The organism is Desulfopila aestuarii DSM 18488, assembly GCF_900143695.1.
GTDB lineage: Bacteria > Desulfobacterota > Desulfobulbia > Desulfobulbales > Desulfocapsaceae > Desulfopila > Desulfopila aestuarii.
In genome coordinates this window covers 172,839-230,509 of record NZ_FRFE01000002.1, presented here as the reverse complement: position 1 = coordinate 230,509, position 57,671 = coordinate 172,839, and the positions used below count along the sequence as shown (strand labels likewise).

The window sequence follows — 57,671 nt, the reverse complement described above, 5'->3', positions numbered from 1 at the left end:
GCAGAACGCTTTTAGACAGCATTTGCAAAGGCATCGACACAAACTTTGCCAAGCGACCCAAGGTTCTCACAAACATGAATGCCGTTCGCCTTCATGGCCTCAATCTTCGCCTGACCGGTTCCGCTGCCGCCACTGATAATGGCTCCGGCGTGACCCATACGACGTCCTGGAGGAGCGGTTAGACCGGCGATAAAACCGACTACTGGTTTGGTGACATGTTGCTTGATGAAGTCAGCTGCCTCCTCTTCGGCGCTTCCACCTATTTCACCGACCATGACAATCCCTTTTGTTTCGTCATCTTGCTCAAATGCTTTGAGGCAATCGATAAAGTTGGTGCCGTTTACAGGGTCACCGCCAATTCCGATGCAGGTCGTCTGTCCTATACCTTCGCGAGTCAATTGGTGGACAACCTCATAGGTGAGGGTGCCGGACCGGGATACAACGCCTATCGGTCCGCCTGGTTTATGGATGGCTGCGGGCATGATGCCAATCTTGCATGAGCCTGGGGTGATGATGCCCGGGCAGTTCGGTCCGATTAATCGTGTAGAAGAGCCTGTCATGTAGTTCTTCACCCGCATCATGTCCAGAACCGGGATACCTTCAGTGATGCAGACAACAAGATCAATACCAGCGTCGACTGCTTCCTGAATAGAGTCGGCAGCAAAAGCGGGAGGTACGAAAATCAGGCTGCAGTTGGCACCGGTAGCCTCGGCCGCCGATTTGACAGTATTAAATACCGGCACATCGTCCATCATCATGCCGCCTTTCCCAGGTGTTACCCCGGCGACGATTTTTGTGCCGTAGGCTATACACTGGCGTGAATGGAACTGTCCCTCTTTGCCGGTGATTCCCTGGACGAGAACCTTCGTTTCGTTATTTACAAATATACTCATGTCGTAATGCCTCGTATGTGGTTTTCCTGTTTTCAGCTTCGAGCAATCTCGGCAATTTTGGCAGCTGCATCAGCAAGATCGATAGCCGTAATGAGATTGAGACCTGATTCGGCAAGTATCCGGCGCCCTTCATCTACATTCGTTCCTTCCATTCGAACGACAACCGGTACCTTGAGGTCGACTTTTTTCGCAGCCTGCACAACACCTTGAGCCAAGACGTCGCAACGCAGGATTCCTCCGAAAATATTGATCAGAATTCCTTTGACGTTTGGATCGCTCAGGATAAGACGAAAACCATTCTCCACCATTTCAGCATCTGCACCACCACCGACATCAAGGAAATTGGCGGGTTCGGCACCAGCCTGCTTAATGATGTCCATGGTCGCCATTGCAAGTCCGGCACCGTTGACCATGTTGCCGATATTGCCTGATAAGTTTATATAGTTGAGGTTATATTTGGATGCTTCAACCTCGAGGGGATCCTCCTCGTCAAGATCTCGATACTCAAGGAGTGCCTTATGGCGAAACAGCGCATTGGAGTCAAAATTGATTTTCGCATCCAAGGCGATAATGGCTTTCTCAGCAGTAATGATGAGCGGATTGATTTCGAGCAGAGAGCAATCGTAGTCAATAAAAAGTCTGTAGAGGTTGCTGAGTAAGGCAAAAGCCGGCTTGAGCAGCTCTTTTTCAAGGTTAAGACCAAAACATATCTCCCTGCAGTGGTATGGCTGAATGGTTCCCAGGGGGTTGATATAGGTTTTGATGATTTTCTCAGGTGTTTTTTCGGCAACTTCCTCGATGTTCATACCACCGGCTTCACTGGCCATTATGACAATCTTGCCAGTGGCACGGTCTGCAACCAGACTTAAATACAGCTCCTTGGCAATATTCAATCCCTGCTCAACGAGGACAGTTTTCACCTGTTGCCCTTCCGGGCCGGTCTGGTGCGTGACCAGGTTCATGCCAATTATCTCCGAGGCAAGGACCTTAACCTCATCCATGGAGCTGGCAAGTTTTACGCCGCCGCCTAAACCCCGCCCTCCAGCATGAATCTGGGCTTTAACAACAACTGGAAACTGACCGAGGGAAGAAGCGACTTGCTGGGCAGCTTCAACATTTGTAGCCGTTCCGCCTTCAGGCACAGGAATATCGTACTGCCTGAATAATTCTTTTGCTTGATACTCGTGAATCTTCATGCGTTCTCCTTAATGAGCTAAGTATCCGACATTATATAGATGTCAGTTTGATTTCTTTTTCGGTGCTAACAGGTAACAGCAACACTGGATATGAAAGAATCTTGCCAATGCGCCAATTGCATGCAATATTGCACGCAGTCGGAGAAGTGTCAAGAATTTCCTTATATGATAATTGATCCAAAAAGACGACAAAAAGTGCATATTTTATATGGATAGGGTGAAGAAAAATAAAGGTTGAAACGGTAGGTCATTGTTATGGTTGGCGGAGGCTGGAAGTTGCATTATTAACGATGATTGACACATGTCAGGAGGAATAGTAAAATGCAAAGTTGCGTGTTATCTATGAATTTGGCACAGAATTCATACTGATGGAAGAGCTCATGGTTCATGAGCATGAGACGTTGCTTGCGGTTGGAAAGCTGAAAGCATATGTAAATATGTATCATAATATTAAAATAATAGAGTATGGCAATCAAAAAAAACAAGAATCTCTCCTTAAAGGTGTACAACCGAATCATTGAGCTGATGCTCAATTACGAGATAGTCCCGGGGCAACGATTAGTTTTCGTCGATCTGGCCAAACAGCTTCAGGTGAGCCGGACACCGGTAAATAATGCCTTAGGGATGCTTGCTCAGGAGGGGTATCTTGATTTTGTTCCGAACCAGGGATATTCAGTTCACAAAATGACGCAGAAAGAGGCTGAGGATCTGTATGAAATCCGTGAAGTGCTGGAGGTCGGGTTTATCAGCCAGGCGATCCGGAATATGACTGATCAAGGATTGCAGAAGGTTGAAAAACAGAAAATCGCCTACGAAAATGCTATTTCCAATCAGGTTACCCGGAAGATGTTCATTCTTGACACAGAGTTCCACGTGGCAATAATGGAAATGACGGGTAATGAGCTGTTCGTTCGCAGATACAGAGATTTGTCGCAAAAGATCTTCCTGCGTTTCCGCACAGATGATCTGATAATGAGTCGGATCGAGGCGATCCGGAATGAGCACCATGAGCTTTATGAGGCGATACGCCTCAAAGATGTGGAACTGGCCAAAGAAAGGATTCGAGCCCATTACAGGAACTCAAAGCAATCCTTGTTCCCTATCATTTTCGCAAAAGAATAACGTAACGGTTCGATTTTCCCGACTCCACAAGTCCATTGTTCACGCTACCGGTTTGTTGAAAAGCCAGACCGGTAGCAAGCAGGTATCAGGGGCGGTGGCGGTGCAGTACTTATCCCGCAATGAAGATTACCTTAACCAGGAATTGAATTCGCCCTGGCAGAAAAATCGACAAGCATATGCAGTGAAAGCCGGTTTTCACGGTCATTGCTTTAACCTGTTTTACGATTTACTTTTTTAAGGTGTTTTGTTGGGCGCATAATCTGTTCGTGATCATGTGGCAAATTGCTCCACTCGTGATCTCGGGAGCAGGTGATCATCGGACGCTTGAGCATTGAGCAACAATCGAACTTTTATTCTTACTAAGGAGTCTACAAATTATGTTGAAAAGCATTAAAACCATCCTTTTCACGTCAAATCTTTCGGATACCAGCAGGGTTACCTTTAACCATGTAGCTGTATTGGCCACTCAACTCAATGCAAAGATTATTCTGTTGCATGTCATTGAGAAGATGCCAGAAAACTATGACAGTCGTTTGAGGGGGCTGTTTGGTATTACGGAGTGGAGTGAAATTTTATTGAAAAACAAAGAAGAAGCCCGGCACGCACTTGTGGGTAAGGTATCTCCCAAGCAAATGGTACGTACCGCGTTGAGCGAATTTTGTCGGGAAGCAAATATTGAAAATGATAAATGCGGTGTGCTTCAGCATGAGATAATCGTTAAAGATGGTGAGGTTGTTGAAGAAATTTTGGCACAGGCTGCAGAACACTCGTGCGATCTGATTGTTATGGGGGCCAGTAAGGGGTTATTGTCAGGAACCTCGGTTGGTCATAACATCAAAGCGATATTGAAAAAGTCTAAAATTCCAACCTTGGTTGTTCCTACCGGTGTAAATTAGCATTTTTTGCAGCAGCATTTCATCGATTGATCTGTTCGATGTCGCCTGGGGCGACATCGAAACTGTCAATTCTATGCCTATAGAACACTCTCCTTGTCCATGCACAATTCTTCCAGAAAAATGAAGTTATGGGTGGTGTTTTCTGGACGATTTTAGCATTCCACATCTAATTTTCATTCTCAACTATTGGAAGAACATGTTTTCGTGCTCATTGTAGACCTAAGGCAAAATGAGAATTTTTCAGGGTAGTTAGAATGATGTGATTTTATGTTGATGTGATTTTCACCTTTTCAACTCGAGGCGGCAAACAAACACGTGTAAAAAGGGGACCAGGTATGGGGAGCAAAACGGTTTATGGTGCGGGCGATCAGCAGCTAGGCTCAATTATTTTTATCTCTCATGGTGGCGGACCATGGCCCTTACTCAAGGACCCTCGGCATGCAAATCTGATCGATTTTTTTCAAGAGGTGCCGACATTGCTCATTTCCCCACAGGCGATCCTGGTGATCAGTGCTCACTGGGAAGAAGATGCACCGGTTGTTCAAAGTTCTCCGCATCCTGAAATGCTGTACGATTATTATGGTTTTCCAGAAGAGTCATATAGGATTACCTATCCGGCTCCCGGTCATCCCGAACTCGCAAGAAGGATATCGACTATCCTCAATGCCAGCGGTATAAAATCATCCCTGGATAGTACGCGAGGCTACGACCACGGTCTTTTTGTGCCGCTCATGCTCATGTATCCGGATGCAATTGTACCGTGTTTGCAGTTATCTCTTTTGAGCAGTCTGGATCCTGGCCAGCACATGCAATTGGGCAAGGCCATACGAGAGTTGCGAAAAGAAAATATTTTAATCATCGGTTCTGGCTCGTCCTTTCATAATCTCAGGGCCTTTCGAGAACCGCCAACCGCTGCGACGATTGGACTGAATCAGGAGTTTGAGGGCTGGCTGAGAAATGTTATGGTCAGTAGAGAGTTGTCAGAATCAGAAAGAGAACAGCAGCTTGTTCGTTGGGATGATAGTCGCGCTGCGAGATACTGTCATCCTCGCGAGGAGCATTTATTACCGTTACATGTCTGTTATGGGGTCGCAGGTGGGCCAGCCGACAGAGTTGTTGAAGTAGAATATATGGAGAGAACGGCCAGCATGTATATCTGGTCGACAACGGATTGAAAATCTCCAGACTATCCAGAGAGCGGTAATATGTTCAACGTAACAGAATGTGAAGATGTACCGTTCATCAACAGGTTCGTTCCTGTGACGGCACAGATTGATCTCCGGTGTGCTTTTTCAAACAGTTGAAGGGTAGAGTCGGAGTGTGGACTGCACCATAAATTTTTCAAGGCTCACTCACGGCCTGCAAATATAGACTATGCCCAACTCCGATACGATAGACTACAGCCGCAAATGGCACATCCTGGCGGCAGTAGGCACAGGGGTATTTCTCGCGACGCTCGATACCAGCATAATTAACGTCTCGCTTCCAACGCTGGTTCGTGCTCTGCATACCGAATTCGCAAATGTCCAATGGGTTGTGTTAGCCTATCTGCTCACCATTACCTGCACCATGGCCGGCATCGGACGGCTTGCGGATATGGTTGGTAAAAAGACTATCTATATGCTTGGATTTGCCATTTTTACCCTGGGGTCCGTCCTGTGTGGATTGTCGATGACGGTGAACTGGCTTATTGGTTTTCGGATGCTGCAGGCTATTGGTGCCGCTATGGTCATGGCCCTTGGAGCTGCCATAGTTACGGAAGCATTTCCTGCGGAAGAGAGGGGCAGGGCCATGGGCCTGATCGGAGCAATCGTGTCCGCAGGAATCATAACCGGTCCGGCTCTGGGGGGTGTCATCCTCGGATTTCTCTCGTGGCACTGGATATTTTTTGTCAATCTGCCTGTCGCGACACTCGGAATTATCATGGCGTATCGCTTTGTGCCTGATTTTAAACCCAAGGGCGGCCAGCACTTTGATCTTTTAGGGGCTTCGTTTCTTTGTTTTGGTTTACTGTCGTTATTGCTGGGCTTGACGTTTGGACAAAAACAGGGATTTTCCCATCCACTTGTCTGGGTAATTACAGGGGGTGGTCTAGCCATACTTGTGATATTTGTCTTCATCGAGCACAAAGTTCACCAACCTATGATTGACCCGCAATTGTTTAAGAACTCACTGTTCAGTGTGAATCTGACCACAGGTTTTATCAGCTTTGTTGCTCTGGGGGGCAGCATCATTCTTCTCCCGTTTTATCTGGAAAATATCCTCGGCCTTCCTTCAATAAAGGTGGGGTTGCTCATGGGCATAATTCCGGTGATGCTGGGGGTGACTTCGCCCATTGCAGGTTCGTTGTCAGACCGTATGAGTGGCCGAAAAATCATAATGGTTGGCCTGGGGTTGATGTTTGTCGGTTTTTTGAGCGCCAGCAGCCTGAATCAGGATACCTCCCTCTGGGGCTATGCTGTGCGTATCTTTGCCATTGGTGCGGGGATAGGTATATTCCTGTCGCCCAACAACAGTGCTATTATGGGGGCGGCACCGCGACATCAAATGGGCATTGTCTCCGGAATGATGGCCCAGTCACGAACCTTAGGTCAAACTGTCGGTGTGGCTGTCATTGGTGCTATCTGGGCCGGGCGCACTATCTTCTATGCAGGGGCCGGTACCGAGGTAGGGGCATCTGTTGCACCGGTTCAGGCGCAAATACGTGGTTTGCATGATGCCTTCTGCGCAGCTGCTGTATTGATTGCAATTGCATTTATCCTCAACATCAAAGCCTATGCCGGGGAAAAGCAACGTTCCAAAAGCGGTTCTGCAAATACACGTGCTGCCAGTTGATCTCCAGATCGCATTTGGAGGATATCTCTCTTCTCGGACGGCCTTTCGGTATTGAGGTTGGTGAACGAACTGTGGTCATAACAAAGGAATAAATGAAAAAAAGCACATCGCAAGGCGGCAATACGGAATTGATTTGTCTTATGGCACTGTTGATGTCCCTGGTTGCCTTGACGATTGATGCAGTTTTGCCTGCTTTAGGGGTGATAGGAGAAAGTTTGGGCGTGAAGAACCCAAACGATAACCAGCTGGTTATTTATACGTTTTTCTTCGGTCTATCAGTTGGGCAAATGCTTTATGGCCCTCTATCTGACTCATATGGCAGGAAAAAAGCTGTTTATCTTGGGATATCGATTTTAATCCTGGGAAGTTTACTTTCAATCCTGGCAACGAACTTTACCTTCCTTCTTATAGGTAGAGCTTGTCAGGGGTTCGGTGCCGCGACCTGCAGAATTATCCCTATGGCTATGATTCGGGACAAGCTTGAGGGCAGAGAGATGGCTCGGGTGATGTCGCTCATATTGGTCATATTCATCATGGTTCCAGCGCTTGCCCCTTCAATAGGGCAGGTTATTCTGTTTGTTGCGGGATGGAGATCTATTTTTGGATTTATTCTCATTATCGGTGTATTCGCAATATTGTGGTTTGTGATTCGCCAACCAGAGACTTTGCCAATAGAGAGAAGGCAGGCCTTTTCAGTTGCAACGATTATCTCCGGGGTGATTGAAACATGTAAAAACCCGATTACTCGATATTACACGATAGCATCAGGGATGATTTACGGTGCCTTCCTCGGATATCTCAGTTCTGCTCAACAGATTTTGCAAGTGCAGTACGAACTCGGTAATGCTTTCTCTCTGTATTTTGGCGGGCTTGCCATTGCAATAGGTTTCTCATCTTTTGTAACCTCTAGGCTTGTCATGAGGTTTGGGATGGAAAAGCTCAGTTTTTTGTCTTTATTGATGCTTGCCGTGGTCTCTTGTGTTTTCTATCTGTATGCGCGAAATTTCTTGGGTCATCCGAACCTGCATATTTTTTTAACCTATCTTGCAGTTGCATTTTTCAGTTTCGGAGTTCTTTTCGGCACATTCAATTCTATGGCCCTGCAGCCCATGGGACACATCGCAGGGATTGCGACTTCCGTTATCAGCTCGGTGCAAATGCTCTTGTCTGTTGCGGTAGGAGGAACGATCGGGCAATGCTATAATGGCACAGTCCTGCCATTAGTGCTGGGCTTTTTCCTCTGTGGTCTCTTTCCTTTGATCATAATGATCTATGTCCGGAAATGTGTTGCTGGCCAACCCATGCCTGCGGTTGCTGTTAGTAAACGGTAGCCTCATGCAACCCCCTGAAAACCTTTCTGTACGCTCCTCGCCAACTCCTGAGTAAACTCGATTACCGTGTCACTTCTTCTGACGGGGTGATTCTCATCAAGAAGAGTTAGAGACCGCATATAGAATATGGTCGTCACCACAAGTGGCACCCAGTACCTGTTTTCGACGATACTTTCCTGTTTACGCTTGATGTCTTCATCTGCTTTCACTTCTTAGCCCAGCGCTGAGGCTATTCAACACCCTCGCTACCTATCAGTAAAGTGGTTCTACGTTCAACAGTTTTCCGTAAAATGGATGCGATTATGATATTGAGCTTGACATCACATATGACATCATATATATAAATTGTACCCATGTATGGGAATTTGTAGACTTTGCAGAGAGGTATTCCGGTTCTGCCTGTTGAACGGTATCCGGTGAATAGAAAATTAAACTCAGCGCCAAGCACTGAGCGTGGGGTTGTGAAAATAACGGTCAAGATGGAGTGGAAGATTTTTCAAAAAAGTCGTGACAGGAATTGGCCTATTTATAGAGAGTTAGGTTGGTAAGTCAATCCTGTTTCAAAACCTACATTCTGATCCCTCTTCATCAAAAATAGTGTTTAGAGGAAATCAAAGTTCAATAGGTAAATGGCGGAAATAACTTAGGAGCAGATTATGTTTCAGAAAGATACTTTGGTAAAAATTGTAGGTGAAAAGAATGTCACAGATGAGTCATCGACCCTCGATACGTATTCCAAGGATCTCAGTTTCGTTAATACGTTACGACCTGATTTCGTTATCAAGCCAAAGAATGCCAACGAGATCGCTCAGTTAGTCAAGCTTGCCAATGAGACGAAGACGCCACTGGTGCCGGTAAGTTCAGGTGCCCAGCACTTCAGAGGTGATACTGTTCCAGGTAGTGGAGGCGCTGTGGTGCTGGATTTAAGCGGCATGAAAAAAATCATGCGGACGGACAGGTATCATCGAGTGGCCATGTGTGAGCCTGGGGTGACCTTTGAGGAACTCATACCTGCAGTGGAAAAAGAAGGAATCAGGCTCAATTTGCCGTTATTGCCGCGTAAGTCAAAATCTGTCGTTGGCAGTCTGCTTGAGAGAGAGCCAGTAACGATGCCAACATATCAGTGGGATATATCTGACCCGCTGGCTTGTCTTGGGTTGATAGTCGGAACCGGTGAGGAGTTTAGAACAGGCCAAGCGGCGGGGCCTGGCACGATAGAGGAGCAGTGGGAGGCGGGGGCAGTGCAAAAAGCACCGTACGGACCGGGATCGACATGTTGGCACAGGCTATTCCAGGGAGCGCAGGGGACAATGGGTATTGCAACCTGGGCGTCAATACGCTGTGAAATCCTCCCGACATTGGAAGAACCTTTCTTGGTCGGTTCTCCCTATGTTGAAAGACTTTTTGAGCTCAGTCATTGGTTGATACGGTTAAGGCTGGTGAACGAATGCTTTATTTTGAACAATACCAACCTCGCAGCAATCATGGCGAAAAATTGGCCATGTGATTATCAGGCGATCAAACATGCACTTCCACCCTGGATTCTTTTCTATAATTTAGCTGGCTATGAATACTATCCGGAAGAGCGAGTGAGCTACAGGAAAAAGAACATTCAATCTCTGACTCAAAAGATAGCAGTTGAATCCACCAAAGCATTAGCTGGTATCTCAGCCGGTGAGTTGCTGCAAAAGGTCCATCGGCCTTCAGAAGAGCCCTATTGGAAACTTCGTTATAAAGGGGCGAGCCATGATATTTTCTTCCTGTCAATCGCAGACAAGCTGCCAGGCTTGCTTGATGCAATGAACATTGAGGCAAATAAAGCCAGTTACCCAGCCTCCGACATAGGGGTTTATATTCAGCCGGGAGTACAGGGATCGAGTTATCATTGTGAGTTCAATATCTTTTATGATCCGCAAAGTCCGTCCGAGATCAATCAGGTCAGTCAGCTATCTACTGCAGCTACTCTATCTTTAATGGACAAGGGTGCATTTTTCTCCAGGCCTTACGGTAAAAGTACAGATGCAATTATGAATAGAGATGCAGCTACCGTCACTGCGTTAACCAAAGTTAAGAACATATTCGACCCTAATAATATTTTAAACCCCGGGAAACTGTGCTTTTAGGGTGAATGGAATATAAAAAATTTAATAATCTCTGCTATTAAGGAGCGGAAATGTCAATAAAAGATTATCGCGGTGACGTGGAGAAATGCTGTCGTTGTTCATGCTGTAAATTCATACCTCTGCAAAAAGTAAAAGGAAGTAAGTATTCATACGCCTGCCCCAGCATTGCTAAGTACAACTTTAACGCCTACTCCGGTGGCGGCAGGTTGCTTTCAATGTACTCCATGCTCAAAGGCGAAATGGACTATAGCGAGAAACTTAAGGAAATAACCTATAACTGCAATATGTGTGGTGCTTGCGGGGTATCATGTAACTACGCCATGGATATGCAGGTCAACGAGCCGATCAGTGAGTTCAGGGTTGAAAGTGTTAAAGACGGGCAAACGCATCCTGCTCTGGAGAAGGTGATAGAAGGTCTTCGCAAAACCAACTCCATGGTACCTGTTAAAGGAAAACGGGGCGACTGGGCGGCTGGACTTAATCTAAAAAATGCCGCTCAAGAGCAAGTGGATGTGCTCTTTCATGTCGGCTGTAAAACCAGCTTCGATCCTAAAATGCACAAGCTGGCTCAGGCCACTGCCAAAATATTGCAAAAGGCCGGTGTGAATTTTGGAATTGCGGGAGACGTAGAGGTTTGTTGCGGCGGACGGGCGTACCAGATGGGTTATGAAGAAGATGCTCGCAGCCAAGCCAAAAAGAACATGGCGTTGATCAAGAAAGCCGGAGTTAAGACAGTGGTAACCGGTTGCGCTGATGGTTACCAGGCCTTCAAGGTGCTCTATGACAAGTTTGGCGTCAAAGGCGATCTTGAAGTGCTCCATATCTCAGAATATATCGACATGCTCATGAAAGAGGGAAAACTCAAACTGACCCAAAAAGTCAACATGACCGTGACCTACCATGATCCCTGCAACCTCGGGAGAAAAGGCGAATCGTATAAGCATTGGAAAGGAGTACGAAAGCCGGGGAACAGGTTCATGTTTGATCCACCCAAAGACTATCGACGCGGCGAACATGGTGTCTATCAGCCACCTCGTGACGTTTTGGCGAGTATTCCTGGTCTGACTCTTTCTGAGATGACCAGGATAAAAGAATACGCCTGGTGCTGTGGTTCTGGAGGCGGTGTGAGCGAATCAAATCCTGAGTTTGCAATGTGGACTGGTAAAGAACGAATCGAAGAGGCTCTATCTACTGGTGCTGAGGCCATTGTCACTACCTGTCCCTGGTGTGAGAAGAATTTCAAGGAAGCAATCATGGCCAGCGGCAGTAAGCTCAAAGTCTACGATATTGTTGAATTGGTAGAGAAAGCAATCTAAAGAGGAGTGAAAAGCCATGTTTCTAAGCCCAGAAGTGTATAAGAAATTTGAAGATATCGTCGGAGAAGAGAATATCTGCGGAGACCTCGCGATTATGCCTTCGTATCATAGCGGTCAGATCGGTGCTGTTGTTCTTCCTAAGGATACAGAACAGGTTCAAGCGATCGTCAAATTGTGCAATAGACTCAATATACAGTTTACCGTTATGTCTACAGGCTTCATTCGAGCAGCAATGCCTCAAGGTTGCATCTATCTCGACATGCGAAGAATGAACAAGATCATTGAGATTAATGAGAAAGACATGTACGCCGTGGTTGAGCCTTATGTGACCTCAGCGGAACTTCAGGCAGAATTGATGAAAAGAGGCCTGAACTGCAGCATTAAGGGGTCCGGGGCTCAGTGCACAGCGATTATCCGGGGACATGGTCATATGGATTTGAGTACAGGCGGCGATGACCGAAATCAGCTGGGTATGGAATGGGTAACTCCTGCCGGCGATGTACTCAAATTAGGCGCCCTAGGCTCTACTCATGAATGGTTCTGCGGCGACGGCCCGGGACCTTCTCTCAGAGGTGTAATCAGCGGTAGAGGAAGCGGTGATGCCCTGGCTGAAGGTGGGGTGATCACTAAAGCTGCCATGAAGCTCTATCACTGGCCAGGACCTGCAGCATTTGAATTGGAAGGGCAGTCACCAAATTATAACCTGAAAGAGATCCCACCGAACTTTATGGTACGGTATTACAGCTTTCCTTCGGTTCCCCAAATGTACGAGGCAGAATTAAAGATTGGCGAAAGTGAAATCATGTTCGCCCTCATGGGTTTTAATGTGGCAATGCTCTCGGCTAATATATCGCCCAACATGGAGATGGAGCTAGAAGTTATTGAGAAGCTCAATAAAGAGGTCCAGGGGCCAGGCTTTTATGTCATAGTGGCGGCCAACTCTCCGGAAGAGTTTGAATACGATCAGAAAGTCTTAGATAAGATTATCAGCGATACAGGTGGCAAGTCGCTCGCGATGGTCGAAGATCCTAAGGTCGGTGCACTTGTCCTTATCCATGGAGTAAGGATCAGCGTTTCTATTCGAGAAACCTTCCGTTTGCGTCCTGTTGGCGGAAAAGCGTACGGCTTCCAGATCATGGGACAGAGGGACGTTAATATCAAGTGGATCGACGAGGCTGCAAACAGAAAGAAAGAGCTGATCAAGAAAGGCTTGGGAGCAGATGATGGCGGCGTCTATTTTGGCTGGTCTGTTGAGAACTCACATCTTGGCAAAACCGAAATATTCTTTGATCCTTCGCCACATCCCGAATCATTGGATGCCATTATAGATTGGCAACAGACGACAGCCCGGAAAGCCCTTGAGGATCACCTGAATCCGCCAACACATCTGCCTCTTTCGGTCGTTGGGCCGGAGGTGTCGAATTACCATATATGGTCGAAAAAGCTGGATGAAGCGTTTAATCCCAACGGTACAACAGTAGTGCTTCCTTCTTTGATGGGATAATCATATTTCAGACGAAAGTATACTTTGTGTTGTTTCAGGGGATAAGGTCAATTTTGATCTTATCCCTTCTTGCATTCCAGCATCCACCAGAACACATACAATTCAAACCTGATTTATGGTGTATCTGTTGAGCCAGAAATAGGGAGCGCTGTTTTGTACTTCACTTGCTTTAAGGCAACGCTTGAATTTATGTTGGCAACGTTTGGGATGGTTGCAAGTCTTTCTGTTATAAATGTTTGAAGTGATCGCAGATTTTTGGCTACGACTCTTAATAAATAGTCTGATGCACCGGTCATCTGGTAGCATTCCATCACTTCTGGATATTGCTCCACCGTCTCCTCAAATACCTTGAGATAACCCAATATCTGCTTTTCTAGCCGAATCTCAATAAAGACACTGACATTCCAACCCACCTTCTCTGGATCAAGTATGGCAGTGTAATTGCGGATCACCCCTTGCTTTTCTAATTCGCGAACTCGTCTAAGACATGGGGCAGGAGACAGGTGAATCGCTTCGGCTAAAGAAACGTTTGGAATGCGAGCGTCTTCTTGTAAACACTCGAGTATTTTCAAGTCGTAGTTATCCATTATTGCGCGATATCATGAATGGGTTAGTAAATATTGCGTGAAGCTTAGCATATTAAGCTTGGTTAGCAATGTATTATTTTATGACTGAGGTATGATAGTGCTATGGAGTGAATACAATTAAGATTGTATCAGCGAGGAGATTATCATGGGTGCTAATGGTTATTTTGGGGATATCTGGCTGGGGAAGGTACGTGATGATTTAGCGCAAAACAGTGTGATTCCCCAAAAGTCGGAAATCAGGGCTGACCACACAGAGAAAGACAGCACAAACCCGATATCAAGAGATAGATTCGGGTCCATTGATTATAAGTACTATGCAACGAGATCGAGAACCCTTCGATCTGACGCTGTTGTTTCATTTTTTAAAGTTATGATGACTCGCTTAAAGATTCATTGATCTTGAGGTCTTGGCTGAAGAGTTGCTATTCTTTTCCATTTCGATGGATATCATAGGCCATTTTTTTCCCAATTCGCTAATTGCTCCAAAGTGGGTTGCGACCACTCTTCTCTTGGCCATGGGGCTGTAAATAGCATGTATTGAATTTTCCATTTCCCATTGATGCGGACATAGCGCATGTCATGTCTGCCATGCATCCAGGTGTTTTCGTATCCGCCTTTGGGGTCAAGCATCATAATGTACATTAGCCAATTGGCGGTTGCTGTATTTCCTTTTACCTGGATACTTGGCTGCAAGGCGAGGTGACCATCCCTGCCTTTGCCACGATTGTTTTTGGTAATCTCTTTGAAGATTTGAATGAGCTCCTCCTTACCTTCAAACCGCCCACGTCTATGTAAAATGGCTACAGCATCATCAGTGAATAATTCTACGATTTTCTCCCATTCCCTGGTCAGCAGTAAGTACGCATAACTGGTATGCAGTTCCTGGAGATCTGCAGTGTCTTTCAACAGTTGTAACTGCTTCTGTTGATCTTCTACAATTGCTTCGAGTTTTGCTATTCTTTGCTCATATTTTTCCATGGAAACCGCAATCTCCGGCGAGTAATGGTTCGTTCATGTTCTCGGAACTGGTGATGTAGTCGTATGCAATACATCAGAGCAGATATTTTGCCACATTTTCTCCGGCAATACGGCCTGAATTCAAAGCAAAACCCAGCAGGTGCCCCGTGAGTTCGTAGCAGTAATTGTCGGTCTCCCACCCTCCGGTTGTTGAGCCGGCGGCAAAGAGGCCAGGAATGGCGTTCTCCTCATGATCGACAACTTCCATATGCTCATTAATTTTGACACCGCCGATTGCGTCACATATGCCAGCCGCACCTCTGATCGCATAATACGGAGGAGTTGCCATGGGGAGGAGATAGCGCCTGTCCTTGCAAAAAACTGCGTCATGACCGTTGGCACAGCTGGCATTGTATTCTTCAATACTGTTCTTCAGTACTTCGGGTTTCGCACCAATAAAAGCTGCAAGTTCCTCAAGAGAATCCGTGATTTTAAGCGCGACGCCTTTCTCTTGCAGAATTCTGAGTTCCCGGCCTAATCCGGGTAGCGGTTCACCGACATTGGGTCGTGTATGTTTTTTGGTTTCCCGCTTTTGGCCACCATATGCGCCGGGCCATATTATGCCCTCTTCTTCCATAATTTGCCGTGTCCGGTCGTCAAACACTGTAAACATAACGCCGCCCGGTTGTTGGGCAGCAGGCCCAGCAGAGGCAAAGGAGGATAGGTTATGTCCCTCGTCGATGAACCGCTTACCAAGTTTGTTAAGCCACATGGTTTCCGGCTCTCTGATCAGTATTGAGACAGGATATTCGTTATCGTCAAGCTTCATAAGAGATGCTGCAGACCGTGGTGCCGAAGGCCCATGAAACATGATGTTGCCGATCCCTGCTGTAGCAGCGCCGATCTCTGTGGCCATCACGATCCCATCTCCTTTGTTGCCGCGCACCCCATGATTCACCATGGTATCGGGATTGTAATAGGGCGACTTTTTGAGGAAATCTGGGTTTGCCCCATACCCACCTGTGGCAAGAATGACGCTTTTGGTCTTGATGACCAGTTTTGTATCTTTTGACTCTGCTATTACTCCTTTCACACTACCATTCCCGTCGCGCACAATTTTTTTAGCAGCTGATTGTGTCAGTAAACGCACTCCAACGTCCTCGCAGAGCTTTTTGAGGACTTTCATCAGATGAGCACCTTCTCCAGCGATGGTGTGGCGCACCAATGGTGACTGGTTGACGTAATATTGTCCAAGCTCGAAACGTAACCCTTTCTCTTCAAGCCACCGAATAGTGTCGCCTGATTTGTCTATGAAGGCGCGGACAACTCTTGGGTTAATCTTCGACCAGTGTGCCCAGTTCATAGCGATCCTGAAAAAGTCATCCTTACGGGCATCCACCCCCATGCGTTTTTGCACTGGACTCTCCGTTCCAAAGACATCGTGGGCCAAGGATGAATTGCCACCTATACCTGCTTTTTCGAGCACTATTATATTTTTACAGCCGTTTTCGCTGGCGGAAAGTGCTGCCGCAAGTCCGGCACCCCCGCCGCCAATAACAGTCACATCAGCTTCATGATTTTCCACCAATACGTTATCCATACGAGCAAATCTCCTGTGAAAAACTGTGTATTTTTTGGGAGCTATCGCTACCAAAAACATCCACTGGTTTTGTATGTTGAGTCTTTTTATTCAGCAAATACACTGTCCAGTTCGCCATCGGTAATGGAAAAGATAGCATTTGTCGGGGCGAGTGGCTCTTTGCTGAAAAAATCGGGCAGTCGATCATCATCCTTGGTGAGTCCGGCATTTCGATTGAAAGCATGTTCAGTCTGGAGGCACTTCGTGCCCATTTCTATCATGTCTTCTGGCCCAAAAGGCCGTCCCAACAGGGCACTCATGGAGGCAAAAAATGCCTCACCGCCTTCAGGAGTTGCCAGGGCAAATGCGCCAAAAAGACACATACCGGTGCAGTCGACAAAGGCCATTATCGGCTGCATTCCTTTTGAGGCTTCTACATGTCCCTCCGGACTATCTGTTTTCAGTACTCCCGAGCAGTATTCCCCGACCAGATTTGCCGCAGTATGGTCTGCTCCCATAGGGGAGGTGGCATAGGTTACCCCGTTCGCCGGCATCGGCCTGGGGTCGTAAGCGGCAATTGACTGATTTTTGACCACCGGAACACGAGGATTGTTGAAATGTTTGCCTACAGCGGCCGGTCCAGTACCAATGAGTATTCCAATCTCAGAACCTTCGGCGACCGCTTCCACCATATCTATGGCAGCCTGGCCATCACCAAATTCCTTGTAGCCGGCATCCATTGCCACCGCGACGGCCACTCCGGTGTTCATGGTGTCGAGGCCTATGTCGTCACACAGGTAATCGAGCCGGGCTATGATATCCAGATCAAGAATTCCGGTCATACCCCCCATGGCCCAGATCGTTTCATATTCAAGTGAGCTCGTTACATATTTACCGTTTTCATCATTCCAGACATTGGAACAGCGAATAATACATTGTGAACAACCGCGATGCGTCGGGTTTCCACCTCGTTTCTTCATAATATCAGTCATGGTCTCGCCGCTGATTTTCTCCCATCCTTCAATGGTTCCCTGGCGTGCATTGAAGGATGGGAAGGCGCCTACGGAGTTAACTGGGGCTACCATGGATGCAGTACCGTATTGCGGCATGCCCTGACCACTCACCGGATGAGCCTGTACAGCTGCAGAATAGTTCTTTAAAGAAGTTTTGAATGCATCAGGATCAGCAATGGCAGGTCCGTGATTTCCACCCATCTCTACAATAATGGCCTTTAATCCTTTTGAACCCATAACCGCGCCAAGTCCGCCACGGCCTGCGGCCCTGCAGGGGCGTCCATCAACATCAGAGGCCTGTATGGAAGCGGATGCCAGCATCTGATCTCCTGCCGGACCAATGCACAGGACGGCGATTTTTTCTCCGTAGGTGACGGTCAACTTTTCCATCAATGCATACGTTCGAAGTCCTTTGAAGTCGGCAGCTGAATCCAGTGTTGCATTTCCTTCCTTGTCAATTTTTAAGATGAACTGTTCACCAGACTGTGGTTGTCCTTCGATGATGACCGTCTTGAGACCTGTTTTGCCAAGGGCAGATCCTATAGTTCCCCCTGCATTACTCTCTTTTATCCCCCCGGTAAGTGGGCTTTTGGCCCCAACTGAAATTCGGCTGGAGTTCACAAAGATTGTGCCGGCCAATAGTCCCATGCCAAGTACGAGTTTGTTTTCAGGGCCGAGGGGATCACAGGTCGGGGGAACTTCGCGACGTAGTATTTCAGCAGTCAAGCCTCTTCCGCCAAATTCCGATAATTCCTGGGGCGATGGTTCAGTTCTGATAGTGCTGGTCGACATGTCTATCCGTAAAGTTTTCATCGTATATCTCCCTGTGAACACAAAATTATTTCTTATAGTTGCCGGTGCTGGACAGCTCAAATAGGAAAAGAGCCTTTATCTATCACTTTCATTCTGTTCACTTACAAGCAGTTCTCTTCTCGGACCTTGATGTAGGTAGTTGTGGGTAATACAGCGTAGTGAAAGATTGGACTCACCACTTTTTTTATCCAAAGCGGGCAATGCATTGTTCCTTTTGGAATGAAAATCACACAACTCTCAGTAATGACATGTTTTTCATTTTCTATCCAAAATTCAATTTCTCCTCCGAGGTCTTTCCAGTCTTTTCCATTACTTCCAAAAAAGGCAAGTGCCTCATCTGTGTCATGGGCATGTGCTACTGGCTCGTGTGCTGTCTCAGATGGCTCTAGAAACCAACGATTCCGTAGTAAAAAGCTGCCTTCTAAGACATGGCCACCTAAGGAAATTGTTGTGATCGCCCCAGGATAAGAAAGGGGTGAAGTGTTGTGCTGAGGTTCTGAAATGTTGAGCTCGGCCATTGTTTGCTTAACAATGTATTTGCCATATTTGGATTCGCTCGCTGCCGATTTCTCCATTTTGGTTTCCTTTGTCCCTATTTGTCTACATACGGCATGATCCCATGTGGCAGGCAATTTCGAAAGCCAAAGAATGTATTGAAAACCTCTCCATGAGCAGGTTCAACCCTTTGGTGGCTCGGGCCATGGCCTCGAAAATTTGACATATTTGATTTTCCATCGTCCATCTTGCTTCACATATTCACAATCATGTCTGCCTTGGATCCAGCGTAAAGTCGGCCCAACAACCGTTTCTGCATCAAAAACGATGATATACAGCATCCAGAAACCAGATGCCTTGTCACCGTCAACAGTGATGACCGGCTGGGTAACGAAATGCCCTCCATTCCATTTTTCATTAACCTTGGCAACTTTGACTTTAAATAGCTCGGCAAGTTCAGCACTGCCCGTATGCGAACCGTGCAAAGCGAGATCCACAGTCCCATCCTCAGTTATACAGTCGAGGACATCGTCCCACTCTTGTGCATTGACATGGTAGATATAGGTTCTGTGAAGATTCTTAATAGCCTCCAAATCTTCTATTCTTTGAATCCGTTTTTCTAGCTCAGTGGTGTGCGACATAATCCCTCATTATCTGCTTATTACTAAACCCATCAAAATATCTTACGATATTGTGCGTTTGTTGCGGTGAGGCTTAGTGGCAGGCAGGCGTTGTTAATTTTTGTTGAGTAGTTTTTTGGAGTAATGAAAGACTTCTGTTCCAGGCAATCCTTTGGCATCCTTTTCCTTAGCCCATGCTTCGGCCAGGGGGAATGTCAGGGTATCAAGCTTGGCCGCATCCTGGTCAGACAATGCTGATACAACGCTCCCATTCTTTTCGGCTATCGCAATCGCCTTTTGGGCATTATCAAGACATGCATGAATCATTTTTTTCTGCAGTTCCGGATTAAGTTTTGTGAAAACCTGCTGTATATCCGTCGGCAATTTGTCCCATACTTTCTGGTTCATAGCAAATACTGCCATCCCCATACCCAGATTCATAGGTGTATGATACTTTGCTACTTCATATAATTTATAACTTTTGACAGCATCCATTGGAAAGGTAACGCCATCGACAATGCCTCTTTCAAGAGCAGTATATAGTTCAGACGGTGGCATCGTAGCAGGAGTACCGCCAATGGCCTGTACCCATTCCTTTTGTGACGATCCGCATCTGATTTGTCTCCCTTTGAGGTCATCCAGATTTTTTAAAGGTTGTATTGTATTGAGATAGGTATCACCCAAAATAGTAGGAAAAAAAGCTTTGACCTCACTGTATTCTGCCTTCAAATACTTCTCAAACATTGCGTTATAATAATCAATTTCCTGACCTTCTGTTGGCTTGAGGCCTGGCTGAGACATTATTTCAGATAAGGGAAACACCCCACGATAAAATGGAAAAACGATCCACCCTATATCGCTCATGCCACTTTTGAGCATGTCCCATTCCTCGGGTAGCTTTCCCATGCTCTGACTGTCAAAAATCTTTATCTTGACTCTTCCACCGGTTTCCTCCTCAATCTGCCCTGCCCACTCTGGTAATATTTCTTTGCTCATTAGGAAATGCGTGGGCAAAACATGAGTAGCGAGTTTCAGTAGTAGAGGCTTTTCTTTCGTTGGAAGGTTGTCGGCCCATCCAACCTGAATCATGGCTCCGACCATTGTGACTATTGCTAAAACCATGAGTGAATTTTTCATAACCTCTCCTTGTGACTGGTTGTTTGTGGTGAGTGAAAGATAGCATTTCAATTCAATTGAGATCTTTCCACTTAAAAGCCCAGTTAGATGTTTATGTTTCGGAGGTGCTCAATAGGAATTCCAAATATGCAATATCAATAATATAGTTCCATGTAACAATTGTTTTAATATTCAATTATCTGCCTTGGGACTACCATATGAAAAAGGTCATTCAATACATTTCTTATGGAAACATATCAGCTTGTGAAGCGTTCGTACGGGTAAATTTGAGTTTACGGAATTTCCATTTTCCATTTTTCTTTACATATTCACATTCATTTACCCCCTGTACCCATTGGACGGAAGGCTTTGAGAAAAGGATATAGATTAACCAAGTTCCAAAAGCTGTTTCCCCTTCTATAGAGATATCAGGCTGTATTGCCATGTGACCTTCTTTTATACCTTTACGTCTTTTTGAGACTTCCGAGAATAATTCAGTTACAGCTTGTAGTCCTTGTTTTGCCCCATGATTTCGTATCTCTACTATTGCATCCTGTTCAAATAGCTCAGGAATTTTATCGAACTCGAGATTGCCCATTAGGCCAACGTAGTGCTGATGGAGTTTTTTAATTTCTTCCTGGTCTTCCAGTGCAATAAGTCTCTTTTCTATTTCTTCTATATTCATCATGGCATGGCATTCGTGCTAGATGTCGAATGTGATTGTTTTTTGTGTAAATTTATCTTCTTTGTTGTTATGTCACCGTATTAACATCAGTATATTTTAAGGGTTATGCTAAAGTTTGAGGTTGAAGAATTGTTTTAATCTGCAAGCATCGTTTCTCGTTCAACTCATTGTTTGTGGGAGAAACAAGGTGATCTGAGGGAATGTAATCAAAATGGCTACACCAACCAGCATTGCAACAACGAAAGGTAATACTCCACGAAAAATGGTGGACATCGGAATGCCTGATGTCATTCCGCTGATAATAAACACGTTCATTCCAATAGGTGGAGAAATTAAGGCCATTTCAGTCATGATGACAAGGATAACTCCAAACCATATTGGATCAAAACCAAGGGCGGTGAGAATAGGGCCGAAAATCGGTACAGTTATGAGTATCATTGGAATAGATTCCATAACACAACCTATAACAACATAAACAGCAAGAATGCATAACAGGACACCTAAAGGTGGCATTGACAATTCGGTGATGAGATTGGCCAAGGCGTCCGGCAATCCGGCGAGTGCGGTAAAGTATCCGAATATCATTGCACCTATTAACATGCTAAATGCCATTCCAGTGAAACTCACTGCTCTTTTAAGTGAACGAATAAATACTTGCCACGTGTATTTCCTCCTGGCAACAAGGAAGATAAAAGCTACAAATGCACCGACAGCAGCGGCCTCGGTGGGGGTGAATACGCCGCCCCAAATTCCACCCATGACAATGAAAAATATCAGCAGCAGTCCCCACACGTCTTTAAGCGCTAACAATCTATCTTTCCATATGAATTTTGCGCCACAAGGGGCTATTTTTGGATCTATTTTTGCCAAGATATAAATTGTTGCCATAAACAGAACAGTGAGCATGATTCCTGGAACAACGCCGGCCATAAACAGTTTCCCGATGGACTGTTCTGCAATTAATCCATAGATAATAAACGCTCCGCTTGGAGGGATCAGAAGACCAAGCGTTCCTCCAGCGGCTAAACATCCAGCAGCAAGTTTAGGGCTATATTTGTATTCAAGCATTTCGGGCAGCGCAACCCTGGTCATTGTCATAGCGGTGGCTACGCTGGAGCCGGAGACACAGGCAAAGCTTGCACAGCCACCAATTGAAGCCATTGCTAATCCGCCGGGAAGGTGGCCTATCCAGATGTTCATAGTGCGATAACCATCACGCATCAATCCGGAAGATGATGCAAAGTCGCCCATTAGCGTAAATAAAGGAAGAACACTGAAAAGATAGGAGGCAACAGTGGTATATGGAACCGAGCCGACCATGGTTAATGCGGAATCAAAGCCGCCCAAATGAGCATAGCCTCCAAATCCGACGATAATCATTGCAAAACCTATCGGCATACCAATAGCCATAAGAAGAAAAAGTGCAGCGAACGCAAAGATAATTGTCATGATTTCCATGATATCGTTTCATTCTCCACTATCAAGTTCAGGTGAAAGGGGGCGGAAGACGTGTGTTATTTCTATGCATAACAGGACCGCAACACCCAAAACCATCAGGATTTTGAAAGGAGCGATTGGAATATCAAGGGTATCTGTACGGTGATGCAGATTGCTTGCCGAATACACAGCATTTATTGCAGCTTGATACAAGATGAGCGAAAAAATTGTGACATTGAGTAAGGAAACGAATCTACCAAGAAAGTCCTGAATTATTTGAGGTAGCTTATCAGTAAGAATAGTTATGCGGACATGACCTCGTTGCATGGAAGTGTATGCTATCGCGATAAAGCTTATGATTATCATCATTAATTCAACAAGCTCAATAGTACCATACAGCGGCATTTTAAACAGAAATCGGCTCCCTACATTAAACACGATCACTACTACCATGGCGCAAAGGAGAAGAGATGCAACAACACTTAGTGCTATTGTGAGCCCTCGGACAATGCTTATTGCTGTATTGATAAGGTGTGTGTGCTTCAATGCTGGCCTCTGGTTATAATTTAAAGAGACTGTTAATCTTGGAGCAAATATTTGAAGGATAATCAACGCCCATCACTTCTGCTAGGGTACCTGCAATTGCATGCTTCAGCTAAATAAATGAAATATTATGATTAATTTGCTAAATCTATTGTGGGTGCGACGAATAGCATTTGACAAAGCATATGCGATATCGTATATGATGTAAAGGGGATTTTCTGTTAAAATGCATTTTGGGGTGATGGATGATTATTGTTGTGTGCTCGATTCAAACGTATTGCAAAGCGGTCTTGAAAACAGCATGGCACTCAACCCGGGTGTTGCACTTTCTCGAGCAAGAGAGTCGCCACCTTCGTCGTCTCGGTGGGATGCGGTGATCCTTGCGGTAGGCATTTTTTTGTTGAAACTGATTGTAATATAGATAACTCCTCTCAGGAGAATACTATCAGGGATAATTTGCTCACTGCTGGATGTTGATTGACTGTAAAAGTGTAGGCTGCTAGTACGAAGCACATAAACCAATTTTCATGGTCGACTCGAAAGAGGGCGATTGCTGGTTTACGGTTCTGTAAGATTTTTCTCGCTGAAAAGAATCTAATACACAGGCTGCCTGTTCCCTTCAAATGGTTGTTAACGAACTGTGGCATTCTGCTTAAGATATTGATATTGAGTTTTATTAAAAAATGTGCACAAGGGAGAGCTATTGATTTTGGAAACTACAGATAACAGCCAACACGCAAACTTAGCAAAATTTTCAGAAGAATTTGAATTATGGGTTTTGCTGGAGCAGACAGCCTTCGCAATAGCACGTGCGCGCGACATGGAATTAAACCATTATGGACTTACCCCGGCCCAGGCATCTGTGTTGTATACCCTTGAAATAAACAATGGCTCGGCCACGCAAGGAGAGATATCGCAATTTACCATGCGGCAGCACCATTCCGTGTCGACCCTCATTAATCGAATGGTCAAAGAGGGACTTGTGGAGAAGGTTAAGGAGCCTAAAGGGAACAAATTCAAAATTGTTATCACCGAAAAGGGGCGAAAGCTCTATTATAACACTGACAAATCTTCTATTATGATGGTTTTTGGAGCTTTGGCTGAGGAGGATAGGATTGATTTGGCAAAACATTTAAAAACGTTATGCGATCATGCGCGTAGTTTGATCGGTATAGATTTCAAGCCACCATTTTTGCCAAATGATGGTCAGTAATATTTTGCTCCTGAAAGTTGATCACGGAAAAAAAACAATAAAAACAGATTGGTATTTAATAAATCATAGGCCGATGCAGTAGGGGATGTGTCGAGCAGATTTGCGGACCTTTTCCCTTTGGTCGTTACTTGATGTCCGTTTTGGCTGCGGAGCTTTCGAACAGTACTATCCGGACTGGGGACGCGCGGTTGCCGACCCAGTCTTGCTGGTAAATGCATGCCAGCTCGGCATGCTCTGGGGCCGATTCCAGGCGCATTTGTGTGAGGTATTTTGTGGGTAGTGCCACCAATGTGTAAATTCGAACTACACATTGCTTGGAGAGTTTTAATATCATTTCCCTTGGAATGAGGGGCTAAAAAAAAAGCTTGTCTTTCAAACCTGTTAATATAGTTGATGAAATCGTAATAAGTATAACATCCTACAGCGTAGTAATGCGCTATCTCAACCGATTCATCCTGGAGCAGGGCCGTCTGCAAAAGAATTACAGGTAGCCCCTCTTGCATGCAGGGACCTTTTTTTGGGGCTCATGTGTCTGTCAGTATCTACAATTGCCAATCCCTATTTTTGGAAAAAACTACATCCTGTTTTTGATCCTCCACTCTCCTTGGCATTTTCAATAATGTCTCAACGATGGGGAAAGTGAAGGCGCGCGCGGTGGTCTTTTTTGCATCATCAAAGTACTTTGACTATTTTCTGCAGTTCTGGCATGTAGCAAAACGTACTGAATTACCTCTATAAAGTGTGCTGACTAGATCGGTCATAACCTTATTCCTGTCATTAAGAAGTGCTGGTGCCCTAATTCGTCGAGTACCGCGATATCAGTGGCTTTACTTCTGTCATTTTCCTTCAGGTGACTCAACTGGGTGTCCACGTCTTGAGGGTGGGCCAACGATCCCTGATTACTCAGCCGTCAAGCTGCGGTGCGGATGGTCGTTTGTTCTGCTTTTAATGGTTCAGATGCGGCATACTCCGAGAGTAACTGGCCAACGGGTCTAATTACCCCATGTTACGTGATGTCGTATAGGTGTTCATCTGCCAGATCTGCATGATCGCAGAAGGTATCCGGCCTGATCACCATCACTATATTATGGCCAACCTTTAGGGGTGATTATTTTTGCTGGTACTTTGGTGGTATTACCACGTTACCTCAATGGTTACAATGTGTTAATGGCTGGTTGTTGAAAAATTGCATTGTCACAAAAGACATCATTGGTGTATATGCAATAAATTATGGGATAGAAACGATAAAAAAATGTATTGCATATTGCATGTAAATATGAAATTAATGCTTCAACAGCTGGGGTACAGAAGTTCCACTGATAGCCAGGGGGGAGTGTCGACATGGATCAGAAAAGGAAAAAATGCAATGATTTAGGTGTATTTTTCCGATCCGGTGCTGGCTTTTTATCCTTCGCGCTTTCTGCTACTTGGTAGCTTCTAATCGTGTCTGATTTCAACGAGTTCAATATTCAATCCTATGCTCGTGTGATGGTCATTGAGGCATTGCAAAGCTGGCTAGGCCCTCTTTTCTCGGGAAATCAGCTCAAACTCCATCACGTGGTTTGTATCTTTATCGCAGAACTATCAGGAAATTCATCGGAAAAACCGATTTTCAGGGCTCTCATCAATAGTTTCGATCGATCTGTTGGCCTATTTTTGCCGGACGGTATGTGGTTTCGTGGATTGTCATTAATAACTGGTTTTGCGGGTCTCTGACGCAATGTCGTAGTCAGAGATAAATACAATTCAACAGTTAGGAGAGAGAAGAATGAAAGGGAGAAAAGTACTGTTAGCTGCCATCTCACTCGTTGTTATGACTCCTTGCTTGTCTGCAAATGCAGATACGCAGGGGACAGGATCTGAAGGGGTAAGTAGCCTGATGGAGTGGGTTAAGCAGGGGAAGGCCAGCGGGGCGATTAAATATCTGTGGTATTATAGAGATAATGATGTCTCACTGGATGCCAGTACTTTCGCTGTAGGTGGAAATTTGAAATATGAGACCGCGCCTTTGTATGGTTTTCGTGTTGGTGCAGGTTTCAAAACAAGCCAGGGAGCGAGTTGGAATAGTGATAGTAAGGCAGTATACGGTGCGGTTCTCGACAGAAGTGGCCCCACTAGCCCAGAGAATTACACGGCAATGGATGAGTATTATGTCAGTTACCAAGGGTATGACACTACTGTCACATTCGGAGCACAGAGTGTATTTAATCCTTGGATAAAAGGCTTTGACGTATACATGGCCCCGATCAAGTACCGGGGGCTTTCTATTAAAAATACCACATTTAACGTAGAAGAAAGTAAGCATAAATTTATACTGGAAGCCCTCTATCTTGATGAAGTGCTTGGCTGGACAGCTGAAGAGTTCGATTCAATAGCTTCTGGCTATACAAAAAATCCTGAAGCTGATGGCGGTATGTTTGCAGCCGGTGTTACCTATAGGGCGCCTGGTGATCTGAGATTCCAGCTTTGGGATTATTATTATGAAGATGTGCAGAATGATTTGTCGTTTGAAGCGCGTTACAGGAGACCTCTTTCAAAAGATGTCAACATGGTGATGAACTTCAAATACCTCAATCGTCAGGATACTGGAGATGCCTATGCCGGAGAACTGGATACCTGGACAGCCGGTGGTGATATAGGCGTATCATTCAAGGGCTTTACTTTGACTGGATATTACGGTCAGGTTGGTGATGATCGGGTTGATGATCCTTATGGAGGCAACAAGGTCATTATCCAGCAGGCTGGAGCAAATCTCCAGCGCCCCGAAGAGACAGGATATGCTGTGAAATTAGATTATAATTTCAAGCAAATTGGTGTCGAAGGTCTGACAGCCTATACCTTCTTGGCTACGTATGACACACCTGATAAGGGAACAAACGCATCGCAGGATTATGATCAAATTGACTTTAACCTCCAGTATAAGCTTGGCGGCTGGTTTAAAGGTTGCGAGGCCCGACTCCGTTATGCCATTAGAAATGTTGATGATGATGTAAGTGGTAGTCTACAGGACTTCAACGATATCCGTTTTTCCTTGGCCTATAGGTTCTAACACCCCACTAGGGGTATAAGCACCTTGAGACGGACTATTTTCTTGCGTAAGAAAACAAGGAAATAATCTGTAAGGTTCTAAATCGTTTTTTCCAGAAAGCCCGAGTTCCATAAAGACTGGGGCTTTCTGGTTTTATCTGTTCGCTCAATGTTGCAGGTTGAGGTGACAGGACGAAGGGGCAGCAGCAGTCATTGTTAGTCGTCCGTATGTTTGAACGAGCTCAATTACCAAACCCATGCTTGTATAAAGCATTGCAATAATAACATCTTCAGCAAACGATTTTGAGGGGCGGATCTTGCCAAAAACACGTGTCATCAATCTTTGCTGCAAGCCACACGCTTTTACCCATTTTGAAAATCTATTGAAAGGTTGATCTGACAAATATCACACTTGACATCACAGTAGATGTCGTGTAGCTATAATGTATACGTTCTGTATCATTCTTATGCTTACGCTCACTGTCTGAAGGTTGTGCTTACCATGCTTGACCTAACAGCCGATGGGTGCCGGGCGGTGGAATAATCAAAATAAGAGAGGGAGAATTCAATGAAAAAACCAGTCTCGATGTCATTGTCAGCGTTTCTGTTATTTGTTCTGGTCTTCTCTGGTGTAACAATAGCCAAGGCGGAGGAAAAAAAGATATACAAACTCACCTTTGCCACCACTTTGCCAGCCGCCGGTTGGGGGGCGGAGCATACAATGAAGCCGTGGTTCGAGCAGATTGCCAAAGCGACAGACGGCCAGGTTGTGATAGAACCTTACTGGGGGGGAGCCCTGGTGAAGTCGAAAGCAGCGTGGGATGCTTTGAAAAACGGCATCGTTGATATTGCTGATGTCAGTTTCCATTACTGGCCGGGTCTTGTGGAGTTTCACAATGTTATAACCTTGCCTTTTTTGGAGTATAAAAATGCGGAACATGAAGCAATTGTTGCTTGGAAATTGTACGAGCAATTTCCTGAAATACAGGACGAATACAAAGACAATAAGCTGCTGCTGGTGTACACATCCACACCGTTCGTTTTCGTTTCAAAAGAGAAACAAATAAAGTCAATGAAAGACTTTAATGGCATGAAGGTAAGGATTTCTGGTGGAGAAAGTCTGAAAAATGTCGTGGAAGCTGGCGGTGGTATCCCTACTACAGTTGGTGGATCCGAGATATACAGCGCACTTGAAAAGGGCGTAATAGATGCTTCGATGGCTAACTGGGATATGCTGATGTCTTTTAGATTTTACGAAGTAGTAAAGTATTATTTTGAAGGACCATGGAACGCCGGTGCGAGAGGTGTTGCCATGAGCCGGCAGGCTTGGGATCGCTTACCAGCTGATTTGCAAGAAAAGGTTATGAGTGTTTGTGGAATGGAGGGAAGCCGTTTCTGGACTCGAACGACTTTTGATGAATCCGTTGAGCCTGGGAAAGAACGGGTACTTAAGGAAGGATATCAAATTATCGAAACGAAAATGGATGCCGACGAAGTTAAGGAGATGCAAGCCCTTTACGGAGATAAAATATGGAACGTATGGATTGAAGCTGCTGAGAAAAAGGCGGCGGCTGAAGGCTATCCCGATCCGAAAGGTCTTGTTCAAAAAATGCTTACGACCACACAGGAATTGATTAAGACGACTGCGGCACAATAGTAGCGTTCCTCAATACCGGAGCACGAAGACCATGTCCACACTGATAAACCGAAAAGCAATTAGGGCAGCTATCACCCACCTGAACAAGATATCACAATTGGCATTAGTCCTGATGATGTTTCTTACGGCCGCCGATGTGATCATGCGCTATTTCTTCAATAGCCCTGTCACTTTTGCCCAGGAAGTAACCGAGCTTCTCTTGGTAACATGTGTTTCTCTGGGGATTTCTTTTTGTGCGATTGAAAAGGGCCATGTCAGTGTGGACATCCTCGCTAACAATTTACCAAAACGCGTCCAGGCTTTCTTTGATTGTATTACAAATCTGATCACGATTGTTTTCTTTTTAGTGATCGCCTGGCGCTCATTTGTACATATGCAGTATTTGGAAGGTAACAGGATCACTACGTTAACCCTATTTATACCGACATATCCTTTTGTCGGTATCGTAAGCCTTGGATTTGTGTTGTTCGTTGTCGTGCTGCTCATGGACTTATTTGATTCCATAATCGGAGTATTCGAAAAATGACATCCGTAACGATTGGCATAATTTGTTTGGGTCTTTTGTTTGTCTTGCTTTTGATGAGAATGCCCATTGCAATTACCATGGGTTTTGTCGGTTTCCTCGGATTCGCCTGGTTACGGGGGGCTGATGCCGCATTTGGCATGGCAGGTGTATTCCCGTACGATACGTGGAATAGCTATCTTCTTAGCGTTGGGCCGCTCTTTATGCTGATGGGGCATCTCTGTTACCACTCTGGGGTGAGTACAGATCTTTACGAAGCAGTCCATAAATGGGTGGGGCATATGCGGGGGGGGCTGGCATTGGCGACGGTGGGTGGCTGCGCCGCATTTGCCGCAGTCAGCGGCTCAAGTATAGCCACCGCTGTTACCATGGGCTCTGTAGCTCTACCGGAAATGAAGAAATATAAATATGACCGCGGCCTTGCCTGTGGCATTCTTGCCGCAGGCGGTACCATGGGTTCAATGATTCCTCCGAGCATGGCACTTATCTTTTATGGAATCATTACCGAGCAGTCTATTGGCAAGCTATTTATGGCTGGTTTTCTTCCAGGTATAACGGAAGCGATATTTTATATGGTCACTGTTTACCTGCTTTGCCTCTGGAAACCTGAGCTTGGTCCGCGCGGACCAGTAGCACCGATGAAAGAAAAGGTGAAGGTACTCAAAAAAACAGCACCGATTCTCTGTCTTTTTGTCTTGATCATTGGGGGGTTGTATTTCGGGCTTTTTAGCCCAACTGAAGCTGGAGGTGTCGGAGCTTTTGGTGCATTTACCTATTCTATTTTATCCAGACGCTTGAGCTGGGATAAATTCCAACTGAGTCTTGTCAACACGGTTAAGGTGGCTGCTATGGTACTATTAATTGTAGCCGGCGCCACGATGCTCAATACCTTTTTGGCTGTAAGTCGACTGCCAACCGAACTGGGAGACTTTGTCAGTTCACTCCCCTTGAACCGGTATGTTATTTTGGCTTTTATCTTAAGTTTTTATCTCATCCTCGGTTGTTTCATGGACCCGCTGTCAATGATTCTCCTGACAATGCCGATCTTTTATCCTCTTGTAATCGCCATGGACTTCAATCCTATCTGGTTTGGCATATTAATCGTCAGGGTTTGTGAAATTGGCTGTATTACTCCTCCCATGGGAATGACAGTGTTTGTCATAAAGGGAATAGCGGGAAATACCCCAGTATTTACGATATATAAAGGTGTACTCCCCTTCATCTGTGCAGATCTGTTGCACTTGATACTGCTGATCGCCTTTCCGCAAATTGCTTTATTTTTGCCAGAGATGATGACCAATTGATGTAGCAGCATTCATGGGGCGTTAAGGCAAGTGCAAAGGGTAGCATGCAAAGCAGGTTCTTTATAAATCTGATCACTATCGTTGTTCTTTATAGGATGAGCTAAGGGGAAATGATAGGATAGTTGGCGTTGGCCGGCGGACAACGTGCGGGCCGATTGTCAAGGGTTGGCCTGGCGTTTCTGAGCACCATCCGATTGATTGATGTGGAACATTTGAACTTTTGTTCAGCATGTAAAAAAGGGTCTTGATTCGGTTGAATCAAGACCCGTTTTTATTGCATCAGTTCATGAGGTTCGGCAGGAAGAGCGATATCTGAGGCAATGATATGAGCAGAATTAACTGGAGAATATCCGCGAGAAGAAAGGGGGTTACGCCTCTGAAAATCGTGTGCATGGGAACTCCCGTTATGCCGTTCAGCACAAAAACGTTGAGTCCTACAGGCGGTGTAATGAGACCCATTTCAGTGACCCTGACAACAATAATGCCAAACCAGATCGGATCAAAGTTGAGCTCAAGTATCAGTGGGTAGAAGACTGGTACGGTCAACAGCACAATAGCCAGGGAGTCCATCAGACATCCCAGTATGAGGATGACCACCACAATACATGCGAGAATTGCATAACGGTTTATCGGCAAGGCTGCGACCATAGAGGCGAACTCAAAAGGCAGGCGGGTGACTGAGAAAAAGTAACCGAGCATCATGGCACCCATGATGATCAGGAACAGCATGCCGGTAGTGGAGGCTGTAGAGGTGAGGCTGTTTTTGAAGTTGAGCCATTTCATCTTTCCCCTCATGAAAGCAAAGCATAAGGCACAGAATGCACCAATGCCGGCTGCCTCCGTGGGGGTGAAAATGCCCATGTAGAGCCCACCTATTACAATAGTAAACAGGACAATAACTTCCCAGGTGCGGGAAAACGCCCTGACCTTTTCTTTGGTACTGGCTTTGGGGCCTGGCGGGCCCAGGGCCGGGTTACGCCGGGTGAGGAGCCAGATGGTGATAATATAGAAAACTGCCTCGAGAATACCTGGGATGACTCCGGCCATGAAAAGCTTGCCAATCGATTGCTCTGTGAGAATGCCATAGATAATCAGGATAACGCTCGGCGGAATAAGAATGCCAATGCAGCCGCCGGCAGCGATAGAGCCCGTGGCGAGACCCAGGTCATAATTGTATTTTTTCATCTCCGGCATGGCAACCCTGCCGAGTGTCGCAGCAGTCGCAAGACTTGAGCCGCTTATTGCTGCAAAGCAGGCGCAGGCGGCAACCGTGGCCATGGCCAGACCGCCTTTGAGACCGCCGAATATTTTATGCACAGCCGCATAGAGATCTTCACTCATTCCCGCCTCAAAGGCAAAAGCCCCCATCAGGATAAAGAGAGGAATAACACTCAGGCCTTCACTGGCAAAGGTCGTGTACGGGACGGTACGCAGGAGACCGAGGGCCGGCTCCCATCCCGTGATATACGCAAAGCCGAGGAACCCGATAAGACCCATGGCAAGGCCGATATGCATTCGCGCCAGAAGGAGAACAAGAACACAGAACATTCCCAGAAAACCAGCTTCAATTGGGCTCATTGTTTCACTCCTTTGATTTTGACTGAAATAGCTCAATGAACAGAATAATTGCAAAAACAGCTGTACCTATGGCTGCTGCAGCCACAAAAGGAGCGGCGGGAATCTTCAGGACTGCTGAGGTGAGGTTGGATTGGTATGTTTCAAATATGTAGGCAAAATTCTGCCAGCAAATCAAAGTGACAAAAACACAACTTATGCTGGTGATGATAAACCTCAGGATCGAACGAACCTTCGCCGGAAATCGTTCGACGACCAGGTCAACAGTTACATGTGCTTTTAGCTTGGCACAATAAGCAATGCTGAATGGAACGATGATAGCCATCAAAAACTCAATGAGTTCAAGGGCTCCGGGAATTGGTGAATTAAAAAGGTATCGAAAGATAACATCGGCGGCCATCAGGAACATCATGACAGCCAAAGCGGTCGCTGCCACGCTTACCATAACGTTGACGGCAGGCTGGACAACTTTGTTTCCAAACTTGTAAAGGGATGGCATGGCTAACATTCCATAAATGTTAAGAAATTCTGGGTGAGGTGATTTGGCCATGAAAGATGGCAAGCGGCAATCACTTGCTTCATGCTAGGGGGTTCTCGCCATGAATATTGAGACGCCATTTTCTATGGTGTCTCAATATTCCTAACTCATGAAAGAGAAATCATTCTTTTCCCAAGGCGATAGTGGTATCCAGGATTTCCCGGGCATTGCTGACGCCATTTTTCTCCATGGTGCTTACCCAGCCGTCCCAGACAGGCTTTCCACCGACGTCTATCCATTTTTGGCGTTCTTCTGGTGCCAGTGTGAAGATATTATTGCCATTGCCGACTTCTTCTACTTTTTTGATGCCGCTGGTTCTCATGTCATCAAAGAAGTGTTTACCCCAGAACTTCGAACCGGCTTCTCCGCTCACGCTCATAATGGCATCCTGCACTTCTTTATCCAGGCTGTTCCATTTTCTCTTGTTCATTATGATGGAGAAGTAGACGGCGGGGAAAGGAACCTCTGTATAGTATTTGGTAACTTCGTAAAATCGCCAGACCTGGATTGCTTCCCACGGGGCGCCCATGCCATCAATGACGCCTTTTTGCAGCGAGATATAGTTGTCGGGCATCGGAATAAGCATTGGTACGGCGCCCAGTGCTTTGACCATTTCCGTTGAAGGGCCGCCACTCATCCTGATTTTCATCCCTTTGATATCGTCAAGATTCTTGACCGGTTTCTCGACAGTGATCAGGCTGTATGGAGGGCTGGTGTAGAAGAGAAGTACTTTTACGTCATCGAATTCTTTTTGAATTACTGGATACTTCTCATAAAGCTTCCAGAGTACTTCACTTCCTTTTTCCGCAGTTTCAAAGGACATGGCTGGAAGGCTGATAACATCGGTAACTGGTGTCATACCAGGCCAGTAGCCATGAAAGGCCCAGCCTATGTCGGTAATTCCCATTTTGACGGCATTCCACATGTCCTTGCCTTTGGCAAGGGTTTCACCGTAGTACGGCTCAATCTTGACTGCGCCGCCGGTTGCGTCTTCAACCTGTTTGAGCCAGGGGGCAACACAGGTAGTGGAACTGAGACCTGATTCCGGGTTTTGATGGGCGAAACGAAGGGTGACCTCTTTGGCACAAACAATGCTGCTGAGACTGATTGAGACGAGCAGGGCGCATGCAAACAACAGTGCAGATTTCTTCATTTTCTCCTCCTTGCTGATAATCCATTGATGGTATCCGGTTGCCGGCTCTCTTGTTTTACAGGCTTTCCGAGAGCTTATTTTCCCTACAAATCGGTTACTTATATATCAAAAAAGATACAGAAATCGAGGTGATGATGTGTTATGACACGCAATATTGCACGCAATATTGCGTGTTGTCAAGGGCCAATATCGGACCAGCTTTCGCTTCGAAGCATCTCGCCGATAACAGTTTTAATAAGATGGCATTGTTCTATGTGCCTTTGATACTGAAAAAAACTACAAGTAGAGTTGTTTCGTGATTTTTTCTGCTGTTTCCTGAAGGTCGGCGATGACAGAGCGGAGAAAGCTGTCGGTCAGGCGGGATGCAGGACCGGCCATTATGACTGCAGCAGTTGGCTGCCCTTCAGGGTTGCGAATGGGAACGGCCATTGCGTGTATATCCGGATAGCGTTCGCCGCGGTCATAAGCTATGCCTTCACTTCGTATCTTTGCCAGGAGCTTACGGTACTCATCTTTAGAGACAATTGTCTTGTCGTTGAATTTTTCAAATTCTCTTTGCAGGCATGATTCGACAAAGGCCGCATCGCTGTATGCGAGAATAACCTTGGCGCCAGCTGCGACATTGATGGGCACAAGTTCCCCTTGCTGAAAATTGAATCGCAGGTGGCTTGGGCCTTCTACATGCAAGGCAAGGATAACATTGAGCCCGGACACAAGTTCAAGAGCGATGCTTTCCCCAGTTTTTTGTGAGAGTTCGATAAGGTAGGGCTGGGCGACGGCGAGTAAACGAGTGTCTGTGGAGCGTGTTGCGGCGTGGCCGATGCGATAGGCCGATCTGCCGAGGGAATATTTTCTGGTCTGGCGGTTCTGTTGAAGGAAATTTGTCGCAACGAGAATACTGATGAGCCTGCTTGTTGTCGATTTGTGCATACCAAGTTTCATGCTGATCTCAGTAGTGCCCATCTCGGTGTTATGTGGTGCAAATGCGAGCAATATGTTCAATGCTTTCTCGACAGAAGACCCTGTTATAACAAGTTGTTTGCTCATATTGTCACGCTATGCCAGCTCTTCAACTGATGTCTTTAGCTTATGAAAAATCATTCAAAACCTACTGTGGAAACTCTTTGTTCCGCATAGTGAAACAAATATGATAATCTCATTTTGATGTCAAGTGAAAATTGATAATTCAATTTTGATGTACTTGGGTAAAGTTTATGATACCAATAATACGTCACTATTATACTTTTTATGCAGTTGCTCGATTACATGTAAAATGTCTTGACATGGTTTGTCCATAGTGTATTTTTGTAAAAGGAGAGTAGTGGTGTTCCACTATTCAGTACATGTTGGCTCTCTCAACCACAAAACATTTTGTGTGGTGTCATGTTGGATGGTCTTGGCAGCTTTGTTGAGGTTTTGGGCGGAAAATTTTGTCGGAGATGGCATGTAATAAAATATGCCAGCAGATGTAAACTATCGCAGTACGCAATTACCTGAGATATATGCGAGGCTAAAGGAAAGTCACCGGAGTAAACGGCATAAAGCTTAATTCGGGGAGGTCGAATAATGAGTGAAAAGGTTTTTACAAACTGTACAAATGCTGGGCCCGTCAGTGTCTATGTAAAAGATGGAAAGGTCACGCGAATGCGGCCATTGGTGGCGGAGGAGAAGGATTTCAAACCGTGGGTTATTGAAGCCGATGGGAAGAAATATTCACCGCCCAAGAAATTTAATGTCGCACCATATGTTCATGCGGACAGGCGAAGGCTCTATTCGGATGATCGTATTAAATACCCATTAAAGCGTGTTGATTTTGATCCAAATGGCGAGAGGAATCCTCAAAACCGGGGCAAATCACCCTATGTGAGAATTTCCTGGGACGAAGCGCTCGATATCGTCTCCAGTGAAATAAAGCGTGTATCTGAAACATATGGAAATTCCGCTATCAGTGGCATGACTTCTTCTCATCATAACTGGGGTATTGTCGGTTACAAGATGGGACCCTTCGCTCGGTTTATGAATATGCTTGAATTTACACCGGTGCTGGACAATCCCGATAGTTGGGAAGGTTGGCATTGGGGGGCGACCCATACCTATGGGTTCTACTGGCGACTTGGCATGCCGGAACAGTACGACCTTCTTGAAGATGCATTGCAGAATGCTGAAATGATCGTGCTGTGGTCAAACGATCCTGACTCCACTCGTGGAACCTACACAGGACAGGAGTCTGCATTGTGGCGTCAGTGGTTGAAAGAAAAAGGCGTCAAGATGGTCTTTATCGACCCTTACCATAACTTCACCGCTGGTGTGATGGAAGGTAAATGGATCGCACCGAGAATGGGGACCGATACTGCTCTGGCCATGGCCATTGCGTATGTCTGGATCACCGAAGATCTTTACGACAAAGAATATGTGAAAGATCGTACAATCGGCTTTGAAGAGTTCAAACCCTATGTTCTGGGCGAGACCGATGGTCAGCCCAAGACTCCTGAATGGGCCGAGGAGGAATCAGGCGTAAAAGCCCGCGTCATTCGGGCACTGGCCCGTGAATGGGCTGCCAAACGAACGGTATTGTCCGGTGGTTCCCGTGGTGGAGAGGGTGGTGCCTGTCGAGTGGCATATGGTACTGAATGGGCGCGTATGATGGTTCTGCTTCAGGGTATGCAGGGGCTTGGAAAACCTGGTCGTTCGATCTGGGGAACCACCATGGGTGCACCTTCCGATACCAAAAACTGGTTCCCGGCTTACGCTGATCTGCAGGGGCGTGTTGCAACTTCGAAAGTTGCCAACCATTTACCGGTTAATCCCAACAAGCAGAGGGTGTGGCGCCTTACCTTGCCGGATGCGATTTTGAATCCGCCAATCAGCTGGTACGGAGAAGGGTTTTGTGGTCAATCGCTGGAGCAGCAGTTCACTCATTTCAAATATCCGATGGACGGTTGTTCCGAAATTAAACTTTTTTACCGCTATGGCGGTTCATTCATGGGAACCATGAGTGATACTTCCAAATGGGTGAGAATGTACCAGAGCCCTAAACTTGAGTTTGTGGTCAATCAGGATTGCTGGTTCAACAGCGAGACCCAGATGGCCGATATTATTCTGCCAGCCTGTACCAACTTTGAGCGAGATGATGTCGGAGAGTGGGGCGCATGCGGTGGTTATACCTGTCATGCCAGCAGCGGCTGTAACTACAGGATAGTTGTTCGTCAGCAGAAATGCCTGGAGCCGATGTGGGAATCGAAATCTGATTATGAGATTTTCACCCTTCTCGCAGAGAAACTTGGCAGGAAGGAAGAGTTTACCGACGGTAAGACTGAGCTTGAATGGGTGAAGGCCTTCTTTGACTCTTCGGATCTTCCGAAACTGATCAGCTGGGAAGAGTTTGACAAGAAAGGCTACCACATCATCAATATCGATGAGAACTATAAATCTACGCCATCTCTTCGCTGGTTTGCGGAAGGCCGTGATTGTGATACCCCCGACACCAACAATCCGAAAAGGGGTACTGAAAAAGCCGGGCATCTTGGTACCTATAGCGGCAAGATTGAGTTTGCCTCCGAGAGCTTGAAGTCCAAGTTTCCGGATGATGAAGAGCGTCCGGTTACGCCGAAATATATCAAGAGTTGGGAGGGGCACCACAGCGAGATATTTGAAAAATATCCGATGCAGTTAATGTCACCCCATCCACGTTTCAGTTTCCATTGTCACTACGATAAACATACTGACTGGCTCGATGATATCCCCGTCCACCGCATCAAAAAAGATGGGTATGCCTGGTGGCCTGCACGAATTAACCCCGTGGACGCCAACCGGCGCGGGATCCAGTCCGGCGATATCGTTCGTCTTTATAATGATCGCGGTTCTGTACTCTGTATTGCTGTGGTTACCGAACGTGTACGGCACGGTGTTATCCACAGTTACTGTTCTTCTGCCAAGTACGATCCGCTTACTCCCGGAAAGTCTGATTCTCCAGATAGAGGTGGCTGTGTTGCCATCCTTACGGCTTCACGGATGGTATCCAAGAATGTACCGGGTATGACCCCGAATTCCTGCCTCATCGAAATCGAAAAATGGGAGGGTTGATACAATGTCTCGATATTCCATATTAATAGATGTCAACAAGTGTAACGGTTGCTACAACTGTTTTCTTTCATGCCGTGATGAATATTACGGTAACGATTATCCTCCGTATTCAGCTGCTCAACCTTTAAACGATCAGTTCTGGATGCAGGTGAAAGAGGTGGAGCGTGGCGTCTACCCTAAACCCAAAGTCTCCTATATCCCCAAGCCGTGCATGCACTGCGAATCTGCGCCATGTATTTCGGCTTCGAAAGACGGTGCTGTGTATCGCAGGGCAGACGGCATTGTGATGATCGATCCCGAGAAAGCCATAGGTCAGGAGGCAATCGTTAATGCCTGTCCTTACCGTGTGGTCTTCTGGAATGCTGAAAAGCAGATTCCGCAGAAATGTACCATGTGTGCCCATCGACTTGATGAAGGAGAGAAGGTGCCACGTTGCGTTGAATCATGTCCGACCGGAGCACTCGTTTTTGGTGATCTGGACGATCCGAACAGTGAGATTTCCAAATTGGCCAAAGAGGTTGCGACTGAGAGTCTCAACCCTGAATTCCAGACCGATTCACTGGTGAAATATGTAGGTTTGCCAAAGCGTTTTGTCGCAGGTGAGATCGTCTATAAAGACAACGAGGGAGAATGTGCTCCCGGTGTGAAAGTAACCCTTACAGGCGGTGGGCAGAATCGTGAGTCAGTGACGGATATTTTCGGGGACTTTGAGTTTGAAGGGCTCGATAAGAATACGACGTATACCGTTGCGGTTGCCGCAAATGGATATGCGCCGTGGCAGACAGAGTTCACCACCTACAAGGATGTCAACTTAGGTGAAATTGTTCTGGAACGGAAATAACTCTTCATTAATCGGCTGGGAGAGCCGGCTTGCAGGTAAGCCGGCTCTCCTTGCGTGTACTTCCACACTTCAACGAGGTCAAAAATGATCAGTGTAAAAGATGCTCAGGGGACTCCGTACGATGCCGCCAAGCATTCAGAGGTGTATGGGCTGCAGAAGATAACCGAGGCTGTCTCAAAACGTACCACTATCTGCTACTCCTATTTTCAGCCGAACGGCGGTGCCGAGATGAGCGCTTCGCCGAAGGAGCGCGTTTACTATGTGGTCAAGGGCTCTATCACAGTTTGTGGCAAAGATGAGAAACATGTCCTAAACGAAGGTGACTGCATCTATATCGCCCCAGGTGAAGAGCGAGATATGGTCATTAACAACGGAAAACCTGCAGAGGTGCTGGTACTTATTGTGACCCCCTGATTCTACTTTTGGTGTCATGTAAAAAGATATGTCATACAGGAGAGCGAGATGAAAGATATTTTCAAGTTGGATGGCAGGATCGCAATTGTTACAGGCGGTGCAGGCGGTATCGGTGAAGCTCTGGCCCTTGGTCTTGCTTATCATGGCGCGACTGTTGTTGTCTCAAGTCGTAATCAGGATGCAATTACCGCTGTTGCCGCCAAAATTACCAAGGAGACCGGTAATGAGGCCATCGCCATCGCCTCGGACGTGACCAATGAAGAGAGTGTCCAGAAGCTGGTTGATGCTGTTGTGGCGAAGTATGGCCGGATCGATATCCTCGTCAACGCCATGGGCATGAATATCAAGCATCCTGCCCTGGAGTATCCGCTGGAAGACTGGGATAAACTCTTTAACGTGAATGTGAAGGGAACAATGATCGCCTGCAAGGCTGTTGGCAAGGTCATGCGTGAGCAGAAGAAAGGCGCCATCCTCAATCTCTCCTCAGTGCGCGGAATTCGCGGTTACACAGGTGGCAATTCAGGATATTGCGCAACCAAAGGCGCCGTTGAACTTATCACCAAGTCGCTGGCTCTTGAGTGGGCCCCGAACGGTATTCGGGTGAATGCTCTCGGTCCTGCATTGGTCATTACTCCCGGAACCAAGCATATTGCTGAGAATCCGGAACTGGCAGCAAAATACGCTTCAGCTGTTCCCATGGGCAGAATTGGCCTGCCGGAGGACATGGTCGGTGCGGTTGTCTATCTTTGCTCGGATGCGGCGAGCTTCGTTTCAGGCCAGACCATCTATGTTGACGGTGGCCTGACAGCTGCTTGAGATCGTTGAGCTTGAGGATGAGAACTACTAATACGAAAATCAGTGTTTCCGAGAAGATTTCTTGGTGAAGCTCTGATTTTTATTCTTGGTTGTGGCCGGACAATGTCGTCTTGCCATGCTGGTTCATGTGAGGAAGAATCGATGAAGACAGCTCAAATATTGAGTAAGGCCCGTGAAGAGAAGAGGACAGTGCTCACGGAGATTGAGGCCAAGCAGATTCTGGGCGAGGCCGGCATCAACTGCACGCCGACGGTGCTTGCCGAGAGCAAGGAGAAGGCCGTTTCTATCTGTGATGAGATTGGCTATCCGGTGGTACTGAAGGTTTCGTCTGTGGATATTACCCACAAGAGTGATGCCGGCGGGGTAAAGGTGAATCTGCAGAACAGGGAAGCGGTTGAGAAGGCTTACGATGATATCATGACCTCCTGCCGGGCGTATGCACCTGATGCAAACATTGAAGGCGTTGCGGTCCAGGGCATGGCGAAGATCGGCACCGAGATCATCATGGGCATGATCAAAGATGCAAGCTTTGGTCCGGTAGTCATGTTTGGCCTCGGCGGCGTATTGGTAGAGGTGTTGAAAGATGTTTCCTTTAGAATCGTCCCTATCGAGAAAGCTGATGCTGAAGAAATGACCAGCGAGATCCAGGGTAAAAAACTTCTGGCTGGATATAGGGGCAATGATCCGGCTGATGTCCCCTATTTGCAGGAGATGCTCGTCAAGTTGTCTGATTTTGTCAATGCAACCCCGGGTATCGAAGAGATCGATATGAACCCGGTGTTTGCGTATAAGGAAGGCGCTGTTGTAGTTGATGCCAGAATTATACTCTCTGCGTAAATTCACTCTTGCAAACAGACGACAAAAGGACGGTGCTACTATGATGGATCTATTTTTTAAACCAAAATCTATTGCAGTCATCGGGGCCAGCGGTAAGCCCGGGAAGCTCGGTTATGTAATAGTAAATAATATTAAGGGCAGCGATTTTGCCGGCGACGTGTATCCGGTTAATCCGAAGTCTGATGAGATATTAGGCTACAAGGTATATACATCGCTCACGGAAATACCCGGCGACGTTGAACTGGTCATCACGGCTCTGCCAACCCCGAAACTCACGGTGGCAACGGTGGAAGAGTGTGCCCAGAAAGGAGTTAAGGCAATCATTATCGAGTCTGCCGGTTTTGCCGAGATGGGTGGTGATGGCAAAATCTATCAGCAGCAGATAGTCGATATCGCGAAAAAGAATAATATCAGGGTGATGGGACCGAACTGTTCCGGTATCGTTTCACGCAATATCGTCACCTCGATCTATCCCATGACCAAAAAAGTCCCAAACGGCAATGTTGTTCTTATTGGCCAATCGGGTCTTTTGGCCGCCGGCATGGCTTCGGATATTGTGGAAAATGAGAGCCTCAACATTAGCAAGGTCTGCTCAATCGGCAATAAGTGCGATGTCAATGAAAACGACCTGCTGGAATATTTCGGAGAAGAGGAAGGCGTCGATGTCATTTCCATGTATCTGGAAACCATCAGTGACGGCAGAAACCTGACCCGGATTGCCAAGAAAGTAGCCGCCAAGAAGCCTGTTATTTTCTTGAGTGGTGGTCGTACCGAGGCTGGTGCCAGAGCTGCTATGAGCCATACAGGCAGTATTGCCAGCAACGCTAAGATTGTCGAAGCCGCAGTCAAGCAGACTGGAATGATCATGGCTGATGATTTTACCGAATTGAAAGACTTCGCCAAGGTCTTCTCGACCCAACCGCTACCGAAAGGCAATCGTATTGCGGTTATCACCCTGGCCGGCAGTGTTGGGGTCAATGTTTCTGATCTCTGTGCAAGCCATGGCCTGGAACTTCCCAAGCTGACGGAAGCAACAACCGAGAAGCTGAAGGACATGTTCGACACCCCAGTATCAAACCCGGTTGACCTCTATTTTTCCGTAACCAAGATTGGTTTCACCAAGACCCTTGAAACCACTTTCCCAGACGCTTTCAGAGATGACAACATCGACGCTGCAGTGCTCATTCTTGCCGGGTTCGAATATACCCAGGAAGCGGTGCAGAAGAAAATCATCCAGAAGATCGTTCAGGATGTCGGTAAACCGGTCGTTGTCTGTATGATCGTTGGCTACAACAAATATAAAAACGTCATTATGGACGAAATGGGTAAGGAAATACCGGTGTTCCCGTCATTGATTTCGGGAGTCAAGGCCCTCAGCAAACTCTGCGAATACGGTATCCGCCGGCAAAAACAATCAGCCTAAAGGGAGAAGGGCATGGTTTACGAGAATATCATTTTCGAAAAAGAAGAGAATATCGCGGTCATTACCTTCAACCGTCCCGAGGCGATGAATGCCCTGAACAACCAGACCAGGGCCGAATTTCGTGACGCCATTGGTGCAGTGGCCGCCGACGATGAGATCAAGGTGCTCATTCTTACCGGTAGCGGTAAATCGTTTGTTGCCGGCAGTGATATCAAAGAGTTCAACAAGACCACCCCTTATGCTGCTCACAACATTATGCGGCTTGGCGAGATGGTGGAAAAACTTGAAAAACCTGTCATCGCAGCGGTGAACGGATTTTGTCTTGGCGGTGGCTGTGAAATCGCGATGGGCTGTGACATCATCATCGCTTCGGAAAAAGCCAAATTTGGTCAGACCGAAATTAACATCGGCATTATTCCAGGCGGTGGCGGTACCCAGCGGCTTCAGCGGCTTATCGGTGTCTGCCGAGCCAAGGAGTTGATCTATACCGGTGATATCATCCGTGCCGAAGAAGCAGACCGAATAGGATTGGTCAACCGTGTGGTGGCAATGGATGAATTGATGCCCACCGCCAAAGAGATGGCCAGGAAGATTGCCACCAAGAGCGCCGCTGCCCTTAAACTTGCCAAAACCGCAATCAACCGTGGTATGCAGACCAATTTGGAAAGTGGTTTGAAATACGAGTATGAACTCTACAGTATTTCTCTCAGCCTGGAGGACAAGGCAGAAGGTGTCAATGCTTTCATTGAAAAGAGGGCGCCGAAGTTTGTCGGTCGTTAACAGATTTTTTTCTTAAATTGGATTTCAACGAAGGAATAAAACGATGGAAAACATGGCAAATAAAGTAGCTCGTATACCAAATTTAGTAGACTGGTCCACCGGCGAAGTCAGATTGATGGGTGCAAAATGCAACTCCTGTGGAACATATTTCTTTCCAAAGGAGCACTATCAGCATCGTCCCGACTGCTCGCGCGAGGGTGTGGAGGATGTGCTGTTTCCCAAAAAAGGCAAGCTGGCAAGCTACACTATTCAATACTATCCGTGTCCTGCACCTTTTAAAACTGAGAACAAGATTACCCCTTACGGTATCGGTCTGGTGGAATTTGAAAACGAAAAAATTCAGATTACCGGCATTATCACAGAGACTGATCTGAAAACGCTCAAGATCGGAATGGAAATGGAAACGACCATTCTTGAGATGTTTACCAATGAGGAAAAACAACAAGTGGTAACCTGGGCGTTTAAAGCAGTCAAATAAGATGGAGAGTTTTACTTGGCCATCCTTGAATTTGCGGGTTTATGAAACCATCAAGTAATCGATAATGCTCAAATACTAAAAGGGATAATGACAATGAGAGATGTATATATAATTGGAACCGGAATACACCCCTGGATGGGTTTCTCTGAGAAAGTATTTGCAGATTTCGCGGCAGTGGCTGTTGATAATGCCTTGAAAGACGCACAAATAGAATGGAAAAAAATCCAGGCGATTATGGCCGGTATCTTTATCTATGGCGGTAATGCCGGTCATCTTTCCGGCCAATATCTTGAGTCCATTTTTGGTGAGACCGGCATTCCGGTAGTCAACGTATACAACGCCTGCGCGACAGGATCTGCCTCTATCAGAATGGCGTATAACAGTATCGCGGCCGGCGAGACCGATACCGCCCTGGCCTTTGGTGCAGATGTCTCGCCGAAAGGCTTTCTGACCGCTAAATCTGACAACGCCGTTCAGGACCGCGACGTTATCAGGTGGAAAATGGGTGGTTTGCCCAACCCGATTTACTGGGCGCTGGAATGCCGAAAGAGAATGGAGAAATACGGCACCACCGAAGAAGACCTGGCAATGGTCAAGGTTCTGATGAGTGAGTATGGCTCAAAAAATCCGGATGCGCGTTTTAAGAAGCAGTACACTCTGGAAGAAGTACTGAAATCCGTTTATGTCTGTGATCCCCTGAGACTCTATGAGATTTGTCCGGTAAGTACCGGTGCTGCTGCGGTGATTGTTACCGCTGACCCGGAACTGATCAGTAAAGCCGATAATCCTGTAAAAATTAACGCAACTACCATGGGAAGTGCCATCTATGGTGACCCCACCATCCGCATTTCTGCACTCTCCTGCCCGGCGGTTCCTGAAGCTCCCATGCTCAGTGAAAGCTACTCGGCTTCACGACAAGCCTATGAAAAATCGGGTATCGGTCCAGAGGATGTCGATATTCTCGAATTGCCTGACAACAGCTCCTGGCATTATCTGGTGTACCTGGAAACATGCGGGTTCTGCAAAGAGGGCGAAGCCGATAAGATGTTGCGCGACGGTATGACGAAAATCGGTGGTAAACTGCCGGTAAATCCAAGTGGTGGATTCTCTTCACACGGTGAGGCGCTTTCCGCTCAAGCTCTCTGGCAGGTCATCGAATGTGCCAACCAGCTGCGCGGCCGTTGCGGTGCTCGTCAGGTGGAAGGGGCCAAGGTCGCCATGGCCCAGACGTATGGCTTGATGGGCAACAGTGGAACCACTATTATGTCAATTTAATACACGTTTTCCCTGAATCTTCTCGAGTGAGAAGATTGAGGAAGTCGTGATTGAAAACATTTGAATGGTGAAAGGGCCTGTATCATCAATTTGATGCAGGCCCGTTGTTTTTTTCGTGTATTACAGGTCATTTTCCTGTTTTCTGTTATTGAAAATGATTTGCAAGAGTAGTCACCCTACAATCCAGGGATAGAACGAGAGCTATTACGAGGAGCTGCCTCATGGCTGATAAATGGAACGACTTGAATCAACGAGCAATAGAACACATGCAGCAAGGGGAGTTGCAGGAGGCTGTCATGTTTGCGTTGCAGGCCCTCGAGGAGGCCAGGAAAGCGCATGGTGAATTGCACCAGAATGTTGCGCTCAGCTTAAATAATCTCGGAGAGCTGTATCATATGGTTGAGGAGTGGGACGAGGCAGAGAAGGCTCTGTTGGAATCCGCCAGGGTGATTGAGTCCATACACGGGCAACAATCCCTGGAGTTGGGGGATACATGTGTAAATCTTGCCGAGATGTACATTGGCTGTCAACGATTTGATGAAGCCGAAAAGAAAATGGAGCAGGCTGTAGAAATCTATGGTCATCATCAGAAAGAGGACCCAACACTGCTGCCGCAGTCATTGAACATGTTGGCATCTCTCTATCTGGGACAAGGCAAGGTGGAGCCGGCAGCGGTTCAGCTTAAAAAGGCTCAACATCTTCTTGAAGACTCTTTGGGAAAAGACCATCCCGCCCTTGGCACCATTCTGAAAAGCCTGGCTGTCATTGACAGACAACGTGGCGATTTGGATGCTGCCGAGAAAAAGCTTCGACGGGCTATGGTTATTTATGAAAACAGTATAGGCTCGGAGCATCCTGAGTTTGCTGGCATCCTCGCCCATATCGCTGAGGTGTATTTTGCTAAAGGGCTGATCGGAGCCGCTGAACCCCTCCTGAAGCAGGCGGTCGAAATCTATTCGGCCACCTTGGATGAAGATCCTGTAACAGGGGCGGCGATGGATAGACTGGCCGCTCTTTACGCTGCTACCGGTCGAACTGAACAGGCGGAGTCGCTTTTTCAGAAGGTTATCGGGATCTACACCTCTTCACTTGGCAATGACCATCCTGCGCTGGCAGAAGCTCAGAACAGTCTGGCAGAGATTTTCCTCAATTCCAAACGAATCGACCAGGCATTTCCGCTTCTACAAGCATCGCTTGAGGCGAGGGAGAAGAGCCTTGGGGCCACTCATCCTGCTGTTGCTCAGTCATTGAACAATATGGCTATTATCCATGATATGAAGGGAGAGCAGACACTTGCCCTGAAACAGCACCAGAGAGCGCTGGATATTCGTAAGGCTGCCTTTGGTGAGGAGCATCCGGCAGTTACTCAATCTCTTGAGAATATGGCTGCCATCTACAGGGCTCAGGGCAAGCTGGATAAAGCCGAGTCTATGCTGGAGCAGTCCCTGGCTATCTGGGGAAAAGCACATGGTGCCGAGCATCCGGCCACGGCCCAGAGCTATCACAATCTAGCCACCCTCTATATCGATTCAGAGAAATATGACAAAGCCGAAGAGGCGCTTTTGACCTCCAAAAGAATCCTTGAGAAAAACAAGGATGAAAATGCCATGCATCTGGCAACGGTTTTTGAGACCCTTTCAGGGCTGTATTACCGGCAGAACAAACTGACTGAGTCCAACGAGTATGCTGCCCGTGTCCAGAAAATACGAAAACCTGAGCAGATGAGTCGACAGCAGGGGACTGGTCCGCTGCATTAAGTCCGTTTAGTATATAGCCCGCTGCTCACAGTTTGACTGACAATGATTGTGGGTTATACAGATCGCACTAAAGTCCATGCAGTGATTCAGCAAAGTCTTTATCGCCCGGTGTTCGCCCGGCTTTTTGGGCGAGACCAGCGGTAAGTTGAATAAGAGCCGCATTGTTAGCAGCTGGTGAACCGTCCGGCAGGCTGTGGTTATTCTCAAATCCGATCCGGGCGTGCCCTCCCATCTTTGCGGCCTGAGCTGCTGTAGTATGTTCAGCCTGGCCAAACGCACATGCCATCCAGTGGCTTTTTCGTTTGAGGGCTGCAACATAGTTCTGCAGCTCATGACTGTTTGCACCAACCTGGCCATACCTGCCCAGAACAAAGAGCAGCAGATGGCTTTCTCCAGGGATTACGCCTTCGGTACAGAGTGTTTCGTACCATTCAACATCAGCAGGACTATAGAGAATATACTGCGCTAAAACGCCGGAACGATGCAGAGCAGAAAAGAAATCATGACCAGCAGCATAGTCATTTTCGTCTTTCACAAACTCACGCAGACCGCAGGAGAGGCAATGGGGCGCCAAACGTTTCATCTGCTCAATCTGTTCATCTGACTGGTATCTGCCTGCTGCTTCGGAAGAAACCTGAAGCAGCATATGCTCACCAACTGCCGCCTCCAGCTCCTTTAATACCGGGCCATATATTGTATGATCCAGGGTATGGTTGCCATACTTGTCGCGAACATGAAAATGCATCATGCTCGCTCCGGCTTCGATACAATCTAAGGCAGTTTTGATTAACTCCCTTGCGCTGAGAGGCAATTCGGGATGATCCAGTTTTGTCTTTCTGGCGCCATTTGGCGCAACCGCGATCAGCATTGGTGCAGTGGTCATCATTCTTCCCTACGTCACATTTTCAGTCTGCATAGACAACCCCTGCTGCAATACCGATTTCAGGCATGACGTCATAAAAACTTATTTGTGGGGATTTTCCTCCAGCCTTCCTATGGGCTGCAGCTGCGGCAATCCACGCATGGAGTTCCATAGAACCGATACCGGCTTCCGCAATCAATGCCTCTTGATCCCAGGTATCATATTCATCGAGTTTGTTTTCTTTTAGTGTATTTAAAAATCGCCAGTCAGCATCGGCATTCAGAAACATCTGGGCAGGTGTACGTTCTCCTCGAACAATCATTTCAGCTCCTTCATGGTGCATGTGGAGCAGGCGTTCGAGCCACTGCTGTTTGCTAAGCGATTTGGGATCGTCTCCGCCTGAAATTTGCCAGGCCTCAACCGACTCTTCAGCCTCCCCCAAAGCCGGGTAGTATCGTCTTGGGTGATGGGACATCCCGCCAGATGCAAGAAACAGCACTCTTTTTCCAAGCCGTGCACAAAAACGGGCAACAGCTTCTCCAAGGAGGCGTGACCTGCGGAACGGAACATACGGCGGGTTGATGCAATTAATGAAGATGGGAATGACAGGTCGAGCCGATATTGAGCCAAGCATCAAATGGAGGGTCTGGGAAAAAGCATGATCTACAGTCATTCTGTACGATACGGAAGGGTCCATACTTTGCTTGCGCAGATCAGCAACAAGATCTTTTGCCAGGTCTGCCGGAACATCCAGATGGCCTGGAAAACCACCAATATCACCAACAGCAGTCGCCTGGAATCCAACACAAAACGATGGCATCATTTTAAGAAAAAAACCGTTGAAATGGTCTGATCCAAAGGCGATGACCAGTTCAGGATCAAAAGCAGCTATCGCCTCGCTCTGAGTGGTGAGCGCATGCTGCAGTTCATCCCATCTGTCTGGCTCCCTTTTGTAGCAGTACAACAAAGGGCTGTGTGATGCACATATCAATCTGGAATTCATGATAGTATCTCCACTAATGGTTATTCACAAGGCCTACTGGTCCCGTATTATCTGGCGCTGTAAAAATCCTTTCAATGTGTCGTTTTCTGATCCGCCACCTGCCGTCTGAACAGTATTGATATTCATCTATAAAATCAGCGACAAGAAAAGGTGTTGCCGGAGATATCGGCGGTAAACCGTCACAGGCAAAGGTCATACACACACTTCGCCCGTCAGCCTCTACAGGACTTCTCATTGTGATTTTGAGGCCGGTCTGCATATGTCTTGAAGTACGCTCGCCTTTTCTCGTTCTATCTGTAAAGAGTCTGCGGATTTCATCTCTGCCGCAACTGCGTCGAAGACCGTGGCTGTACCTGGCTTCTTCGGTGAAAAGTTCGACCAGTTCATCAATCATATTACAATCAAGATAATGACAAAAATCCGCATTTAAAGATTCAATGGCCAGCCGGGTTTCAAGACGCTCCAGTCGTTCTATTTGAGTCTCCATTTGCCTATTGTCCTCTGTTCAACAATGATGGGATTGCATTGGGTTCCAAGCTTCTCAATGCTGATCTCGACGGGACCGCCGGTTACCAGGAAATTTGCCTGGTGAATGGACTTTCTGTTTGCAGAAGGTTTAAAGGCGGTGCCGCAGGAGATCACGTCTCCTGGGTTGAGGGTTTGAAATTGGCTGATAAAGCTTAAAATTTCTGCAACTTTATAATTGTAGTAGCATGTATTATCCTCTGCAACGGTTTCCCCGCTCACCTTGCAGGTCACTGCCAGATTATCAGGATTTTCAACTTCGTCTCTGGTTACCAACCAGGGACCAAGTACCCCGAAGTTATCCGTGCCCTTGTATCGCCCTGCATATGAAAGATGCTGTTCACGCTGCTCTATTTTGTTCGGATCATCTTTGGCAGCATACAGGGCCTGATAATGAAAGAGGTCGGCGGCCCGCATTTCATTGCCGGTAATATCGTTAAAAATTGAATAGCCGTAAATATACTCCAGTGCATCGGCAGCATCCACATCTCGGGCTTTTTTGCCAATGATCATGGCGAGTTCCGGTTCCGGATGCATACTGCCATAATAGCTTCGCATAACCAGTGGCTGACCATGTCCCACAAGGCATGAGGCGGGTTTGAGGAAGAATGCAGGATGTTCAGGTGCTGAGATCTTACGGCTGTTACTTGCCGAATTGTTCAGAGCTACACCACATATTTTACCGGGACGTGGAACAGGAGGCTGCCATACAACCTCGTCGTCAGGGATTATTGCTGAGCTGCTTGCTGTCTCCAACGCTTTTCTTGCTAACGCTAGTCCATCACCGCCTAACCTGATGTAATCAATCATATTGGTTGGGAGGTCGTTGAGGAGAGGTAAAGCAAGAGCAAGGTCAACAACTTGGAATTTATCATTTATTACCCCAATGCGATCCAGATTGCGGTAGTTGAAACTCACCAATTTCATCTTACACGTTCCTCCTTGCTGGTTGTACTACTTGTCCTGCATCGGTCTTCTCTCATCTTCAGGGAATATTCTCAGGGCGGGGAATGTGGCCATCAGGCCACGAGGTTTAACATCTCTACAAAAGCCAAAGAACGTTGAAAACGCCTTGCATAATAAATTGCATGCAATTATCTATTTATAATTATGATTCTTGAAAGAATCCAGTAGAAAGGACGAAATCAATACGCAAAACGATAACGGGCTCTACTTCATTGATGTTCATGAAGTTGCTGGCCGTGAAGAGGAAGGTTATGAAATTACTTGGAATAAGCGGAAGTCTAAGAAACGGGTCATTCAATACCAAACTGGTATATGCTGCAGCCAGACGTTTGCCGAAAGGGGTCGAATTCAGTTTCGTCAATTGCGCTGATTTGCCACTCTACAACAAGGACCTGGACCTTGAGGTTAAGCCGCAAGCAGTGCAGAATCTTCTGGATTCAATCTTGGCAAGCGATTGTCTGTTGATCGCCTCACCAGAGTATAACTACAGCATCCCCGGAGTTCTGAAAAATGCTCTGGATTGGGTATCCAGGCCTGCGTACAAGTCGGTGCTTGCCGGAAAGCCTACCGCAATCGTCAGTGCCTCCATTGGCCCCGTCGGTGGTGCACGCATGCAGGTGCATCTTCGAGATGTACTTTCAGCAACGTTGACTCCGGTAGTACAGGCACCGCACTTTCTCGTGCCACAGGCTCAGGAGAAATTTGATGGCGAGGGTAACCTCGTTGATGAAGATACTGGCCGTCGTCTTGAACGATATATACAGGATTTTATTGTTTGGGCTGAGTCCTTGTCGGTTCGATAACGGGCACATATTATCAGGGATTTGTTAACGGCCAAACTGTATGCCAAGCTTTTGCATACGGTTACGGAGTGTGTTGGGATGAATGTCAAGCAGGGCGGCGGCACCATCCCTGCCACTTATTTTTCCTCCCGTGAATGAGAGAGCCTGTCCGATATGGTGACGGATTGCCTCGTCAAGTGGCACAATAGTACCTGTGCTCTGCAACAGGCCTTCTTTTACCGTTGTGGCCTGCTCCCCCTGACGTTGAAAATGCAATGGCCCCTGCCTGTGCTGGATAAGAGAACTCTCAATGACATTTTCCAGTTCTCTGACATTGCCTGGCCAGCTGTGGCGTGCGAGCCCGGCAATGGCATAGGGGTCTACTTGCGGCGCAGGATGGATGCCAAGCATTCTTGATTTTTTCTCAATAAAATAAATGGTCAACGGTCCGATATCTTCCTGGCGTTCCCGCAGTGGCGGAATGGTGATGGGGAACATGTTTATCCGGAACCAAAGATCCTCTCGGAATGTGCCATCTTCCACCATCTTTTGCAGATTCCGATGTGTGGCGGCGATAACCCGAATATCAAGTTTGATAGGGGGAGAGCCACCGACACGTTCGATCTCCTGGGTCTGCAGCACACGCAGGAGGCGGATTTGGGCCCAGGGGGGGAGCTCTCCGATTTCATCGAGAAATATTGTCCCTTTATGGGCCCGCTCGAACCGGCCCCGTTTCTGACTGACAGCTCCGGTGAACGCCCCTTTCTCGTGGCCGAAGAGCTCACTGTCTATTAGGTCCTCGGGGATAGCACCACAATTGACCTTGATGAATGGTTCGTTGCAGCGTGGTGATAACCGGTGAATGGCGTTGGCGACAACTTCCTTGCCTGTACCGGTTTCACCCATAAGCAATATGGTGTTTTTCAGGTGGCTGACTTGCTTGACCTTATCCATAACTTCCTGTAGGCCGCCCTCCGCGCCGATAACCTCGTCGCCGGATCGGGAGAGCAATTCGCTGCTCAGGTAGCGGTTATCTGATACTAATTTTTCCTTGAGTTCAATAAGTTCCTGGTGCTTGAGGGCATTAGCCATGGCGATGGCAAAGGGTTCTCGCAACTGCGCAAGCCGGGCCGCATCCTCCTCGGTATACATATTGGACCCTTTGGCAAAGAGGTCTATCACACCAAGCCGTTGTTTTTCGATAAAGAGCCTCAAGGCGATAAAGCTGTGGTTGTCAAGGTCCAGCTCTTTAGTGATCACCCGGCCCATCGGGTCCTTCTCCGGTTCGTTGATAACCAGATAGTTCTGCAGTCTTCGGCCGCTCTCGATATCGTGGATCAGGCTGTCGGGGAGGGTTATGGATTTTTCGATCTTTCTGCCGCCGGTATGATCAGCCATGGCAACGTATCGGATAGAGCCTGTACTCGGCTCATAAATATTGAGGTACATGGCATCGGCAGGCAGGACGTTTCTCAGAAACTGGAAGGATCTCCACAGAGCAACCTCGACGTCCAGACTGCTACAGATCAGCAGTGTTGCTTCTTTGAAAAACAGGTTGTCATCCATGCTTCGTCATCCTCGTTACCAAATGTGGTGAATTGTTATGTCTTATTACCGTATATGGTAAAAGTATACACCATATACGGTAATAATTGCATGTTGAATTTGATAACATGCTGAAAATATATGGCAATTGTTGTGGCGTAAAACTTGCATTCCTTTTCATTATCTCATAATGGATCTACTCACCATCTCGCTTCAGGAGGCACGTTGCATGTCATGCTGAATCTATTTTCTCCAGCCGCAAAAAACGTATCCGGGTTGTTTCTTAAGGCGATGCTCAAGAGCTTGCCCGCTCTTTTCAGACTGAAAGGCTTGCGTTACACATCTTTTAGCCGGCGATTGGCAGAAAAGAACATAAGCGTTCTGATTTCTATCAGGGATTGTGGAATACAGACAGCCATGCGCTTTAAGGATGGCAAGGTTTCAGCAGCGAAACTGTGTGAAGAGGATGCCGATGTCCATTTCATTTTCAATGATTGCGCTACGGTGATCAAGCTGATGTCCAAGCCGGGCAATTACCTCGGCATTCTTAATGCCATGAAGAATTTTCGTGTGGATGTCCGTGGTCCTGACCAGGAGGTGATCTGGTTTGTACAGACGCTCAAACTGTTGTCACCCGGTGATGGGACAATTGCCTATGGAACGGACCTGGGTGGTGGTGTAACCCGCTATGTCAATAACACCAATGGCGGCCCGGTATTTGTCCATGTGAAAGACGGACGAATCCTTCGGATTACCCCCATTCAATTTGATGAGTCGGATGGTGCGTCGTGGACAATACACGCAAGAGGACGATCGTTTACTCCGCCACGTAGGGGCACAATTAACCCCTATGTGTTTGGTTTGCGCTCCCTGATTTACTCAAAAGATCGGCTGTTGTACCCGATGAAACGTGTTGATTTCAACCCCGATGGCGAACGCAACCCGCAGAATCGCGGCAAGTCAGGTTATGAGCGGATCACCTGGGACGAAGCGTTGGATATCGTTGCCGGGGAAATTCGCCGGGTCAAAAAGGAACACGGACCGGGAGCAATTTTAAACAGCAGCGGTTCGCATCACACCTGGGGCAATATCGGTTACTGGTTGAGTGCCAAGACCCGCTTCATGAACTCCATTGGCTCCAGCCATGTTGTCCATAATCCGGACAGCTGGGAAGGGTGGTTCTGGGGTGCAATGCACCATTGGGGTAATTCAGTCAGAAATGGCGCTTCTGATACCTACGGCACCATCGAGGATTGCTTGAAAGAGGCGGAAATGATCGTCTTCTGGTCAAGCGACCCGGAGTCGACCAGCGGGGTGTATGGTGCTTTCGAGGGCACTGTTCGCCGGCAATGGGCAAAATCGCTGGGGATCAAGATGGTCCACATTGATCCCTACTATAACCACACCGCTGCCCTGCTTGGTGGTAAATGGATCGCCCCGCGCCCGGATACCGGCAACGCCATGGCTCTTGGCATTGCCTATGTCTGGATTACCGAGAATCTCTATGATCGTGAATATGTAGCCGAGCGAACCACGGGTTTTGAGAAATGGCAGGCGTATATTCTGGGTGAGACCGACGGTATTCCCAAGACACCGGAATGGCAGGAAGCCGAAACCAATGTGCCGGGCCGGGTAGTGCGATCGCTTGCCCGCCAATGGGGCAGCTGCAAAACGTATCTCTCTCCCGGCGGCCTTGCCGGTTTTGGCGGTGCTTGTCGTTGTGCCACAGGTATTGAATGGGCGCGTTCCATGGTCTGTCTCATGGCGATGCAGGGGCTCGGCAAGCCCGGCGTCAATGTGGGTTGCCTCCAGCAGGGTGCTCCGGTTGACACCCATTTTTATTTTCCTGGCTATGCAGAGGGTGGTTTTTCCGGGGATTTGGATAATACCGGTCTGCGTTTAAATATGTACCAGCGCATGCCGCAACTTCCCTCGATGAACCCGGTCAGTCAGATTATTCCACGACTGCGCATTCCCGAAGCGATCCTCGGTGAATCTGTAGAAGGCTATCCAACCGACCCCAAGTCGATTGAAGGTCAGTTCCGGAAATTCGGCTATCCGGCTCCGGGCCACTCGCCGATTCACCTTTATTATAAATATGGTGGTTCGCACTTTGGGACCATGGGCGATTCAAATCGTTACGCCCGCGCCTATCGGAGCGACCGGCTTGAATTTGTGGTCAACCAGTCCATCTGGTTTGAGGGCGAGGCAAAGTTTGCTGATATCCTTCTGCCGGCATGTACCAACTTTGAACGATGGGATATCGGCGAGACAGCCAACTCCGGCGGCTACAGTCATCACCAGTTCATCCAGTGGAATCACCGCGTCATCACCATGCAGCATAAATGTATCGAACCCTTGGGGGAATCGCGTTCAGATTACCAGATATTTCTCGATCTGGCGGAACGGCTTGGCCTCGGCAATCTCTTTTCCGAAGCAATGACCGAGCTGGATTGGTGTCGACGTCTGTTTGATGGAAGTGATCTGCCGGGCAGGGTGAGTTGGAAACAGTTTTTGAAAAAAGGCTATTATGTGGTCCCGGCACCCGCCGAAGCCAATCGCGCCCCGGTTTCATGGCGCTGGTTTGCCGAAGGGAGAACAAAGGATGTGCCTGAGCTGGCGCCGCTGCCGGCCGATTATACATCACAATGGCGAAAAGGGTTGCAGACCCAGTCGGGCAAGCTGGAGTTTGAGTCGTCGAGCCTCAAACGATTTGCCCCGGACGATCCGGAACGACCGCCGCTGCCTACCTATATCCCTTCCTGGGAAGGGCATCATACCAAAGAGCTGTATGCCAAATACCCGCTGAACCTGATCTCGCCTCACCCACGCTACAGCTTTCATACGATGTTTGACGGCAAGGATTCGATTATCAATGATGTACGGGATCATCGGCTGCTGATCGACGGCTATTACTATTGGATTGTTCGAATGAACAGGGAAGATGCCCAGCGCAGGGGGATTGAACATAACAGCCTGGTAAGGATGTTCAATGACCGGGGAGAGGTGGTTCTGGCGGCGCAGTTGACCGACCGGCTCCCGCCCGGAACGGTACACTCTGCCGAAGGTTCAGCAATATATGAACCGCTCGGTGAGCCGGGTGCCTCTCCGGATCGAGGCGGCTGCATTAATGTGCTGACACCGAGCAGGAATATTATCACCCGCTCGCATTCGACCCCCTCCAATACCTGTCTGGTCCAGGTCGAACCGTGGAGACCGGGAGGAGAAGCATGAAAAAATACGCATTCATTATCGATATCGGCAAATGTGAAAACTGCCACAACTGTTTTCTTTCCTGTAAGGATGAGCATTGCGGCAACAACTGGCCGGGATATAGTACATCCCAGCCGTTACATGGGCATCGCTGGCTGAATATCCGGCAAAAAGAGCGTGGTGTCTTCCCGCTTATCGATATCGCCTATCTGCCGCAGCCCTGTATGCATTGTGATGATGCACCCTGTGTCGCCGCTGGCAACGGGGCTGTGCAGAAGCGAGAGGATGGGATTGTACTCATCGATCCGGCAAAGGCGCGGGGACGAAAGGAACTGTTGGCTGCCTGTCCGTATGGGGCCATCTGGTGGAACGAGGAAGAGCAGGTTCCACAGAAATGTACGTTATGCGCCCACCTGCTCGATGATGGCTGGTCGGTGCCGCGCTGTGTCCAGGCCTGTCCCACCGGGGCGCTCAGTATTTTTCATGGAGATGAGAGTGAACTGCGGCAGAGGGTTGTTGACGAAGAGCTGGCCATTCTGCCGGAAGCTGCAAAACTCAAAGGGCAACCACAGTGCTATTATAAAAACCTGTATCGCTACAGCCATAGCTTTATAGCAGGCTCCCTTGCGGAAAAAGTTGGAGAAATTGAAGACTGTGTGATCGGCGCTACTGTGCGTCTGAAGAAAAATGCGGAAGTTGTGGCAGAGCAGGAAAGTGACGATTTCGGCGATTTCAAGTTCGATAACTTGCCGGAAAATAGTGGCGACTACCAGATAGAGATCGTAAGAGACGGTATGGTGGTCAGAGAATTGTCGATCGACGTAGTGCAAAGCTGCTCTGTCAGCACCATTATTCTCTGAACATCTTTTACTTGAATCTGAAGGGCCAATGAATGAAATGGCCCTTCAGATTATGGCTATCTGATGATTCCTTGCGGCTTAAAACACAAAAACATCCGCCAGTTCTCCGGCCTGCAGGCAGCAACCAGGCTCTATCGCAATATAGCCATCGGCTTCGACAATGGAGGTGAGCATATGCGAACCCTGCCGGTCAATGGGCCTAAAGCTTGGTGCAGCATTGGGTTCGTTTGTGATGTCGACGCGGATAAAATCGGTTCGTTTGCCAGTATTGGCAACGGGGACCTCGGCAACCGCAGATGTTACTGTCTTGAGGAGTTCTACACCCTGGAGAGCTGCCAGGCTTGGCATGACGAAATTTTGAAAACACATGAATGCAGAAACAGGATTACCCGGTAAACCAAAAAGCAGTGTTCTGTCACGTTTGGCTACATAGAGAGGCTTTCCTGGCTTCTGGCGGATTTTCCAGAACAGTTCCTTAAAGCCAACCTGCTCAGCTGCCGCTTTGACATGATCATGCCGGCCGACGGAAACACCGCCGGAGCAAAGGATGATATCGCTTCCGTTTGACAGGGCTTCTGTCATCTGGGCAATGGTCGAGTCGAGATCATCTCGTACATGCAGGCACTCGACCACCTCAGCTCCCGCCTCAAGAATAGCACTTTGCAGCATTGGTGCATTTGAGTCACGCACCTGGTACGGCTTGATCTTACCATCTCCATGATGGGCAAGTTCGGTGCCGGTAATAAAGAGAGAAACCCTTGGCTGTGCATATACAGGTATGGAGGAAAGGCCTACCGCAGAGAGCAGAGCGATCTGCCTGGCCTTTATCACCTGCCCCTTATGGAGGATTCTGGCACCGGCAGGGAATTCTTCACCCATATACCGAACATCTTGTCCTCTTTTTTTGCAGCGGAGTATCAATACTGAATCCTGCACCTCTTCGGTATCCTCAACTCGGACCACTGTGTCAGCTCCATCAGGAAGCATGGCACCGGTGCTGATACGTATCGCTTCTCCTTCAGCCACGGTCTTACAATATGGGAGTCCGGCCTGACTCTCACCGGCTATCTTCAGTAAGACCTGGCCCGTTTCCTCGAGATTGCCGAGGTCGGCCCAGCGGACAGCAAAACCGTCCATTGCCGAACTGGTATACCGAGGAG

General features: G+C 47.3%; 50 protein-coding genes (1 of these 50 only partly in view). 27 read left to right on the top strand and 23 right to left on the bottom strand.

Annotated features, from left to right (window positions below):
• Positions 1-11: 11 nt before the first annotated feature.
• Positions 12-893 carry a succinate--CoA ligase subunit alpha gene (sucD, locus tag BUF15_RS02835; RefSeq protein ID WP_073611942.1) on the bottom strand — a complete coding sequence of 294 codons (882 nt, stop codon included), beginning with the start codon at positions 891-893 and terminating at the stop codon, positions 12-14.
• Positions 894-925: 32 nt separating this feature from the next.
• Complete coding sequence (gene sucC, locus BUF15_RS02830) at positions 926-2,089, bottom strand: ADP-forming succinate--CoA ligase subunit beta (protein WP_073611941.1); 1,164 nt, start codon at positions 2,087-2,089, stop codon at positions 926-928.
• Between the two features lie 465 nt (positions 2,090-2,554).
• On the opposite strand from sucC, the gene BUF15_RS02820 reads away from it, so the two are divergent.
• From BUF15_RS02820 to BUF15_RS02800, 5 genes are all read left to right on the top strand, one after another.
• Positions 2,555-3,211 carry a GntR family transcriptional regulator gene (locus tag BUF15_RS02820; protein WP_073611939.1) on the top strand — a complete coding sequence of 219 codons (657 nt, stop codon included), beginning with the start codon at positions 2,555-2,557 and terminating at the stop codon, positions 3,209-3,211.
• A gap of 377 nt (positions 3,212-3,588) precedes the next feature.
• Positions 3,589-4,107 (top strand): universal stress protein, encoded by a 519-nt coding sequence (locus tag BUF15_RS02815; protein ID WP_073611938.1) that lies wholly within the window; start codon positions 3,589-3,591, stop codon positions 4,105-4,107.
• A gap of 335 nt (positions 4,108-4,442) precedes the next feature.
• Entirely contained in the window at positions 4,443-5,282 is an 840-nt protein-coding gene (locus BUF15_RS02810; protein ID WP_073611937.1) for a DODA-type extradiol aromatic ring-opening family dioxygenase, read from the top strand.
• Positions 5,283-5,481: 199 nt separating this feature from the next.
• Positions 5,482-6,942 (top strand): MFS transporter, encoded by a 1,461-nt coding sequence (locus tag BUF15_RS02805; RefSeq protein ID WP_073611936.1) that lies wholly within the window; start codon positions 5,482-5,484, stop codon positions 6,940-6,942.
• Positions 6,943-7,034: 92 nt separating this feature from the next.
• Complete coding sequence (locus tag BUF15_RS02800) at positions 7,035-8,273, top strand: multidrug effflux MFS transporter (protein ID WP_073611935.1); 1,239 nt, start codon at positions 7,035-7,037, stop codon at positions 8,271-8,273.
• A gap of 2 nt (positions 8,274-8,275) precedes the next feature.
• Here the strand turns inward: BUF15_RS02800 and BUF15_RS02795 are convergent, their stop codons facing one another.
• Entirely contained in the window at positions 8,276-8,482 is a 207-nt protein-coding gene (locus BUF15_RS02795) for a hypothetical protein (RefSeq protein ID WP_073611934.1), read from the bottom strand.
• Between the two features lie 447 nt (positions 8,483-8,929).
• Here BUF15_RS02795 and BUF15_RS02790 point away from each other — a divergent pair, with 447 nt between their 5' ends.
• Genes BUF15_RS02790 through BUF15_RS02780 form a run of 3 tightly spaced genes read left to right on the top strand, consistent with a single transcriptional unit; the run spans position 8,930 to position 13,216 of the window.
• Positions 8,930-10,396 (top strand): FAD-binding oxidoreductase, encoded by a 1,467-nt coding sequence (locus BUF15_RS02790; RefSeq protein ID WP_073611933.1) that lies wholly within the window; start codon positions 8,930-8,932, stop codon positions 10,394-10,396.
• 50 nt (positions 10,397-10,446) lie between these two features.
• A complete protein-coding gene (locus tag BUF15_RS02785; protein WP_073611932.1) occupies positions 10,447-11,712 on the top strand; it encodes a (Fe-S)-binding protein in 1,266 nt (421 codons plus the stop codon).
• Positions 11,713-11,728: 16 nt separating this feature from the next.
• Positions 11,729-13,216, top strand: a complete 1,488-nt coding sequence (locus BUF15_RS02780) for an FAD-binding oxidoreductase (RefSeq protein ID WP_073611931.1) — start codon at positions 11,729-11,731, stop codon at positions 13,214-13,216.
• Between the two features lie 113 nt (positions 13,217-13,329).
• Here the strand turns inward: BUF15_RS02780 and BUF15_RS02775 are convergent, their stop codons facing one another.
• Positions 13,330-13,803 carry an Lrp/AsnC family transcriptional regulator gene (locus BUF15_RS02775; protein WP_073611930.1) on the bottom strand — a complete coding sequence of 158 codons (474 nt, stop codon included), beginning with the start codon at positions 13,801-13,803 and terminating at the stop codon, positions 13,330-13,332.
• Positions 13,804-13,948: 145 nt separating this feature from the next.
• Here BUF15_RS02775 and BUF15_RS02770 point away from each other — a divergent pair, with 145 nt between their 5' ends.
• Positions 13,949-14,200, top strand: a complete 252-nt coding sequence (locus tag BUF15_RS02770) for a hypothetical protein (RefSeq protein WP_073611929.1) — start codon at positions 13,949-13,951, stop codon at positions 14,198-14,200.
• Positions 14,201-14,250: 50 nt separating this feature from the next.
• Here the strand turns inward: BUF15_RS02770 and BUF15_RS02765 are convergent, their stop codons facing one another.
• From BUF15_RS02765 to BUF15_RS02725, 9 genes are all read right to left on the bottom strand, one after another.
• Complete coding sequence (locus BUF15_RS02765; RefSeq protein WP_073611928.1) at positions 14,251-14,781, bottom strand: nuclear transport factor 2 family protein; 531 nt, start codon at positions 14,779-14,781, stop codon at positions 14,251-14,253.
• A 73-nt stretch (positions 14,782-14,854) separates the two neighbouring features.
• A complete protein-coding gene (locus BUF15_RS02760; protein WP_073611927.1) occupies positions 14,855-16,360 on the bottom strand; it encodes an FAD-dependent oxidoreductase in 1,506 nt (501 codons plus the stop codon).
• Positions 16,361-16,446: 86 nt separating this feature from the next.
• Positions 16,447-18,165, bottom strand: coding sequence for an aldehyde ferredoxin oxidoreductase family protein (locus tag BUF15_RS02755; protein WP_073611926.1), 1,719 nt, complete (start codon positions 18,163-18,165; stop codon positions 16,447-16,449).
• A gap of 101 nt (positions 18,166-18,266) precedes the next feature.
• Positions 18,267-18,740, bottom strand: a complete 474-nt coding sequence (locus BUF15_RS02750) for a hypothetical protein (RefSeq protein WP_073611925.1) — start codon at positions 18,738-18,740, stop codon at positions 18,267-18,269.
• A 102-nt stretch (positions 18,741-18,842) separates the two neighbouring features.
• The gene (locus tag BUF15_RS02745) at positions 18,843-19,301 is read right to left on the bottom strand and encodes a nuclear transport factor 2 family protein (protein ID WP_073611924.1); all 459 of its coding nucleotides are present in this window, start codon (positions 19,299-19,301) and stop codon (positions 18,843-18,845) included.
• A gap of 93 nt (positions 19,302-19,394) precedes the next feature.
• A complete protein-coding gene (locus BUF15_RS02740; RefSeq protein ID WP_073611923.1) occupies positions 19,395-20,417 on the bottom strand; it encodes a TRAP transporter substrate-binding protein in 1,023 nt (340 codons plus the stop codon).
• 223 nt (positions 20,418-20,640) lie between these two features.
• Positions 20,641-21,084, bottom strand: a complete 444-nt coding sequence (locus tag BUF15_RS02735; RefSeq protein WP_073611922.1) for a nuclear transport factor 2 family protein — start codon at positions 21,082-21,084, stop codon at positions 20,641-20,643.
• A 156-nt stretch (positions 21,085-21,240) separates the two neighbouring features.
• The gene (locus tag BUF15_RS02730; RefSeq protein WP_073611921.1) at positions 21,241-22,539 is read right to left on the bottom strand and encodes a TRAP transporter large permease; all 1,299 of its coding nucleotides are present in this window, start codon (positions 22,537-22,539) and stop codon (positions 21,241-21,243) included.
• A gap of 9 nt (positions 22,540-22,548) precedes the next feature.
• On the bottom strand, positions 22,549-23,064 hold the full coding sequence (locus tag BUF15_RS02725) for a TRAP transporter small permease (RefSeq protein ID WP_073611920.1): 516 nt from the start codon (positions 23,062-23,064) through the stop codon (positions 22,549-22,551).
• Positions 23,065-23,764: 700 nt separating this feature from the next.
• On the opposite strand from BUF15_RS02725, the gene BUF15_RS02720 reads away from it, so the two are divergent.
• The 5 genes from BUF15_RS02720 (at position 23,765) to BUF15_RS02695 (ending at position 30,785) form a co-directional block, all read left to right on the top strand.
• On the top strand, positions 23,765-24,274 hold the full coding sequence (locus tag BUF15_RS02720; RefSeq protein WP_073611919.1) for a MarR family winged helix-turn-helix transcriptional regulator: 510 nt from the start codon (positions 23,765-23,767) through the stop codon (positions 24,272-24,274).
• A 1,768-nt stretch (positions 24,275-26,042) separates the two neighbouring features.
• The gene (locus BUF15_RS02710) at positions 26,043-27,323 is read left to right on the top strand and encodes an OprD family outer membrane porin (protein ID WP_073611917.1); all 1,281 of its coding nucleotides are present in this window, start codon (positions 26,043-26,045) and stop codon (positions 27,321-27,323) included.
• Positions 27,324-27,869: 546 nt separating this feature from the next.
• On the top strand, positions 27,870-28,958 hold the full coding sequence (gene dctP, locus BUF15_RS02705; protein WP_073611916.1) for a TRAP transporter substrate-binding protein DctP: 1,089 nt from the start codon (positions 27,870-27,872) through the stop codon (positions 28,956-28,958).
• Positions 28,959-28,989: 31 nt separating this feature from the next.
• Positions 28,990-29,484 carry a TRAP transporter small permease gene (locus BUF15_RS02700; protein WP_073611915.1) on the top strand — a complete coding sequence of 165 codons (495 nt, stop codon included), beginning with the start codon at positions 28,990-28,992 and terminating at the stop codon, positions 29,482-29,484.
• On the top strand, positions 29,481-30,785 hold the full coding sequence (locus BUF15_RS02695) for a TRAP transporter large permease (protein WP_073611914.1): 1,305 nt from the start codon (positions 29,481-29,483) through the stop codon (positions 30,783-30,785). Before BUF15_RS02700 ends, BUF15_RS02695 begins: the two co-directional genes overlap by 4 nt.
• A gap of 279 nt (positions 30,786-31,064) precedes the next feature.
• On the opposite strand, the gene BUF15_RS02690 is transcribed toward BUF15_RS02695, so the two are convergent.
• The 4 genes from BUF15_RS02690 to BUF15_RS02675 form a co-directional block, all read right to left on the bottom strand.
• A complete protein-coding gene (locus BUF15_RS02690; RefSeq protein WP_073611913.1) occupies positions 31,065-32,363 on the bottom strand; it encodes a TRAP transporter large permease in 1,299 nt (432 codons plus the stop codon).
• A 4-nt stretch (positions 32,364-32,367) separates the two neighbouring features.
• Complete coding sequence (locus BUF15_RS02685; protein WP_084553404.1) at positions 32,368-32,910, bottom strand: TRAP transporter small permease; 543 nt, start codon at positions 32,908-32,910, stop codon at positions 32,368-32,370.
• A gap of 109 nt (positions 32,911-33,019) precedes the next feature.
• Positions 33,020-34,051, bottom strand: coding sequence for a TRAP transporter substrate-binding protein (locus BUF15_RS02680; RefSeq protein ID WP_073611911.1), 1,032 nt, complete (start codon positions 34,049-34,051; stop codon positions 33,020-33,022).
• A gap of 276 nt (positions 34,052-34,327) precedes the next feature.
• Positions 34,328-35,098, bottom strand: a complete 771-nt coding sequence (locus tag BUF15_RS02675; protein WP_073611910.1) for an IclR family transcriptional regulator — start codon at positions 35,096-35,098, stop codon at positions 34,328-34,330.
• Between the two features lie 519 nt (positions 35,099-35,617).
• On the opposite strand from BUF15_RS02675, the gene BUF15_RS02670 reads away from it, so the two are divergent.
• The 10 genes from BUF15_RS02670 (at position 35,618) to BUF15_RS02625 (ending at position 46,755) form a co-directional block, all read left to right on the top strand.
• On the top strand, positions 35,618-38,134 hold the full coding sequence (locus tag BUF15_RS02670) for a molybdopterin-dependent oxidoreductase (protein WP_073611909.1): 2,517 nt from the start codon (positions 35,618-35,620) through the stop codon (positions 38,132-38,134).
• 4 nt (positions 38,135-38,138) lie between these two features.
• Entirely contained in the window at positions 38,139-38,975 is an 837-nt protein-coding gene (locus BUF15_RS02665) for a 4Fe-4S dicluster domain-containing protein (protein WP_073611908.1), read from the top strand.
• An 84-nt stretch (positions 38,976-39,059) separates the two neighbouring features.
• A complete protein-coding gene (locus BUF15_RS02660) occupies positions 39,060-39,389 on the top strand; it encodes a cupin domain-containing protein (RefSeq protein ID WP_073611907.1) in 330 nt (109 codons plus the stop codon).
• A 48-nt stretch (positions 39,390-39,437) separates the two neighbouring features.
• Positions 39,438-40,205 carry an SDR family NAD(P)-dependent oxidoreductase gene (locus tag BUF15_RS02655; RefSeq protein WP_073611906.1) on the top strand — a complete coding sequence of 256 codons (768 nt, stop codon included), beginning with the start codon at positions 39,438-39,440 and terminating at the stop codon, positions 40,203-40,205.
• 141 nt (positions 40,206-40,346) lie between these two features.
• Positions 40,347-41,042: an acetate--CoA ligase family protein gene (locus BUF15_RS02650; RefSeq protein ID WP_073611905.1), complete on the top strand. Its 696-nt coding sequence runs from the start codon at positions 40,347-40,349 to the stop codon at positions 41,040-41,042.
• A gap of 40 nt (positions 41,043-41,082) precedes the next feature.
• Complete coding sequence (locus BUF15_RS02645; protein WP_073611904.1) at positions 41,083-42,465, top strand: acetate--CoA ligase family protein; 1,383 nt, start codon at positions 41,083-41,085, stop codon at positions 42,463-42,465.
• A gap of 12 nt (positions 42,466-42,477) precedes the next feature.
• On the top strand, positions 42,478-43,245 hold the full coding sequence (locus BUF15_RS02640) for an enoyl-CoA hydratase-related protein (RefSeq protein WP_073611903.1): 768 nt from the start codon (positions 42,478-42,480) through the stop codon (positions 43,243-43,245).
• 52 nt (positions 43,246-43,297) lie between these two features.
• The gene (locus tag BUF15_RS02635) at positions 43,298-43,723 is read left to right on the top strand and encodes a Zn-ribbon domain-containing OB-fold protein (RefSeq protein ID WP_159441213.1); all 426 of its coding nucleotides are present in this window, start codon (positions 43,298-43,300) and stop codon (positions 43,721-43,723) included.
• A 93-nt stretch (positions 43,724-43,816) separates the two neighbouring features.
• Positions 43,817-44,998, top strand: coding sequence for a thiolase C-terminal domain-containing protein (locus tag BUF15_RS02630; RefSeq protein ID WP_073611901.1), 1,182 nt, complete (start codon positions 43,817-43,819; stop codon positions 44,996-44,998).
• 221 nt (positions 44,999-45,219) lie between these two features.
• Positions 45,220-46,755 (top strand): tetratricopeptide repeat protein, encoded by a 1,536-nt coding sequence (locus BUF15_RS02625; protein WP_073611900.1) that lies wholly within the window; start codon positions 45,220-45,222, stop codon positions 46,753-46,755.
• 67 nt (positions 46,756-46,822) lie between these two features.
• Here the strand turns inward: BUF15_RS02625 and BUF15_RS02620 are convergent, their stop codons facing one another.
• Genes BUF15_RS02620 through BUF15_RS02605 form a run of 4 tightly spaced genes read right to left on the bottom strand, consistent with a single transcriptional unit; the run spans position 46,823 to position 50,072 of the window.
• Entirely contained in the window at positions 46,823-47,641 is an 819-nt protein-coding gene (locus tag BUF15_RS02620) for a beta-keto acid cleavage family enzyme (RefSeq protein WP_084553398.1), read from the bottom strand.
• 19 nt (positions 47,642-47,660) lie between these two features.
• Complete coding sequence (locus BUF15_RS02615; RefSeq protein WP_073611898.1) at positions 47,661-48,620, bottom strand: DODA-type extradiol aromatic ring-opening family dioxygenase; 960 nt, start codon at positions 48,618-48,620, stop codon at positions 47,661-47,663.
• 13 nt (positions 48,621-48,633) lie between these two features.
• A complete protein-coding gene (locus tag BUF15_RS02610; RefSeq protein ID WP_073611897.1) occupies positions 48,634-49,107 on the bottom strand; it encodes a nuclear transport factor 2 family protein in 474 nt (157 codons plus the stop codon).
• Positions 49,092-50,072 carry a fumarylacetoacetate hydrolase family protein gene (locus tag BUF15_RS02605; RefSeq protein WP_073611896.1) on the bottom strand — a complete coding sequence of 327 codons (981 nt, stop codon included), beginning with the start codon at positions 50,070-50,072 and terminating at the stop codon, positions 49,092-49,094. Before BUF15_RS02605 ends, BUF15_RS02610 begins: the two co-directional genes overlap by 16 nt.
• Positions 50,073-50,362: 290 nt before the next feature.
• Between BUF15_RS02605 and BUF15_RS02600 the strand changes: the two genes are divergently transcribed.
• Positions 50,363-50,914, top strand: coding sequence for an NADPH-dependent FMN reductase (locus BUF15_RS02600; protein WP_073611895.1), 552 nt, complete (start codon positions 50,363-50,365; stop codon positions 50,912-50,914).
• Positions 50,915-50,938: 24 nt separating this feature from the next.
• On the opposite strand, the gene BUF15_RS02595 is transcribed toward BUF15_RS02600, so the two are convergent.
• Positions 50,939-52,459 carry a sigma-54-dependent Fis family transcriptional regulator gene (locus BUF15_RS02595; protein ID WP_073611894.1) on the bottom strand — a complete coding sequence of 507 codons (1,521 nt, stop codon included), beginning with the start codon at positions 52,457-52,459 and terminating at the stop codon, positions 50,939-50,941.
• Between the two features lie 213 nt (positions 52,460-52,672).
• Between BUF15_RS02595 and BUF15_RS02590 the strand changes: the two genes are divergently transcribed.
• Both BUF15_RS02590 and BUF15_RS02585 read left to right on the top strand, forming a co-directional pair.
• Entirely contained in the window at positions 52,673-55,672 is a 3,000-nt protein-coding gene (locus tag BUF15_RS02590) for a molybdopterin-dependent oxidoreductase (protein ID WP_073611893.1), read from the top strand.
• Entirely contained in the window at positions 55,669-56,511 is an 843-nt protein-coding gene (locus BUF15_RS02585) for a 4Fe-4S dicluster domain-containing protein (protein ID WP_073611892.1), read from the top strand. The genes BUF15_RS02590 and BUF15_RS02585 overlap by 4 nt, the downstream gene beginning before the upstream one ends.
• A 78-nt stretch (positions 56,512-56,589) precedes the next feature.
• Here BUF15_RS02585 and BUF15_RS02580 read toward each other — a convergent pair whose 3' ends face one another.
• Positions 56,590-57,671, bottom strand: the 3' portion of a protein-coding gene (locus BUF15_RS02580; protein WP_073611891.1) for a molybdopterin molybdotransferase MoeA. The gene runs 127 nt beyond the window's last position; only the last 1,082 of its 1,209 coding nucleotides appear in the window; its start codon lies off the right edge, out of view; the stop codon is at positions 56,590-56,592.

Bases quoted from the DNA above. Each gene is read 5' to 3' on its own strand.
- sucD (WP_073611942.1), bottom strand. From the start codon at position 893: ATGAGTATATTTGTAAATAACGAAACGAAGGTTCTCGTCCAGGGAATC.
- sucC (WP_073611941.1), bottom strand. From the start codon at position 2,089: ATGAAGATTCACGAGTATCAAGCAAAAGAATTATTCAGGCAGTACGAT.
- BUF15_RS02820 (WP_073611939.1), top strand. From the start codon at position 2,555: ATGGCAATCAAAAAAAACAAGAATCTCTCCTTAAAGGTGTACAACCGA.
- BUF15_RS02815 (WP_073611938.1), top strand. From the start codon at position 3,589: ATGTTGAAAAGCATTAAAACCATCCTTTTCACGTCAAATCTTTCGGAT.
- BUF15_RS02810 (WP_073611937.1), top strand. From the start codon at position 4,443: ATGGGGAGCAAAACGGTTTATGGTGCGGGCGATCAGCAGCTAGGCTCA.
- BUF15_RS02805 (WP_073611936.1), top strand. From the start codon at position 5,482: ATGCCCAACTCCGATACGATAGACTACAGCCGCAAATGGCACATCCTG.
- BUF15_RS02800 (WP_073611935.1), top strand. From the start codon at position 7,035: ATGAAAAAAAGCACATCGCAAGGCGGCAATACGGAATTGATTTGTCTT.
- BUF15_RS02790 (WP_073611933.1), top strand. From the start codon at position 8,930: ATGTTTCAGAAAGATACTTTGGTAAAAATTGTAGGTGAAAAGAATGTC.
- BUF15_RS02785 (WP_073611932.1), top strand. From the start codon at position 10,447: ATGTCAATAAAAGATTATCGCGGTGACGTGGAGAAATGCTGTCGTTGT.
- BUF15_RS02780 (WP_073611931.1), top strand. From the start codon at position 11,729: ATGTTTCTAAGCCCAGAAGTGTATAAGAAATTTGAAGATATCGTCGGA.
- BUF15_RS02775 (WP_073611930.1), bottom strand. From the start codon at position 13,803: ATGGATAACTACGACTTGAAAATACTCGAGTGTTTACAAGAAGACGCT.
- BUF15_RS02770 (WP_073611929.1), top strand. From the start codon at position 13,949: ATGGGTGCTAATGGTTATTTTGGGGATATCTGGCTGGGGAAGGTACGT.
- BUF15_RS02765 (WP_073611928.1), bottom strand. From the start codon at position 14,781: ATGGAAAAATATGAGCAAAGAATAGCAAAACTCGAAGCAATTGTAGAA.
- BUF15_RS02760 (WP_073611927.1), bottom strand. From the start codon at position 16,360: ATGGATAACGTATTGGTGGAAAATCATGAAGCTGATGTGACTGTTATT.
- BUF15_RS02755 (WP_073611926.1), bottom strand. From the start codon at position 18,165: ATGAAAACTTTACGGATAGACATGTCGACCAGCACTATCAGAACTGAA.
- BUF15_RS02750 (WP_073611925.1), bottom strand. From the start codon at position 18,740: ATGGAGAAATCGGCAGCGAGCGAATCCAAATATGGCAAATACATTGTT.
- BUF15_RS02745 (WP_073611924.1), bottom strand. From the start codon at position 19,301: ATGTCGCACACCACTGAGCTAGAAAAACGGATTCAAAGAATAGAAGAT.
- BUF15_RS02740 (WP_073611923.1), bottom strand. From the start codon at position 20,417: ATGAAAAATTCACTCATGGTTTTAGCAATAGTCACAATGGTCGGAGCC.
- BUF15_RS02735 (WP_073611922.1), bottom strand. From the start codon at position 21,084: ATGATGAATATAGAAGAAATAGAAAAGAGACTTATTGCACTGGAAGAC.
- BUF15_RS02730 (WP_073611921.1), bottom strand. From the start codon at position 22,539: ATGGAAATCATGACAATTATCTTTGCGTTCGCTGCACTTTTTCTTCTT.
- BUF15_RS02710 (WP_073611917.1), top strand. From the start codon at position 26,043: ATGAAAGGGAGAAAAGTACTGTTAGCTGCCATCTCACTCGTTGTTATG.
- dctP (WP_073611916.1), top strand. From the start codon at position 27,870: ATGAAAAAACCAGTCTCGATGTCATTGTCAGCGTTTCTGTTATTTGTT.
- BUF15_RS02700 (WP_073611915.1), top strand. From the start codon at position 28,990: ATGTCCACACTGATAAACCGAAAAGCAATTAGGGCAGCTATCACCCAC.
- BUF15_RS02695 (WP_073611914.1), top strand. From the start codon at position 29,481: ATGACATCCGTAACGATTGGCATAATTTGTTTGGGTCTTTTGTTTGTC.
- BUF15_RS02690 (WP_073611913.1), bottom strand. From the start codon at position 32,363: ATGAGCCCAATTGAAGCTGGTTTTCTGGGAATGTTCTGTGTTCTTGTT.
- BUF15_RS02685 (WP_084553404.1), bottom strand. From the start codon at position 32,910: ATGGCCAAATCACCTCACCCAGAATTTCTTAACATTTATGGAATGTTA.
- BUF15_RS02680 (WP_073611911.1), bottom strand. From the start codon at position 34,051: ATGAAGAAATCTGCACTGTTGTTTGCATGCGCCCTGCTCGTCTCAATC.
- BUF15_RS02675 (WP_073611910.1), bottom strand. From the start codon at position 35,098: ATGAGCAAACAACTTGTTATAACAGGGTCTTCTGTCGAGAAAGCATTG.
- BUF15_RS02670 (WP_073611909.1), top strand. From the start codon at position 35,618: ATGAGTGAAAAGGTTTTTACAAACTGTACAAATGCTGGGCCCGTCAGT.
- BUF15_RS02665 (WP_073611908.1), top strand. From the start codon at position 38,139: ATGTCTCGATATTCCATATTAATAGATGTCAACAAGTGTAACGGTTGC.
- BUF15_RS02660 (WP_073611907.1), top strand. From the start codon at position 39,060: ATGATCAGTGTAAAAGATGCTCAGGGGACTCCGTACGATGCCGCCAAG.
- BUF15_RS02655 (WP_073611906.1), top strand. From the start codon at position 39,438: ATGAAAGATATTTTCAAGTTGGATGGCAGGATCGCAATTGTTACAGGC.
- BUF15_RS02650 (WP_073611905.1), top strand. From the start codon at position 40,347: ATGAAGACAGCTCAAATATTGAGTAAGGCCCGTGAAGAGAAGAGGACA.
- BUF15_RS02645 (WP_073611904.1), top strand. From the start codon at position 41,083: ATGATGGATCTATTTTTTAAACCAAAATCTATTGCAGTCATCGGGGCC.
- BUF15_RS02640 (WP_073611903.1), top strand. From the start codon at position 42,478: ATGGTTTACGAGAATATCATTTTCGAAAAAGAAGAGAATATCGCGGTC.
- BUF15_RS02635 (WP_159441213.1), top strand. From the start codon at position 43,298: ATGGCAAATAAAGTAGCTCGTATACCAAATTTAGTAGACTGGTCCACC.
- BUF15_RS02630 (WP_073611901.1), top strand. From the start codon at position 43,817: ATGAGAGATGTATATATAATTGGAACCGGAATACACCCCTGGATGGGT.
- BUF15_RS02625 (WP_073611900.1), top strand. From the start codon at position 45,220: ATGGCTGATAAATGGAACGACTTGAATCAACGAGCAATAGAACACATG.
- BUF15_RS02620 (WP_084553398.1), bottom strand. From the start codon at position 47,641: ATGATGACCACTGCACCAATGCTGATCGCGGTTGCGCCAAATGGCGCC.
- BUF15_RS02615 (WP_073611898.1), bottom strand. From the start codon at position 48,620: ATGAATTCCAGATTGATATGTGCATCACACAGCCCTTTGTTGTACTGC.
- BUF15_RS02610 (WP_073611897.1), bottom strand. From the start codon at position 49,107: ATGGAGACTCAAATAGAACGACTGGAGCGTCTTGAAACCCGGCTGGCC.
- BUF15_RS02605 (WP_073611896.1), bottom strand. From the start codon at position 50,072: ATGAAATTGGTGAGTTTCAACTACCGCAATCTGGATCGCATTGGGGTA.
- BUF15_RS02600 (WP_073611895.1), top strand. From the start codon at position 50,363: ATGAAATTACTTGGAATAAGCGGAAGTCTAAGAAACGGGTCATTCAAT.
- BUF15_RS02595 (WP_073611894.1), bottom strand. From the start codon at position 52,459: ATGGATGACAACCTGTTTTTCAAAGAAGCAACACTGCTGATCTGTAGC.
- BUF15_RS02590 (WP_073611893.1), top strand. From the start codon at position 52,673: ATGCTGAATCTATTTTCTCCAGCCGCAAAAAACGTATCCGGGTTGTTT.
- BUF15_RS02585 (WP_073611892.1), top strand. From the start codon at position 55,669: ATGAAAAAATACGCATTCATTATCGATATCGGCAAATGTGAAAACTGC.